The sequence below is a fragment of the Comamonas odontotermitis genome (genome assembly GCF_040396735.1).
GTDB lineage: Bacteria > Pseudomonadota > Gammaproteobacteria > Burkholderiales > Burkholderiaceae_C > Comamonas > Comamonas odontotermitis_C.
In genome coordinates, this window is sequence record NZ_JBEBNZ010000001.1 from 339,664 (window position 1) to 397,334 (window position 57,671).

39 protein-coding genes and 1 riboswitch (2 of these 40 only partly in view) are annotated in these 57,671 nt (G+C 60.3%); of the genes, 26 read left to right on the forward strand and 13 right to left on the reverse strand.

What is annotated here, in order from left to right; translation table 11 throughout:
- The 4 genes from ACH2DG_RS01540 to ACH2DG_RS01555 form a co-directional block, all read right to left on the reverse strand.
- Positions 1–331, reverse strand: the start of a protein-coding gene (locus ACH2DG_RS01540; protein ID WP_395023957.1) for an acyltransferase family protein. It extends 716 nt beyond the left edge of the window; only the first 331 of its 1,047 coding nucleotides appear in the window; it begins with the start codon at positions 329–331; its stop codon lies off the left edge, out of view.
- Positions 332–395: 64 nt separating this feature from the next.
- On the reverse strand, positions 396–2,510 hold the full coding sequence (locus tag ACH2DG_RS01545; protein WP_395023958.1) for a hypothetical protein: 2,115 nt from the start codon (positions 2,508–2,510) through the stop codon (positions 396–398).
- Positions 2,511–3,243: 733 nt separating this feature from the next.
- Positions 3,244–4,872, reverse strand: coding sequence for a peptide chain release factor 3 (locus ACH2DG_RS01550; protein ID WP_395023959.1), 1,629 nt, complete (start codon positions 4,870–4,872; stop codon positions 3,244–3,246).
- A gap of 234 nt (positions 4,873–5,106) precedes the next feature.
- Entirely contained in the window at positions 5,107–6,117 is a 1,011-nt protein-coding gene (locus ACH2DG_RS01555) for an acyltransferase family protein (protein WP_395023960.1), read from the reverse strand.
- Positions 6,118–6,361: 244 nt separating this feature from the next.
- On the opposite strand from ACH2DG_RS01555, the gene kdpF reads away from it, so the two are divergent.
- The 6 genes from kdpF to ACH2DG_RS01585 all read left to right on the forward strand — a co-directional run bounded on the left by kdpF (position 6,362) and on the right by ACH2DG_RS01585 (position 14,747).
- The gene (kdpF, locus tag ACH2DG_RS01560; RefSeq protein ID WP_395023961.1) at positions 6,362–6,463 is read left to right on the forward strand and encodes a K(+)-transporting ATPase subunit F; all 102 of its coding nucleotides are present in this window, start codon (positions 6,362–6,364) and stop codon (positions 6,461–6,463) included.
- A gap of 116 nt (positions 6,464–6,579) precedes the next feature.
- Positions 6,580–8,286 (forward strand): potassium-transporting ATPase subunit KdpA, encoded by a 1,707-nt coding sequence (gene kdpA, locus ACH2DG_RS01565; RefSeq protein ID WP_395023962.1) that lies wholly within the window; start codon positions 6,580–6,582, stop codon positions 8,284–8,286.
- 186 nt (positions 8,287–8,472) lie between these two features.
- Entirely contained in the window at positions 8,473–9,168 is a 696-nt protein-coding gene (gene kdpC / locus ACH2DG_RS01570) for a potassium-transporting ATPase subunit KdpC (RefSeq protein WP_395023963.1), read from the forward strand.
- Positions 9,169–9,171: 3 nt separating this feature from the next.
- Entirely contained in the window at positions 9,172–11,274 is a 2,103-nt protein-coding gene (kdpB, locus tag ACH2DG_RS01575; protein ID WP_395023964.1) for a potassium-transporting ATPase subunit KdpB, read from the forward strand.
- A 34-nt stretch (positions 11,275–11,308) separates the two neighbouring features.
- Positions 11,309–14,023 (forward strand): DUF4118 domain-containing protein, encoded by a 2,715-nt coding sequence (locus ACH2DG_RS01580; RefSeq protein ID WP_395023965.1) that lies wholly within the window; start codon positions 11,309–11,311, stop codon positions 14,021–14,023.
- 13 nt (positions 14,024–14,036) lie between these two features.
- Positions 14,037–14,747, forward strand: a complete 711-nt coding sequence (locus ACH2DG_RS01585; RefSeq protein ID WP_395023966.1) for a response regulator — start codon at positions 14,037–14,039, stop codon at positions 14,745–14,747.
- Between the two features lie 19 nt (positions 14,748–14,766).
- On the opposite strand, the gene ACH2DG_RS01590 is transcribed toward ACH2DG_RS01585, so the two are convergent.
- Positions 14,767–15,282, reverse strand: a complete 516-nt coding sequence (locus tag ACH2DG_RS01590) for a DUF2938 domain-containing protein (protein ID WP_395023967.1) — start codon at positions 15,280–15,282, stop codon at positions 14,767–14,769.
- Positions 15,283–15,348: 66 nt separating this feature from the next.
- On the opposite strand from ACH2DG_RS01590, the gene ACH2DG_RS01595 reads away from it, so the two are divergent.
- The 5 genes from ACH2DG_RS01595 (at position 15,349) to ACH2DG_RS01615 (ending at position 20,600) form a co-directional block, all read left to right on the forward strand.
- Positions 15,349–15,753 carry a helix-turn-helix domain-containing protein gene (locus tag ACH2DG_RS01595; RefSeq protein ID WP_395023968.1) on the forward strand — a complete coding sequence of 135 codons (405 nt, stop codon included), beginning with the start codon at positions 15,349–15,351 and terminating at the stop codon, positions 15,751–15,753.
- Between the two features lie 44 nt (positions 15,754–15,797).
- A riboswitch (S-adenosyl-L-homocysteine riboswitch) is annotated at positions 15,798–15,876 on the forward strand.
- Positions 15,877–15,950: 74 nt separating this feature from the next.
- Positions 15,951–17,381 carry an adenosylhomocysteinase gene (gene ahcY / locus ACH2DG_RS01600; protein WP_395023969.1) on the forward strand — a complete coding sequence of 477 codons (1,431 nt, stop codon included), beginning with the start codon at positions 15,951–15,953 and terminating at the stop codon, positions 17,379–17,381.
- Between the two features lie 153 nt (positions 17,382–17,534).
- Complete coding sequence (locus ACH2DG_RS01605; RefSeq protein ID WP_395023970.1) at positions 17,535–18,743, forward strand: TlyA family RNA methyltransferase; 1,209 nt, start codon at positions 17,535–17,537, stop codon at positions 18,741–18,743.
- 35 nt (positions 18,744–18,778) lie between these two features.
- Entirely contained in the window at positions 18,779–19,606 is an 828-nt protein-coding gene (gene metF, locus ACH2DG_RS01610; RefSeq protein WP_395023971.1) for a methylenetetrahydrofolate reductase [NAD(P)H], read from the forward strand.
- 61 nt (positions 19,607–19,667) lie between these two features.
- Entirely contained in the window at positions 19,668–20,600 is a 933-nt protein-coding gene (locus ACH2DG_RS01615; RefSeq protein WP_395023972.1) for a septal ring lytic transglycosylase RlpA family protein, read from the forward strand.
- A gap of 56 nt (positions 20,601–20,656) precedes the next feature.
- Here ACH2DG_RS01615 and ACH2DG_RS01620 read toward each other — a convergent pair whose 3' ends face one another.
- Positions 20,657–21,544, reverse strand: coding sequence for a 23S rRNA (adenine(2030)-N(6))-methyltransferase RlmJ (locus ACH2DG_RS01620; RefSeq protein ID WP_395023973.1), 888 nt, complete (start codon positions 21,542–21,544; stop codon positions 20,657–20,659).
- A 310-nt stretch (positions 21,545–21,854) separates the two neighbouring features.
- Between ACH2DG_RS01620 and rplM the strand changes: the two genes are divergently transcribed.
- The 4 genes from rplM (at position 21,855) to mdtD (ending at position 24,795) form a co-directional block, all read left to right on the forward strand.
- Entirely contained in the window at positions 21,855–22,283 is a 429-nt protein-coding gene (rplM, locus tag ACH2DG_RS01625) for a 50S ribosomal protein L13 (RefSeq protein ID WP_184711246.1), read from the forward strand.
- A gap of 11 nt (positions 22,284–22,294) precedes the next feature.
- Positions 22,295–22,687 (forward strand): 30S ribosomal protein S9, encoded by a 393-nt coding sequence (rpsI, locus tag ACH2DG_RS01630; RefSeq protein ID WP_184711245.1) that lies wholly within the window; start codon positions 22,295–22,297, stop codon positions 22,685–22,687.
- Between the two features lie 221 nt (positions 22,688–22,908).
- The gene (gene erpA / locus ACH2DG_RS01635; RefSeq protein ID WP_395023974.1) at positions 22,909–23,274 is read left to right on the forward strand and encodes an iron-sulfur cluster insertion protein ErpA; all 366 of its coding nucleotides are present in this window, start codon (positions 22,909–22,911) and stop codon (positions 23,272–23,274) included.
- Positions 23,275–23,370: 96 nt separating this feature from the next.
- Positions 23,371–24,795: a multidrug transporter subunit MdtD gene (mdtD, locus tag ACH2DG_RS01640; RefSeq protein ID WP_395023975.1), complete on the forward strand. Its 1,425-nt coding sequence runs from the start codon at positions 23,371–23,373 to the stop codon at positions 24,793–24,795.
- A gap of 101 nt (positions 24,796–24,896) precedes the next feature.
- On the opposite strand, the gene ACH2DG_RS01645 is transcribed toward mdtD, so the two are convergent.
- Together ACH2DG_RS01645 and ACH2DG_RS01650 are read right to left on the reverse strand one after the other, a co-directional pair.
- The gene (locus ACH2DG_RS01645; RefSeq protein WP_395023976.1) at positions 24,897–26,030 is read right to left on the reverse strand and encodes an anhydro-N-acetylmuramic acid kinase; all 1,134 of its coding nucleotides are present in this window, start codon (positions 26,028–26,030) and stop codon (positions 24,897–24,899) included.
- A gap of 93 nt (positions 26,031–26,123) precedes the next feature.
- Positions 26,124–27,479 (reverse strand): peptidoglycan DD-metalloendopeptidase family protein, encoded by a 1,356-nt coding sequence (locus ACH2DG_RS01650; protein ID WP_395023977.1) that lies wholly within the window; start codon positions 27,477–27,479, stop codon positions 26,124–26,126.
- A 253-nt stretch (positions 27,480–27,732) separates the two neighbouring features.
- Between ACH2DG_RS01650 and tyrS the strand changes: the two genes are divergently transcribed.
- The 3 genes from tyrS to ACH2DG_RS01665 all read left to right on the forward strand — a co-directional run bounded on the left by tyrS (position 27,733) and on the right by ACH2DG_RS01665 (position 31,147).
- The gene (gene tyrS, locus ACH2DG_RS01655) at positions 27,733–28,965 is read left to right on the forward strand and encodes a tyrosine--tRNA ligase (RefSeq protein WP_395023978.1); all 1,233 of its coding nucleotides are present in this window, start codon (positions 27,733–27,735) and stop codon (positions 28,963–28,965) included.
- Between the two features lie 142 nt (positions 28,966–29,107).
- On the forward strand, positions 29,108–30,499 hold the full coding sequence (locus ACH2DG_RS01660; RefSeq protein WP_395023979.1) for a hypothetical protein: 1,392 nt from the start codon (positions 29,108–29,110) through the stop codon (positions 30,497–30,499).
- Positions 30,500–30,694: 195 nt separating this feature from the next.
- Positions 30,695–31,147, forward strand: coding sequence for a carboxymuconolactone decarboxylase family protein (locus tag ACH2DG_RS01665; protein ID WP_395023980.1), 453 nt, complete (start codon positions 30,695–30,697; stop codon positions 31,145–31,147).
- A 70-nt stretch (positions 31,148–31,217) separates the two neighbouring features.
- Here ACH2DG_RS01665 and ACH2DG_RS01670 read toward each other — a convergent pair whose 3' ends face one another.
- From ACH2DG_RS01670 to ACH2DG_RS01680, 3 genes are all read right to left on the reverse strand, one after another.
- Positions 31,218–32,198, reverse strand: coding sequence for a Bug family tripartite tricarboxylate transporter substrate binding protein (locus tag ACH2DG_RS01670; RefSeq protein ID WP_395023981.1), 981 nt, complete (start codon positions 32,196–32,198; stop codon positions 31,218–31,220).
- 119 nt (positions 32,199–32,317) lie between these two features.
- Positions 32,318–32,473 (reverse strand): hypothetical protein, encoded by a 156-nt coding sequence (locus ACH2DG_RS01675; protein WP_395023982.1) that lies wholly within the window; start codon positions 32,471–32,473, stop codon positions 32,318–32,320.
- Complete coding sequence (locus ACH2DG_RS01680; protein WP_395023983.1) at positions 32,470–33,447, reverse strand: LysR substrate-binding domain-containing protein; 978 nt, start codon at positions 33,445–33,447, stop codon at positions 32,470–32,472. The genes ACH2DG_RS01675 and ACH2DG_RS01680 overlap by 4 nt, the downstream gene beginning before the upstream one ends.
- Before the next feature lie 391 nt (positions 33,448–33,838).
- On the opposite strand from ACH2DG_RS01680, the gene ACH2DG_RS01685 reads away from it, so the two are divergent.
- Positions 33,839–34,267 (forward strand): DUF2917 domain-containing protein, encoded by a 429-nt coding sequence (locus tag ACH2DG_RS01685; protein WP_395023984.1) that lies wholly within the window; start codon positions 33,839–33,841, stop codon positions 34,265–34,267.
- Between the two features lie 196 nt (positions 34,268–34,463).
- The gene (glmU, locus tag ACH2DG_RS01690; protein ID WP_395023985.1) at positions 34,464–35,894 is read left to right on the forward strand and encodes a bifunctional UDP-N-acetylglucosamine diphosphorylase/glucosamine-1-phosphate N-acetyltransferase GlmU; all 1,431 of its coding nucleotides are present in this window, start codon (positions 34,464–34,466) and stop codon (positions 35,892–35,894) included.
- 130 nt (positions 35,895–36,024) lie between these two features.
- Here glmU and ACH2DG_RS01695 read toward each other — a convergent pair whose 3' ends face one another.
- Both ACH2DG_RS01695 and ACH2DG_RS01700 read right to left on the reverse strand, forming a co-directional pair.
- Positions 36,025–37,128 (reverse strand): diguanylate cyclase domain-containing protein, encoded by a 1,104-nt coding sequence (locus tag ACH2DG_RS01695; RefSeq protein ID WP_395023986.1) that lies wholly within the window; start codon positions 37,126–37,128, stop codon positions 36,025–36,027.
- A gap of 548 nt (positions 37,129–37,676) precedes the next feature.
- Positions 37,677–38,186: an Lrp/AsnC family transcriptional regulator gene (locus ACH2DG_RS01700; protein ID WP_395023987.1), complete on the reverse strand. Its 510-nt coding sequence runs from the start codon at positions 38,184–38,186 to the stop codon at positions 37,677–37,679.
- A gap of 133 nt (positions 38,187–38,319) precedes the next feature.
- Here ACH2DG_RS01700 and glmS point away from each other — a divergent pair, with 133 nt between their 5' ends.
- From glmS to ACH2DG_RS01730, 6 genes are all read left to right on the forward strand, one after another.
- Complete coding sequence (glmS, locus tag ACH2DG_RS01705; RefSeq protein ID WP_395023988.1) at positions 38,320–40,209, forward strand: glutamine--fructose-6-phosphate transaminase (isomerizing); 1,890 nt, start codon at positions 38,320–38,322, stop codon at positions 40,207–40,209.
- A gap of 604 nt (positions 40,210–40,813) precedes the next feature.
- Entirely contained in the window at positions 40,814–45,952 is a 5,139-nt protein-coding gene (locus tag ACH2DG_RS01710; protein WP_395023989.1) for a choice-of-anchor U domain-containing protein, read from the forward strand.
- Positions 45,953–46,193: 241 nt separating this feature from the next.
- Positions 46,194–46,958, forward strand: coding sequence for a rhodanese-like domain-containing protein (locus tag ACH2DG_RS01715; protein ID WP_395023990.1), 765 nt, complete (start codon positions 46,194–46,196; stop codon positions 46,956–46,958).
- Positions 46,959–47,114: 156 nt separating this feature from the next.
- The gene (locus ACH2DG_RS01720) at positions 47,115–50,150 is read left to right on the forward strand and encodes a hypothetical protein (protein ID WP_395023991.1); all 3,036 of its coding nucleotides are present in this window, start codon (positions 47,115–47,117) and stop codon (positions 50,148–50,150) included.
- A 13-nt stretch (positions 50,151–50,163) separates the two neighbouring features.
- Positions 50,164–54,408, forward strand: a complete 4,245-nt coding sequence (locus ACH2DG_RS01725; protein ID WP_395023992.1) for an Ig-like domain-containing protein — start codon at positions 50,164–50,166, stop codon at positions 54,406–54,408.
- 113 nt (positions 54,409–54,521) lie between these two features.
- Positions 54,522–57,671, forward strand: the 5' portion of a protein-coding gene (locus ACH2DG_RS01730) for an RHS repeat-associated core domain-containing protein (protein ID WP_395023993.1). It continues 1,329 nt past the right edge of the window; only the first 3,150 of its 4,479 coding nucleotides appear in the window; its start codon is at positions 54,522–54,524; its stop codon lies off the right edge, out of view.

Consider the following 57,671-nt stretch of genomic DNA (forward strand, 5'->3'; position numbering starts at 1 on the left):
GGAGCGCAAGCCAATCTTGATCGGGCTTTAGAAATATCCCAGCAGGTATTGCGAGCAGCAAGTATGTGAGCCAGTATGCTGGGAAAATTCTGAATAGGCGATGGATGGTGTATTTTTTTAGGTCACTTCTGCAAGCACTATCAGTAATCAAAAATCCGCTGATGATGAAAAAAAGCTCTACGCCCAGCAGCCCGCCATAGTCGCCAATAAAAGGAATATTGAATCCCGTTACGGCCTTTGTGTGATGTGCAACAACCCCAATTACAGCAAGGGCCCGCAGCATATCCATATTGACGAGGTATGTCTCTCTTGGATTTTTAATTTTTTGCATTTAGGCTTAGAATTTATAATATGGATCTTTAAAATTGACTTTTAGAATCTGTATTCTCATAAAATCAAGGTGTTGCAGCTTTGCAAGACGGAAGATTGTTCGGATTTTCGAGCAAGGTGCGAACCTGGGTTTTTCTATCTAATGCAATCAGTGAAAGGCAATCAAAGGGTTTCTTGTCGAGGGTTGGAATCAATAACTTGAATCCATTCAATGAAGAAATTGCCCCGCTGGTATTGAGCGGCAGGTCAGGTCGAATTATGGGGGTGACTTCTGCTTTCCCTGTGATCTGAGGTCGGGACATTATTTCAATTGCATGAAACTCAGGTGCACTTTCCCAGGCTCCCCATCCGCTGATGAGGAATGCAGTGGGGTATTGCTTTTCAATACTGAATCCACCTGCTTTCTTGATGTTGTCAGGATAACCGCTGACTGCAATCGCATGGTCCACTTTTGTAAAGCGATCAATGGGAACCTGAACCGCATCGGGTTGTTGAGAAAAGGGCGAGGGTATCAAGTCCGGCATGATATGCGAGTAGCGATTGAATGCGTGATTCAATTCATCGGAACTTAATTCTGGGAAATTTTTCCTCCAAAATGCCATTTGAGGCACTGCAGTCGTGTGGCTCAACGAGCGAAAACCCAAGCCGTTGGCAGTTGCTCCATGGAGATGAGGAAAAACAAGTATGTTGTTATTCTTGGTTTCTTGCTCATGCAGGTATTTGACAACTTCATTCGGTTGAATATTGAAGATTGGCCAAGCAGATTGCAGCGGATTGAATCGGCCGAAAATAATGGCACCAAAAACCAACGAAGCAAGGGCAATGGATTCGTGAGGAGGTATTGCTCTCTTTCTTGCGGCCATGTATATGGCAATCAGTACAAAAACAAAAAGAAGGTCTTCCATTCTTTTTGCACCAAAAGGATATTTGAAAACGACCCATCCAGCCAGAATGGAGGCAGAAAACAACGCAAGGCGTTTCAGTGAAAATTCCAAACCAATGGTGTTTGCTGTATACAAAATAAACAAGGTTAAAAGTACACCACTGGCATATTGCATTCTTGCTGGCTCAACATGGTCCCAAAGCAGTATTTTTCCAAATTGATATGGAAGGGGTATGGTTATCCAGATCAGCTGAATAACAAGACCTGTTAATAATGCGATAAAAACTCTTCGCCTCGAAGCATCACTCCACAATTTCCCATAGTTTCCATAGTTCAGAAAGAAAAGCACAGCCGCATAGTAATACATGCCAACCGTTCCGATCTCGCAGATATTGATTCCAATCAGGCTGTTGTAAATCCAGCTGAAATTGATGGCAGGGAGAAACCATGAGGCGATGAACCTGATAGGGACTCCACCACCCATGGAATGACGGCTGCCTGGATATATGGTGCTGCTTGTTGCAGAAAGGTAATCATAGAGATACAGGCCCGCAGTTCCCGCAGCAAGTGCTGCAGCAATCAGTACCCATACCAATGTTCGCGGTCTGAAGATGTGTGGCTGCTTGGCAATCAGTACAACCAGGCCAACAAATGCGAGTGAGATCTGTATTGGTGGATAAAAATTAGTCAATAGCCAGAAGACCGCTGCATAATAAAACCATATCAATTGCAGCGATAATCGAATATTCAGAAAAAATGGAATAATAGTCCACGGAAAAATTGCAATCAATGGACCTTTCTCATTCCACCAAAATTGACTAAATCCCGTGAAGTACAGGCCGAAAGAAAGCATCGCTGCGACCGCATCGCTGGCACCAAATTTCTTGAAAATGAATGCGTAGCCACCAATGAAGAGCGCAAAGATAGCAAACCAGTGAAATGAATAGGCATAGGCCGGATTTATCAGTCCATACAGCCACATTGTGGGCTTGAAGACAATGCCCCAATCAGCGATTGGTAAACCGTAATTGATGCGCAGATCTTCTTCGTACAGCGATGTCTTGTTATAGCGCTCGAATTGGTTACGCACTGTTGCTTGCGTCAGAGGCGTCACGACCGCCCATTCGTCCGCACGAATCGATCGCGGCTTTCCTAGCGTGGGGCCGATGTCCTGGTAGCCATAGTGATTGCTGAGCGCGTAGGCATAAGAGGAGGGAGACCAGCTGTGGCTCACATACACTGCACCAACGATCAGCCAAAAAGAGAAAAAAAGCGTCCGCCAACTTATTTTTTTCATTAATCACCCAGTGAATTTATTGCTGTGACCAAGAGCGCCTTTCGACTCTACAGGGAGCTGACCCTGGCTGAAAATCCGGGCTATGGTCTGCCTATTTCCCACGGTTCCTGTCTAATTGGCTCGAATGCTCTGCATGGTGAAGACTTCGGTGGTGTCCTAGCGGGCGGATGCGAAAAGAGGTTGTAAGTTGCTGCATCGCAGCGTTCTCCAGCGCCATGCTTGGGGCGGGACAGAGCGGATGGTACAACGTATCTTTAAGATTGATTCAAAAAATCTTTATTTTTAGATGTTTATCAGATAACGTAAATCGTTGTTTTGGAAAAGGCGAAGCCGCAGCTAGCACTTCGTGTCATGTGCAAACGCGCCAAGAGGATGAGGGTGAACCACGATCGTTCATCCCTTCCGCGGCCTTTTGGGCGGTAGGCAGAAGGATTGCTCCTGATGCGATGCACGATAGCTGCCTGAGAGAGCGGGAGCCATGCCCTGAAAAATTCGTACAGGCCGCCACTGGAGGCAGTGCAGGCTGCGATGGCCATGGCGCATGACTGTGCTGCCCACAGGTCATGGAAAGAGGGCACGGTAATCGTGCCTGGGTGAAGTCCGGGCCCAGGACTTGCGCTTTTTTTGGCAGCCTTCCCGTGAGGTAACGGCAGGTAAGGTGCCGTGATCTGGAGTACCGGGCCCTCGCCATCGGCTCTTGGTGGCCGATGGCACCGCCTCTGGGCGAGGGTGTCTACCCGTTGGCCTGCAATTCCAACCCTGCATGCTCCCGCAGCGGATGGAAGTGGATCTTGGGAAAGCGTTCCTGCGCCAGGCGCACGTCATACGGGCTGGTGCACAGATAGGCCAGGGTGTCGGCCGCATCGTGGGCCAGGCGCATGGGGTAGGCGTTCTCGAACTCGCGCAACTCGGCCGGCGAATCGGCCGTGATCCAGCGTGCGCCGGTGTACTGGCAGCCTTCCAGGCGTACGTCGCAGTCGTATTCGGCTTTCAGGCGGTGCTGTACCACTTCAAACTGCAACTGGCCCACCGCGCCCAGCAGCATGTTGCCGCCGACATCGGGCCTGAAGACCTGGATGGCACCTTCTTCACCCAACTGCATCAAGCCCTGTTGTAACTGTTTGGTACGCAACGGGTTCTTCAGCACCACGGTCATGAACATTTCGGGCGCAAAGAAAGGCAGGCCGGTGAACTGCAGGCTCGGGCCGTCGGTGATGGAGTCGCCCAGTTGCACGCCGCCATGGATGGTGAAGCCGATGATGTCGCCAGCGTAGGCTTCATCAACCGCTTCGCGGCGTTGGGACATGAAGGTGACTACCGATGTGGGGCGCAGTTCCTTGCCGGTGCGCTGCACCTTCATCTTCATGCCGGGTGTGTACTTGCCCGAAGCCACCCGCACAAAGGCGATCCGGTCGCGGTGGTTGGCATCCATGTTGGCCTGCACCTTGAACACCACGCCGGAGAAGTTCTTGTCCTCAGGGCGGATGGTACGCTCTTCGCGGTTGCGGTTCACTTCGGTGAAGGCCACGCGCGGGCCGGGCGGGGGCGACATGTCGACCACCGCGTCCAGCACTTCCATCACACCGAAGTTGTTCACACCCGAGCCAAAGAACACTGGCGTGAGCTTGCCCGCCAGGAAGGCTTCATGGTCCCATTCGGCGGAGGCGCCCACGGCCAGTTCCATGGATTCGAGCGCATCGTCGAAGGCCTGGCCGAAACGGGCGCGCAGCTTGTCGGCATCTGACAATGGAATCACCTCGAAATCCTGCGGGCGCTTTTCACTGCCTGCGGCAAACACCGTCATGCTCTGCGTGCGCAGGTTGATGATGCCGCCAAAGCTCTTGCCCTGGCCCACGGGCCAGGTGATGGGGCAGCAGGGCATGCCCAGCTCGCGCTCGACCTCGTCCATGATGTCCAGCGGATCTCGCACTTCGCGGTCCATCTTGTTGACAAAGGTGATGATGGGCGTGTCGCGCTGGCGGCAGACTTCAATCAGGCGCCGGGTTTGTGCTTCCACACCGTTGGCTGCGTCAATCACCATGAGAGCTGAGTCCACGGCCGTCAACACCCGGTAGGTGTCTTCCGAGAAGTCTTTGTGGCCGGGGGTGTCGAGCAGGTTGATCACATGGTCGCGGTAGCTCATCTGCATCACCGATGAGGCCACCGAGATGCCGCGCTGCTTTTCGATTTCCATCCAGTCGGATGTGGCATGGCGGCTGGCCTTGCGGCCCTTGACGGCACCCGCGATCTGGATCGCACCCGAGAACAGCAGCAGTTTTTCGGTCAGCGTGGTCTTACCAGCGTCCGGGTGGGAGATGATGGCGAAGGTGCGGCGGCGGCGGGTTTCGGGAGCGTAGGACACAGTAGCAGTACGAATGGGGAGGCAGGTCCGTGCAGGACTGCAAAAAACAAAGCCAGCAGGCGCTGGCTGAAACTGGGGCAATTTTAGCGGATGGCAGAATCTTTGCCCAAAGGGGCTGCTTTACGCAGGAAATCAGGGCGCTTGTAGCGAAGCGCCCGCGATTCGGTGCACCCCCCCATGGCGTGACGCGCTGCGCTCGTGGGAGTGGGGATGCAGATGGCTCGGGCGTTGCGCTCACCTGGTCAGCAGGCGCTTCAGGCGCAGCGCGGGCGCTTCAATCCAGTGCCACAACAGATAGCCCAGCAGCATCGACAGCACGCAGGACAGTGCCATGCTGGCATAGAAGTTCATCGACGGCCACAATGCATACACGGTCTGTGCGATGGGACAGCCCGAGAGGTAGACGCCGTAGGAGGGATCGCCCAGGCGACTGACCCAGCCTGAAAAAACCGATGTCGTGCTCCCCAGGTAGATGAGCAGCGCCGGCAGCACCAGCAGGCCGGATGTGTGCTGCAGCCCGGTGAGCCAGAAGAACAGCGCAATTGGAATGAGACCGAAGGTGATGGCGGCGGCATGGGGCAGGAATCGATCGCGGTGCAAAGCAATCAGCGCGCCACAGGCAAAATAGGCCGGGTATTCGTACCAGTGCATCATCACGCCCCAGAAATCGGCGTTGTAGCCCACGATGAACACCAAGATGTAGCCCAGCAGGGCAAAGCTTGCGATCCAGCGCTTGCGGAAAACACCCACCACGCCGGCCGCCGCCAGCGCGGCGTAGCACATCGTTTCCATGGGGATGGTCCACAGTGGCCCGTTCATCAGTGTGTCCAGGGGGTTGTTCATGAACACGCCGGGCAGGTTGACGTAGGCGCGGTACATCAACAGGTTCCTGAAGTACTCCAGCGTCTGGCCATGGCTCAGGAACCCCCTGGCGGGCAGATTGGTGAACAGCAAGCCAAACACAAAGATGTTCAGCACCACTGCGGCCAGCATGCCCGGCCACAGGCGCAGCAGGCGCTTGGCAGAGAACTTGACCAGGTGCGGCTCGCGTAGCCAGCTGGTGGTGACCAAGTAGCCGCTGATGGTGAAAAAGGTCATCACGGCGACACCACCGATCATGCCCACGTTCATCCAGCTGGGCCCCTCGCGGTCACTGATGTAGTAGTGATGGCAGACGATCACGGCCAGCGCTGCGCAGATCCGGAGGATGTCGAACGAATTGCCGCGGTGCGAAGTGGATGCCATGGAAAAGAGATGCCAAAGGGGGAAAACGCTGCGCCACTATACCTTTCATAGCGAGTGGCATGGATAGGTAAGGCGCTGGCGCATGCTCATGCATCCATCTTGACGCGATCTTGATACCACCTGCCCCATTCTCTACACGCGCTTGATGCGCATATTTTTACATTTCTTCCAGCGTTGGCGTTGGGCCAGCGTGGTTGTATGGCTTCGTCTGCGCACATTGAGAGCCCGGGCGGAGCAGGAGGAAATGGAAATGCCTTACCACTGGGTGGAAGTATTGGCGGTGCTTGCCGCTGGCGGGCTCTTTGCCTATCTCGGCTACGCGCTGCTGCGCCCCGAAAAATTCTGAAGGGACCACCATGCAAATGCTGCAAGACCTGATCTTTGTGAGCCTGACGTTCGTCTGCTTTGCAGGACTGTTGGGTTTTTTGCGCTCGTTGACGCGCATCTGACAGGGAGTACACCATGTGGTTACCCTGGATGGAATTTGCCGCAGTACTCGCGGCTCTGACGGTACTGGTCATCCCCATGGGCCAGTGGTTGGCACGGTGCTTTACCAGCGACCACCACACCTGGCTGGAGCGGCTCAGTTACCGCGCGCTGGGCGTGAATCCCGGCGAGCACATGGGCTGGCAGCGCTATGGCGCGGCCCTGCTGCTGTCCAATGCGGCCATGATGCTGCTGGGCTATCTGGTGTTGCGGCTGCAAGGCTGGCTGCCGCTCAATCCGCTGCAGTTCGCGGCCCAGGCGCCTGATCTGGCATTCAATACCGCTGCCTCGTTCATCACCAACACCAACTGGCAGGCTTACGGGGGGGAGAGCAGCCTCTCCAATGCCACGCAGATGGCGGTCATCACCTTTCTGATGTTTGCGGGAGCGACCACCGGTGTGGCTGCAGGCGCCGGCTTTGTGCGGGGCCTGGCACGTTCCAGCAGCCAGGACGTCGGCAACTACTGGGTGGACTACGTGCGCGTGTTCTGGCGCGTGCTCCTGCCACTTTCCTTTGTGCTGGCACTGGTCTATGTATGGCAGGGCGTTCCGCAGACGCTGCACACCGAGACCTGGGCAAGCACGCTCGAAGGCGCGCGCCAGCAACTGCTGACGGGGCCCGTCGCAAGCCTGGAGAGCATCAAGCACCTGGGCACCAACGGCGGTGGCTTCTTCAACGCGAATGCTGCGCATCCGTTCGAGAACCCGACGCCGCTCACCAATATGCTGCACATCCTGGCCATGCTGCTGATCCCCGCCAGCATGACCTATGCATTCGGCTCCATGCTGCTGCGCCGTCGCCAGGGCTGGGTGTTGTATGGCGCCTGCATGGTGATGTTCGTGGGCTTTCTGAGCCTGGTTTTCATGGCCGAGCAGCAAGGCAGCAGCCTGCTGGCGCGCGCGGGGGCTGATCAGCAGTGGAGTCTTGCGCAACCCGGTGGCAACATGGAGGGCAAGGAGCTGCGCTTTGGCATTGCCGATACTGCACTGTTCGTGACCACCACCACGGCGGCCACCACGGGCTCGGTCAATGCCATGCACGATTCGCTCACCCCTTTGGGCGGTATCACGCCGCTGGCGCTGATGATGCTCAACTGCGTGTTCGGTGGCGACGGCGTGGGGCTGATCAACCTGATCCAGTACGCCATCCTCACGGTTTTCCTGGCAGGCATGATGATCGGCCGCACGCCGGAATTTCTGGGCAAGAAGATCGAGGTGCGCGAGATCAAGCTGGTCATGCTCTCGGTGCTGGCGCATCCGGCCAGCGTTCTGGGATTCACGGCGTTGGCCATGCTGTGGCCAGGCGCATCCGATAGCCTGAACAACCGTGGGCCGCACGGCTTCTCGGAAATTCTGTATGCCTATGCCTCGGCCACGGCCAATAACGGCTCGGCCTTTGCGGGGTTGAATGCCAATACCCCCTTCTTCAACACCACGCTGGGGCTGGCCATGATCGTGGGGCGCTTTCTCACGCTGCTGCCCATGCTGGCGGTGGCCGGCAGCATGGCGGCCAAAACCACGGTACCTGCGGGGCCAGGCACCTTTCCCACGGCGTCGCCACTGTTCATGGGCCTGCTGGTGTTCGTGGTGCTGGTGGTGGGCGGGCTCACCTTTCTGCCAGCGCTGGCGCTGGGGCCTGTCGTGGAGCACCTGCAAATGCTGGTGGGGAACCTCTATCCCTGATGTATGAACACCACCCTGAGCCGCTTCGTGCCTTCTCCCCCGCTCTTGCATGGCTGTGCCATCGGGCGTTGGGGCGCAGCCCGCGCTGCGGTGCGGCCCCTGCCCGGCTGTCCACACATGGGGCATGCCAGTATCAGAGCTGGGGCGATGCTTGGGCGCATTGATATCTCCGTTGGGAGCAATACTATGAAATCGTCTTCTCTTTCAATCTCCGCACCCGTTGTATCGACGGCGGATGCCGAACCGTCTCCGGTCTCCTGGGGGCGTCTGGTGGCCAGCAGCGTACGTGCCGCTGTGGCCGTCATGCTGGTGGGGGGCATCGCCTACCCGTTGGCGACAACAGGCGTGGCGCAGGCTCTGCTGCCGTATGCAGCCAATGGCAGCATGGTCGAGCGCAATGGCCTGGTGATGGGCTCGGCCCTCATCGGCCAGCAGTTTGCGGGCGCCAGCTACTTTCACGGCAGGCCCAGCGCCACGGTGGCACCAGACCCCGACAAGGAGGGCTCCAGCATCGCTGCGCCCTATAACGCCGCCCAGTCTGGCGGCAGCAACCAGGGGGGCACCCACAAGGATCTGGCCGATACCGTGGCTGCTCGCGTGGCGCAGTATCGCGCCGATAACGCCTTGGCCACCGATGCGGTGGTGCCCGTGGATGCGGTCACGGCTTCAGCGTCGGGCCTGGATCCGCACATTTCCGTGGCCAACGCCTTGCTGCAGGTGCCACGTGTGGCGCAGGCGCGCAAGCTGACCCCAGAACAGGTACGGCAGATGGTAGCGCAGAGCACTCAGGGGCGCACCTTTGGCCTGCTGGGCGAGCCACGTGTCAATGTGCTGCGCCTCAACATGGCGCTAGATGCGCAGCAAACCGCAGCAAAGGAGTAGGCCATGAGCAGCCATCCATTGAAGGCAGGCACGAGCCTGTTCGAGCCACGCCTGGTACGCGATGCCCTGTTCGATGCAGTGCGCAAGTTATCGCCGCGCACGCAGTGGGCCAATCCTGTGATGTTCGTGGTCTATCTGGGCGCCATCCTGACCACACTGCTGTGGGTGCAGAACCTGCGTGAACCCACCACCGCTGCGGGCGGCGAAGGTGCCGGTTTTGCGTTGGCGATTGCGCTGTGGCTGTGGTTTACGGTGCTGTTCGCCAACTTTGCCGAGGCGCTGGCCGAAGGCCGCAGCCGTGCCCAGGCGGCCAGCTTGCGCAGCATGAAGCGCGATACCGTGGCCAAGGTACTGCAGCAGCCGCATTTCGGAAGCGCATGGATTCCGGTGCGGGCGAGCGAGCTGCGCAAGGGCGTGGTGATTCTGGTCGAAGCCGGTGACACCATTGCGCTGGACGGCACGGTGATCCAAGGCGTGGCTTCGGTGGACGAAAGCGCCATCACCGGCGAGTCGGCTCCCGTGATCCGTGAGGCGGGCGGCGACTTTTCCTCGGTCACCGGCGGCACGCGCGTGCTGTCAGACTGGCTGGTGGTGGAAATCACGGTCAACCCTGGCGAGTCCTTTCTGGACCGGATGATCTCCATGGTCGAATCGGCCAAGCGGCAGAAGACGCCCAACGAGCTGGCGCTGACCATCCTGCTCGTGGGCCTGACCCTGGTCTTTCTGATGGTGATCGTCACGCTGTGGCCGTTCTCGGCCTTTGCCGTGGCGCAGGCGGGCTCGGGCACCGTGGTCGGCATTGCCGTGCTGGTGGCGCTGCTGGTCTGCCTGATTCCCACCACCATCGGCGGGCTGCTGTCGGCCATCGGCGTTGCCGGCATGAGCCGCATGATGCAGGCCAATGTGATCGCCACTTCGGGCCGTGCCGTGGAGGCTGCTGGCGATGTGGATGTGCTGCTGCTGGACAAGACCGGCACCATCACCTTGGGCAACCGCCAGGCCAGCGAATTCTTGCCTGCGCCGGGCGTATCGGTGCAGCAGTTGGCTGAAGCCGCGCAACTGGCTTCGATTGCCGATGAAACCCCCGAAGGCCGCAGCGTTGTGGCTTTGGCCCGGGAGCGCCATGGCGTTGCCGAACGCAACGCCCAGGACCTTGCAGCCGAATTTGTGCCCTTTACCGCGCAGACGCGCATGAGCGGCGTGGATCTTTCCACGCCAGAAGGTGCGCGCCAACTGCGCAAGGGCGCCTTTGATGCGGTGCGGCAGCACGTGGAGGCGCTGGGCGGCAATCTGCCTGCCGGTGTGCAGCAGGCGGTGGACAATGTCTCGCGCAAGGGCAGCACGCCGCTGGTGGTGGCCGATGGCGCCCGCGTGCTGGGCGTCATCGAGCTCAAGGACATCGTCAAGCCCGGCATGCGCGAGCGTTTTGCCGAACTGCGCCGCATGGGCATCCAGACGGTGATGGTGACGGGCGACAACCCGCTCACCGCGGCCGCCATTGCCGCCGAGGCGGGCGTGGATGACTACCTGGCCGAGGCCCGGCCCGAGGACAAACTGCGCCTGATCCGCTCGCACCAGGCCGCTGGCCGCCTCGTGGCCATGACGGGCGACGGCACCAACGATGCGCCAGCCCTGGCCCAGGCCGATGTGGCAGTCGCCATGAACAGCGGCACGCAGGCCGCCAAGGAGGCTGGCAACATGGTGGATCTGGACAGCAACCCCACCAAGCTCATCGAAGTGGTGGAAACCGGCAAGCAGATGCTGATGACGCGCGGCGCGCTCACCACCTTCAGCATCGCCAACGACGTTGCCAAGTATTTCGCCATCATTCCTGCAGCCTTCGTGGGCACTTACCCACAGCTGGCGTCGCTCAATGTGATGCAGCTGCACAGCGCCGACTCGGCCATCCTGAGCGCGGTGATCTTCAACGCCCTGATCATCATTGCCCTGGTGCCGCTGGCCCTGCGCGGTGTGCGCTACCAGGCCGTGGGGGCGGCAGTGCTGCTGCGGCGGAACATGCTGATCTACGGGGTGGGTGGACTGATCGTGCCGTTCGTGGGCATCAAGATCATCGATATGCTGCTGACGGCGCTGGGGCTGGTATGAGCCTGGCACTGAAAACACCGACAATGCCGAGACGATGGCCGTAAACACCAGCAATACTCCGGCGCCACCAGCGCGTCCAGACCCGGACGCACTGGTGGCGCAGATGCATGCCGAGCAGCAGCAGGCTGCGCGCGGAAAGCTGCGCATCTACTTCGGCTCGAATGCCGGTGTGGGAAAGACCTATGCCATGCTGGCGGCCGCGCAGCGCGAGCGGCATGCGGGCCGCGCCATCCTGGTGGGCCTCGTGGAAACGCATGGAAGGGCCGAGACAGAACAGCAATTGCACGGTCTGGAGCAACTGCCGCGCCGCCATCTGCCCTACCAGGGGCGGCAGTTGACCGAGTTCGATCTCGACACCGCGCTGCTGCGCCACCCCGAGGTGCTGCTGCTCGACGAGTTGGCACACAGCAATGTGCCGGGGGCACGCCATCCCAAGCGTTGCCAGGATGTGGAGGAACTGCTCGCCGCAGGCATCGACGTCTGGACTACGCTCAACGTGCAGCACCTGGAAAGCCTCAACGATGTGGTGGGCGGCATCGTGGGCATCAAGGTGCATGAGACTGTGCCTGACCAGGTTTTCGACAACGCCGATGAGGTGATCGTCGTCGACATTCCGCCCGAGGAGCTGCTCAAGCGCCTCAAGGCAGGCAAGGTCTACCCGCTGGAGCAGGCCGAGCGGGCCTCGCACAACTTCTTTCGCCTGGGCAATCTGCTGGCCCTGCGTGAGCTGGCGCTGCGGCGCACGGCCGACCGTGTTGACGAGGATATGCGCGACTACCGGCGCGAGCGCGCCATCGGTGAAGTCTGGCCCGCCCGTGAGCGATTGCTTGTCGGTGTGGGCGGCCATGCGGGCGATGATGCGCTGGTGCGCCAGGTGGCGCGGTTGGCGCGGCGGCTGGAAGCCGACTGGATGGTGGTCTATGTGGATGCCCCCGAGCGCCAGCACCGGCCGCGCCGCGCGCAGGAGGGTGTGCTCAAAACATTGGCGCTGGCCGCGCGCCTGGGCGCTGACACGGCCACGATCCCCGGCGCCGACGTGGCCCAGGCGCTGGTGGCCTTTGCCCATGAGCGCAATGCCAGCCATCTGGTGCTGGCACGCGTACAGCGCCGCGTCTCCCGCTGGCTGCCGTGGGCAGCGGCCAGCCTGCCCGAGCAGATTGCGCGGCTGGACCCGGGGCTGGACGTGCTGGTGCTGTCTCCGCCTGTCCCCAAGAACGGGAGCGCCGTGCGCAAGCCCGTGCATGAGCGCAAGCCGATGGCATGGGTGGGCTACATCGGAGCCACCCTGGCCTGTGTGGCCGCCGCCGTGGTGGCAGAGCTGCTGCTGCAGGTGTTCGACCCGGCCAACGTGGTCATGCTCTTCCTGCTGGTGGTGGTGCTGTCGTCCTTGCGCTGGGGGCGGGGGCCGGGCGCCTGGGCAGCGCTGCTGTCGGTGCTGCTGTTTGATTTCTACTTTGTGCCGCCGCGCAATTCGTTCAGCGTCAATGACACGCAGTACATCTTTACCTTCTGCCTGATGCTGGGCGTGGCCCTGGTCTGCGGCCAGCTCATGGCGCGGTTACGCCACGAGGCGCGTGTGGCGGCAGAGCGGGAGCGGCGCGCCGGGGCGCTGGCCCGGTTGGCGCGCGACCTGTCAGGCGCACTCACGCAGGAGCAGGTGGCGCAGATTGCGCTTACCACGGTGTCAGGCGTGTTCGATGCGCAGACAGGGCTGCAATTGCCCGATGCGCAGGAAAGCCTGCATGCCGTCGCCGGCAGCGAAGGTGCCATGGACGCCAGCATTGCGCGCTGGAGCATGGAGCACGGCCAGCCTGCGGGGCAGGGCACCGACACACTGCCTGCATCGCCCGCGCTGTATGTGCCGCTGATGGCGCCGGTGCGCGTGCGCGGTGTACTGGTGCTGCATCTGCGCAGGCCGCAGCGGCTTCAAGTGCCGGAGGAGCGCCGCCTGCTGGATGCCTGTGCGAGCCAGATTGCGCTGGCGCTCGAACGCGTACATTTCGTCGAGGTGGCGCAGGAAACCCAGGTGGCCATGGAGGGCGAGCGGCTGCGCAACACCTTGCTGTCAGCGGTTTCGCACGATCTGCGTACGCCGCTGACCGGCATTCTGGGCGCAGCCCAGGCGGCCCTGCCACGGGTACCGCCGGGTGCGGCGGCAGACATGCTGGTGCAGATCCGCAACCAGGCCGAGGCATTGCAGCAACTGGTAGACAACCTGCTGGCCATGGCGCGCATGCAGCAGGGCGGCGTGCATCTCAAGCGCGAATGGCTGCCCGCCGAAGAGCTGGTGGGCAGTGCCCTGCGGCAGATGCACGGCCGCCTGGCGGGGCATGTGGTGCGCACCGATCTGCCAGCTGGCCTGCCACTGCTGCATGTGGATGCGGTGCTGATGGAGCGTGTGCTGGTCAACCTGCTGGACAATGCCGCCAAATACACGCCGCCCGGCACGACATTGACGCTGGCCTGCCGTGTGGAGCAGGATGCGCAGGGCATCGATCATTGTCTCCTCACGCTGAAAGATGATGGGCCGGGCCTCCCCGCACACCTGGATGCGGCACTGTTGTTTGAGCCGTTCACGCGCGGGGTGGTGGAATCGGCCGTCTCCGGCATGGGTCTGGGCCTCACGCTGGCACAGCGCATCGTCCAGGCGCATGGTGGGCGCCTGGAGGCCACTTCCGCCGGCCCGGGGCAGGGTACGATCTTTGCCATCCACCTGCCCGTGCCCGAGCAACCGGCTTTGGACGATTGAAACGGCTTTCCCCATGACTGTTGCAGCCCACCGAATTTTATTGATTGAAGATGACCTGGCGATACGCCGCTTTATCCGCCTGGCCCTGGAGGACGAAGGCTGGCAGGTGTTCGAGGCAGAAACCGCCCGGCGTGGCCTGATCGAGGCCGCGAGCCGCCAGCCCGATGTGGTGGTGCTGGATCTGGGCCTGCCCGATGCCGACGGAAAAAGCGTGATTGCGGAGCTGCGCGGCTGGAGCGCCTTGCCCATTCTGGTGCTGTCGGCCAGGGACCAGGAGGAGGAAAAGGTAGCCGCCCTCGACGCCGGCGCTGATGACTACCTGACCAAGCCCTTCGGCGTGCCGGAGCTGCTCGCGCGGCTGCGCGTGCTGCTGCGCCGCCGCCAGCAGATGCCTGCCGACGCGGCGCCTTCCAGCCGTGCACGCTTTGGCGAAGTGACGGTCGATCTGGCTACGCACGAAGTCAGCCGGGGGCCGGAGGTCGTGCACCTCACGCCCATCGAGTTTCGCCTGCTGGCTGCGCTGATCGCAGGCCAGGGCCGCGTGCTGACGCACCGCCAGTTGTTGCTGCAGGTGTGGGGGCCGGAATACCTGGATCGGCCCCACTACCTGCGCGTGCACATGGCCAACCTGCGCCAGAAGATCGAGGCCGACCCGGCCCAGCCCCGGCACCTGCAGACCGAGTTGCAGGTGGGCTACCGCCTGGTCGGGCTGGCGGCGGCTTAGAGCCGCTTCAGAACCCGTTTTAACCCATCATTTTTTGCAGCGCCACGGCCGTCGCATACATGCCAAGGCCAAAGACGGCATGCGTGACGATGCTGTGCAAGCGTGCAATCCAGGGCCGGGGCGCGCGGCTGGCCGCCACCCCCATGCCCATGCACGGCTGCATGATGAAGAACGGAAACACCACGGTTGCCACCCCAAAAGCCAGTGCAGGCCACAGGGTGGGCGCGCTCAGCCATGCCATACCCTCCAGGGCCACAAGGGCCAGGGCGAACACCAGGCCGATGAGGTAATGCACGGTCCAACCCACAACGGCCTCGTATGCCCTGGGTTTTGCAGCGGGTATCGGCACTTGCGCGGGGCGGCTCTCGGGCAGGTAGAGCAGCCAGCGCCCGACCAGTGCGTAGTTGAGTGCAGGGGTGCCGAACAGGCGCTTGCGCAGCAGGACCCAGAGGTCGGTGATGGCGGTGGCGCCCAGGCCCACTGCCAGGGTCTGAACCAGGATATGAGAGAGGAGAACAGGGTTTTCAATGTGCATGTGGCTTGCCTTGTTGGAAGAAAACGCCCACTATGCAAATTGAAGCCAACTTCAAGTCAACCACGCATGCTCATCGATATCGGCGAGGTGGCGCGCCGCTCGGGTCTTACCGCTGCCACCCTGCGTTACTACGAGGCCCAGGGCCTGATCTCCTCCTGCGCGCGGCATGGCCTGCGCCGCCAGTACCAGCCCCAGGTGCTGCAGCAACTGGCCCTGATTGCGCTGGGCCGCACGGCAGGATTTTCTCTGGCGGAGATTCGGCAGATGTTCGGTGACGACGGCGCGCTGGCAGTGGACCGGCAGGCGCTCGCCAGCAAGGCCGACGAACTGGACCGCTCCATACGCAGGCTGACCACGCTGCGCGAAGGCCTGCGCCATGCCGCCCAGTGCCCCGCGCCTCGCCATATGGACTGCCCGAAATTTCAGCGGATTCTGCGAGCGGCTTCGCGCCCGGTTCCCAAACCGGCTTGAACCTGCTGCTGCGCAGAAGATGCGGCGGCGTTTATAATGGCGCGCTATCCGAGGAGCGTTGCAGCGTCCCCATCAGGCGGGGCGTGAGGCTCGGATCCCCTATCGCAACGACGCTCACCCACGCTTTCTGTGCGGTGAGATGGTGTATCTCCTTCTGCCGTAGAACGTGGTTTTTCATTCATTTTTTGGAGAAAACCATGAACGCTGCTGTTCGTTTCAACCCCGCTGATTCCGCGATTGCCGATATTTCCCTGGCCGACTGGGGCCGCAAGGAAATCAAGATCGCCGAAACCGAAATGCCTGGCCTGATGGCCATCCGCGAAGAGTTCGCTGCGGCCCAGCCCCTCAAGGGCGCCCGCATCACCGGCTCGCTGCACATGACGATCCAGACCGCCGTGCTGATCGAAACGCTCAAGGCACTGGGTGCCGATGTGCGCTGGGCTTCGTGCAACATCTTCTCCACGCAGGACCACGCCGCCGCCGCCATTGCCGCGACCGGCACGCCAGTCTTTGCCATCAAGGGCGAATCGCTCAAGGACTACTGGGATTACACCCACGCCATCTTTGAATTCGGCGACAAGGGCGCCGAAGGCGAAGGCCCAAACATGATTTTGGACGACGGCGGCGATGCCACCATGCTGATGCACCTGGGCAAGAAGGCCGAGAAGGACCTGTCCGTGCTGGCCAACCCCACGAGCGAAGAAGAAAAGATCGTTTTTGCCGCCATCAAGGCCAAGCTGGCGGTCGATGCCACCTGGTACAGCCGCAAGTCGGCCCAGATCATGGGTGTGACCGAGGAAACCACCACCGGCGTGCACCGCTTGAACGAAATGTCGGCCAAGGGCACCTTGCTGTTCCGCGCAATCAATGTGAACGATTCGGTGACCAAGTCCAAGTTCGACAACCTGTACGGCTGCCGTGAATCGCTGGTGGACGGCATCAAGCGCGCCACCGACGTGATGATCGCCGGCAAGGTGGCCTGCGTGGCTGGCTATGGCGATGTGGGCAAGGGCTCGGCCCAGGCGCTGCGTGCGCTGTCGGCCCAGGTATGGGTGACCGAGATCGATCCGATCAACGCCCTGCAAGCCGCCATGGAAGGTTACAAGGTCGTGACCATGGAATACGCCGCTGACAAGGCCGACATCTTTGTGACCACCACCGGCAACAAGGACATCATCCGCCACGAGCACATGGCTGCAATGAAGGACCAGGCCATTGTCTGCAACATCGGCCACTTCGATAACGAAATCGACGTTGCCTCGATCGAGAAGTACCAGTGGGAAGAAGTCAAGCCACAGGTCGACCAGATCACCTTCCCCGACGGCAAGAAGATCACCCTGCTGGCCAAGGGCCGTCTGGTAAACCTGGGTTGCGCCACGGGCCACCCCAGCTTTGTGATGTCGTCCTCGTTCGCGAACCAGACCATCGCCCAGATCGAGCTGTTCACCAAGCCCGAAGCCTATGAAGTGGGCAAGGTCTACGTGCTGCCCAAGATTCTGGACGAAAAGGTGGCACGCCTGCACCTCAAGAAGGTGGGCGCGATGCTGACCGAACTGACCGACGAACAAGCGTCCTATATCGGCGTGAAGAAGGAAGGCCCTTACAAGCCTGAAACATACCGCTATTGAGCTTCAAGCTGCGTCGCACCGCTCTTTTAAAGAGAAAGACGGTGCAAAAATCATAGCTGTTGGCGCTTATTTAGAGCTGGTTGTAGATGAAAATCTATCTATGATTGGCTGTGGGTATGCGCCAATGGCTATCAAAATGAGAGAGGATTGCGCATGCGCGCTGATGTGTTTTTGGTGGATGCGGGCCTCGCATCAACGCGCTCGCAAGCGCAGCGGTTGATTGCGTCTGGCGTGCAGTGGCGCACCACGGTGCTGGCGCCATGGATCAAGGTTGCCAAGAATGGCGACGAGATTCCTGCGGGCGCCGAAGTGCAGTTGCTGGATGCGTCGGAAGCCAAGTACATCTCGCGCGGCGGCCTCAAGCTTGAAGGCGCGCTGGCAGCCACTGGCATAGCGGTCAAGGGCCTGCGCTGTCTTGATGTGGGCCAGAGCACTGGAGGCTTTACCGACTGCCTTCTGCAGGCAGGCGCTGCCCAGGTCATCGGCATTGATGTGGGTCAGGGCCAGTTGCATGAGCGGCTGCGCAGCGACGCACGCGTGGTCTGCGTTGAAGGTTTCAATGCCCGTTCACTGACTCCGGAATCACTGCAGGCGGCGTGCGATGAAGCCCTCTGCGAAATCGTCGAAGAGGAAGAGGACAACGACACCCAGCCCGTGGCGCCCTATGCATGGATGCGCAATGGCGGCCAGGTGAGCGACGACTACGACGACAGTGATGACGCCAAGGAGCAGGAGATCGAGAACTTCAAGGCTGAGCGCAGCGCCAAGGCGCGGGCCCGGCTTGAGGGAACGGCGCCTGTGGAGCGCCGCCGCAGGCCGGGCACCGAAAATGTGGACATCACACCCGTTTTCGATGTGGTGACCGGCGATGTGTCGTTCATTTCGCTCACGCTGGTGCTGCCTGCTGTGGCGCGTGTGCTCAAGCCACACGGCCAGTTGTTGATGCTGGTCAAGCCGCAGTTCGAGTTGCAGCCCGGCCAGATCGGCAAGGGCGGCATTGTGCGCGACAAGGCCTTGTACGCCGAGGTCGAGCAACGCATCCGTGACTGCCTTACGGAGCAGGGCCTCACGGTCAGGCAGTGGCTGGATTCGCCCATTGAAGGCGGCGATGGCAACCACGAATTTTTTGTGCATGCCCAGCAGGGCGCGCAGATCAAGGCGCCAGCAGATGCCGACACCTGTACCGATGCGGCAGAGACGGATGAGCCCAAGCCAACCGTCAAGAAGGCCACCAAACGCCCGTCACGTGCCGACATGCGTGCCAAGCGTGAGAAGCAGGAGCTGTATGAGGACCCCGAGGTGGCCAGCTTTGGCCAGCCCGGCCCCGCGCGTTCCAAACAGAAAAAGCGCAACGAGCGCTGATCAATTACACCGATGAGACCAAGAGCAGGACGGCCATGACATTCCCCATCAGCTTTGAATTTTTCCCGCCCAAGACGCCCGAGGGTGCGCAGAAGCTGCGCGGCGTGCGCCAGGAGCTGTATGCACGAAAGCCACAGTTTTGCTCCGTCACCTACGGTGCAGGCGGTTCCACGCAGGAAGGCACCTTTGGCGTGGTCAAGGCGATCCTGGAAGAAGGCGTGGATGCCGCGTCGCACTTCTCCTGCGTGGGTGCTACCAAGGCCAGCGTGCGCGAGCAATTGCAGCAACTCAAGGACATGGGTGTAAAGCGCCTGGTGGCATTGCGCGGCGACCTGCCCAGCGGCTATGGCCTGGGCGGCGAGTTTCACTATGCCAGCGATCTGGTGGCATTTATCAGACAGGAATTCGGCAAGGATTTCTACATCGAAGTGGCGGCCTACCCGGAAATGCATCCGCAGTCGCGCAGCCCCGAGGCCGACCTGCAGGCCTTTATCACCAAGGTGAAAGCGGGTGCTGATTCGGCCATCACGCAGTACTTTTTCAATGCCGATGCGTTTTGCAGATTTCAAGAAGATTTACAAAAACGCGGTGTCGACGTTCCGGTCATCCCGGGTATTATGCCGATCACCGGATCGACGCAGCTGATGCGTTTTTCCGATGCCTGTGGCGCAGAAATCCCTCGCTGGATCCGTCTGCGCCTGCAAGGCTTTGGCGATGATGTTGCCAGCATCCGCTCCTTTGGGCTGGATGTGGTGACGCAGATGTGCGAAGAGCTGCGCCGCAGAGGAGCGGTGGGCCTGCACTTCTACACGATGAACCAAAGCGCTGCCACGCTGGCGATCTGCGACCGCCTGGGGCTGTAAGCGCCACTGCCTCGGTCCGCAGCGCAGTGGCTACAAGCGCTGCATGCCGAGGGAGTTGCTGTTGCCGCCATTGTTACCATCCATTCCGCCCGCTTGCCGCCGCCTGCTGGCTGCCATGGGCGCGGCGCTGCTGGTCAATGGCTGCGTGCACGCGCCAGGGGATGGTGATGGCAACACACAAGCTGCAGTCGATACCGCATCTGCTGCAATGCAGCAGGCGGCTGCGGATGCAACTGCTCCGGCATCTTCTGCGTTGGCAAGCCCCACGCCGCCTGCTCTGCCGGATACAACCAAACCTGCCGATACCTCTGCTCCGGGTGTCGATGCCACTGCGGCTTCTCCGGCGCCCGACAGCGCAGGAGACCGCTCTGCCGGCCTTTTTGACGAACGGCGGGGCCTGGGCCTGGCGCTGCCGCCGTCAGGGCAGTTGGGCAGCAGCGACAGCCGTTCGCGGCGCTGGGATGTTCCCGATATTCCCGACACCCTGAAGCAAGACCCCTACCGTTCCAGTGACCAGCAGGGCATGGCCTCCTGGTATGGCGGCCAGTTTCACGGACGCAAAACCGCCAATGGCGAGCGGTTTGACAAGGAAGGTTTCACCGCAGCCCACAAAACCCTGCCGTTTGGCACGCAGATCTGCGTGCGCAGCATGGTCACCGGCAAAACGGTGGTGGTGCGTGTCAACGACCGCGGACCCTACTCGGGCGATCGCATCATCGACCTCAGCCAGGGGGCTGCGCAGGAGTTGGGCATGCTCGGGCTGGGTATCAAGCCGGTGGAACTGTGGACGCTGGACGATGATGCAGAGCGCTGCCCGTCCTTTGTGACAGCCGGGGGCCGCAATGGCGGGCGTCTGGCCGCGCCTGCGCGCCACGCGGGGCAGGGTAAAGCCACCGTAGCGCGAGACAGAAACACGGGCCGTGTGAAGGCAACCGTTCCCGCCCGGGCCAGCAAACCCGTGCCCGCCAAGACGGCGGCGCAGAAGCGCCGCTAAAAACAATAGCGGTCAGCGCTCAGCTGTCGCTGACTGGCGCGGTATTTGACCCAGTATTAGTGGCCGCCACTCTCGAGCGTGTACCCGGCGTTGCTGTCCTGCTGCAGCAACTCTGCCATCTGGGGCAAGGCTTGCTTCAACTGGTCTTGCAGCACATAGGGCGGGTTGATGACGAACATGCCGCTGGCAGGCAGACCGGGCCGCTTTTCTTCACCCTGGCGCATGGCTGCGGTGATCTTGCTGGACTTGACCGTCAGTTCGGCATTCAGCCAGCTCTTGCCTGCCTTGTTGGCCAAGGTCTTGAGACGGCGCGGCAGATCGTGCGCTTCCTGGCGCGGAATGATCGGGTACCAGACTGCGTAGGTTCCCGTGGGAAAGCGCTGCAGGCTGTCCGCCACCATGTCCTGCACGCGGCCATAGTCGCTCTTCAATTCATAGCTGGGGTCGCACAGCACCAGCGCGCGGCGCGACGGTGGCGGCAGAAACTTCTTGACGCCGTCAAAGCTGTCTTCCATCAGCACCTGTACCTGCCGGCCGACTTTGAGCTGGGCGATGTTGCCCGAGAGCGACCGGAAGTCCGTGGGGTGCAGCTCAAACAGCTTGAGCTTGTCGTGCTCGCGCAGCAGACGCTGCGTGATGAATGGCGAGCCCGGGTAGACCTTGACCGTGGTGCTGTGGTTGAACGCGGCCACCATGTCCACATAGTCCTGAAGCAGCGGGCACAGGTTTTCCGCACCCTCCAGGCGAAAGATGCCTTCGTTCGATTCGGCACTGGTGGTGGCGTAGTCGCCATCCAGCCGGTACAGCCCGGCACCGGCATGGGTGTCCAGCACCGCCAGCGCAGCGTCCTTTTGCGTGAGGTATTGCAAGATGGCAATCAGGGTCGTGTGCTTGAGCACATCGGCGTGATTGCCGGCATGGAAGGCGTGGCGGTAACTGAACATAGGGCGCCAATGGTAGCGATCTTGGGGGCTGCAACCGTGCCAAAGGGGCATGTTGATCCCCAAAACCCTTGGTCTGCAACGTGAATGGGTACTTTACGGCCGCAGCCGAAGCTTTTATAATGGAGGGCTTCGCAGCGATTTATGGGTCCCGCGGCGAAGCATGGCCGTCTTGTGCAGACATCTGCGCGAGCCAGTCATATCCCCGCCTAAGAGGCTTCCTGTACCGGCATTCCATAGGGCTGCCGGTATCAAGAAGAAGCACCGACCGCGGAAAAGGGCCTGCCAAACCCTCTATTGAAAGAGAAATCTCATGTCTACATTCAGCGCAAAACCCGCTGAGGTGCAACACGAGTGGTTTGTGATTGACGCCACCGATAAGGTGCTCGGACGTGTCGCCAGCGAAGTGGCACTCCGTCTGCGCGGCAAGCACAAGGCCATTTACACACCTCACGTTGACACCGGTGACTACATCGTCATCATCAACGCCTCCAAGCTCAAGGTCACTGGTACCAAGAACATGGACAAGGTGTACTACCGTCACTCCGGTTTCCCCGGCGGCATCACTGCCACCAACTTCCGCGACCTGCAAGCCAAGTTCCCTGGCCGTGCTCTCGAGAAGGCTGTCAAGGGCATGCTGCCCAAGGGTCCTCTGGGCTACGCCATGATCAAGAAGCTGAAGGTCTACGGTGGTGCTGAGCACCCTCACACCGCTCAACAGCCTAAAGTGCTGGATATCTAAGGAGTCTTGAGATGATTGGTGATTGGAACAATGGCACCGGCCGTCGCAAGTCCAGCGTCGCCCGTGTGTTTCTGAAGAAGGGCTCCGGCAAGATCACTGTGAATGGCAAAGACATTCAGCAGTACTTCGGCCGTGAAACCTCCATCATGATCGCAAAGCAGCCTCTGGTGCTGACCGGCAATGTCGAAGCTTTCGACATTCAGGTCAATGTGCACGGCGGCGGTGAATCCGGCCAGGCCGGTGCTACCCGCCACGGCATCACCCGCGCTCTGATCGACTACGATGCAGCACTGAAGCCACAGCTGAGCCAAGCCGGCTATGTGACCCGTGATGCACGTGAAGTCGAGCGTAAGAAGGTCGGTCTGCGTTCTGCACGCCGCGCAAAGCAGTTCTCCAAGCGTTAATTGCTGGCTACTTGCCTCGAAAAACCGTCCTTCGGGACGGTTTTTTTATGGCCGCCCCATTGCGCGCTGTGGTCTGCATTTCAGCGGCCCGGCCCGGGCGGCGGCCTGCGTGGCCCAATTCCCACACTGCAATTGGCGTCACCCCCTGGCGCTGCAGCGCCAGATGACTGATTGCGGTACCATTCTTTTCAATTACCAAATATTGACTGGAGTCATCTCCCATGAGCGAAGTTGCTGAAACCTCCGTGGCAGAAATGCCCGCCCCCATTGTCTTTACCGACGGTGCAGCGGCCAAGGTGGCCGACCTGATTGCCGAAGAGGGCAACCCTGATCTGAAGCTGCGCGTGTTTGTGCAAGGCGGCGGCTGCTCGGGTTTCCAGTACGGTTTTACCTTTGATGAAATCGCCAACGACGACGACACCACCATGACCAAAAATGGCGTGTCGCTGCTGATCGACGCGATGAGCTACCAGTACCTGCTGGGTGCCGAGATCGACTACAAGGAAGACCTGCAGGGTGCGCAGTTCGTGATCAAGAATCCGAACGCATCTTCCACCTGCGGCTGCGGCTCGAGCTTCTCGGTATAAGCCAGACGCTGCCCATGCAGGAAGGCGCCACAGCACCAACAGCCTTCCCACCACCATCCCCCAAGCCGCTGCCTGCCAGCGGCTTTTGTTTTGCCTATGCCCGCTGAAATCACCCGTGAACCCCTGGCGCCGCACAAGGAACGCCTGCTCTGGCTGGTGGCGATTGCCTTCTTTCTGCAATCGCTGGATGCCACCATCCTGAATACGGCGCTGCCCGCGATGGCGCGCTCGCTCGGGCAAAGCCCCCTGAAGATGCAGTCGGTCATCGTGGCCTATTCGCTCACCACGGCCATGCTGATCCCAGCCTCCGGCTGGGTAGCCGACCGGTTTGGCACCAAGCGGGTGTTCATGTGGGCCATTGGTCTGTTTGTATTGGGGTCGGTGCTGTGCGCGCTCTCGCCGAGCCTGAACTTTCTGATTGCCGCCCGCGTGGTGCAGGGTGTCGGGGGCGCCATGATGCTGCCGGTGGGGCGGCTGGCGGTGCTGCGCAGCCATCCCAAGGGGGATTTCATCCGCGCCATGAGTTTCATCGCCATTCCGGGCCAGGTGGGACCGCTGCTGGGCCCGACGCTGGGCGGCTGGCTGGTGGAGGTGGCAACCTGGAACTGGATCTTCTGGATCAATGTGCCGGTCGGCCTGTTCGGCGTCTGGGCAACAAAGCGCTGGATGCCCGAGAGCGCCCCCGTTTTGCAGCGCCAGTTCGATGGCGTGGGTTACGCGTTGCTGTCATTTGGCATGGTGGCGATTTCGGTGGCGCTGGACGGCATGTCCGGCATGGGGCTGGGCATGGCGCTGGTGGTGGTGCTGATGGTGTTCGGCCTCGCAAGCCTTGCCAGCTACTGGATGCACGCGCTGCGCGTGCCTGAGCCGCTGTTTGCACCAGTGCTATTCCGGGTGCGCTCGCTGCGTGTGGGGCTTCTGGGCAATCTGTTTGCCCGCTTCGGTACGGGCGCCGCGCCGTTTCTGATTCCATTGCTGCTGCAGGTGGGCCTGGGCCTCGCACCGATGAATGCGGGCCTGATGATGCTGGCCACCGTGCTGGGCAGCATGCTGGTCAAGCGCTTTGCGGTGCAGACCGTGCAGCGTTTTGGCTACCGCCGTGTGCTGCAGGTCAACTCCATCATGGTGGCCTTGATGCTGGCGACGTTTGGCTGGACGGTTCCTGGCCAGCCCACCTGGTTGTTGCTGCTGCAGCTATTTGTCTTTGGCGGCTTCAACTCCATGCAGTTCTCGGCGATGAATTCGGTCACGCTGAAAGACCTGGATGGCGAATTTGCCAGCAGCGGCAACAGCCTCCTGTCGATGGTGCAGATGCTGGCCATGGGCATCGGCGTGGCGCTGGCAGGGGCCTTGCTGTCGGGCTACGCAGAGATGTGGCAGACCGACCCGGCCAAGTCATTGCGGGCCATCCATGCCACCTTCATGACGGTGGCGCTGATGACCTTGGCCGCTACCCTGGTGTTCAGCCAGCTGGACAAGGATGAACCGGTCAAGCCTGCCCCCGATGGTGGTGATGCCTGATCGCTTTGGCACATGGTGCGAACCCGGTGATTTATAGCGAAATTGGCAATCAGCGCCAGATGGGTGAGCGCTGATCGCTATGAAAACGGTAGCTGGCGCGCTCAGGCGGGGTAGATGGCCCCCAGCACACGCAGCCCGCGTGCACCGGTTACCGCAGGCAGGTTGCCCGGCAGGCGATGCCAGCACTGGTGTGCCAGCCATGCAAAGGCAGCGGCTTCCACCTGCAGTGGCGGCAGGCCATGGGCAGCCGTGCTGTCCACCTGCATGCCGGGCAGCAGGGCGGCAAGGCGTTGCATCAGATACTGGTTGAGCGCACCGCCACCACACACCGCCAGTTGCTGGTCGGGGGCAGCGCCATGGCGCTGCATGTCCTGCGCAATGGCCTGGGCGGTGAACTCGGCAAGGGTGGCTTGCACATTGGCGGGGGCCGCCCCCGCTGCATGCGTAGCCAGCAGCGGCGCCAGCCACGCGGGGTTGAACAGGTCGCGTCCGGTACTCTTGGGCGGCTGCTGGGCCAGAAAGGGCTCGGCCATCAGGGCTGCCAGCAGGGCGGGAATCACCTGCCCTGACGCGGCCCAGCGTCCGCCGTCGTCGTAGGGCTTGCCGGTGTGCTGGTGGCACCAGTAGTCCATCAGCGCATTACCTGGGCCGCAATCCCAGCCACGGACATCGCTTTCCACATCGTTTTCCGTGCGCAGATCGAGGCGGCTCACATTCGAGATGCCTCCGACATTGAGCACCCAGCGCAGCGCACCCGGTGCGCCAAACACGCCCTGGTGGAAGGCGGGCACCAGCGGCGCTCCCTGGCCGCCCGCAGCCACGTCGCGGCTGCGGAAATCGGCTATCACAGAGATGCCGGTCAATTCGGCCAGCAGCGCCGGGCTGTTGATCTGCAGGGTGTAGCCGGTGCCATCCCACAGGCCTGGCTGGTGGCGCACCGTCTGCCCATGGGCGCCAATGGCGGTTATGTCCGAGGCCTGCAAGCCGCCGCCCTGCAGCAGGGCGTGTACCACATCGGCATAGCAGCGTGCCAGGGCGTTGGCGGCCAGAGCGGCGCGGTGCAGTTCGTTGTCGCCGGCGCTGTTGAGCGCCAGCAATTTGGCGCGCAGTGCTGCGGAAAACGGAGCGCTGGCGAACTGCAGCACCTGCAGCTGTCCCTGCTCGAACTGGGCCAGCACGCCGTCTGCACCATCGAGCGAGGTGCCGGACATCAGGCCGATAAAACGTTCAGTCATGACTGCAGTATTCCCTAGCAAAACCAAAGGCCCCAACGATAGCGCATCGCTGAGGCCTTTGGGCGTTTGGAGAGTCGCGTTACACGCGGCGGATTATTCGCTGGCCAGCGACTCCATCTGCGTATTGAGCGCGAGACGCATGCTCTTGGAGAGTGCATCGAATGCAGGGCGCGACTGCTTGTTGATCGGCTGGTTGGTTTCGCTGTTGGCCACCATGGCGAGCGGATCGACCTGATCACCTGCCACGCGGAACTCGAAATGCAGATGCGGGCCGGTTGCCCAGCCGGTTTGGCCCACAGCACCGATTTCCTCGCCCTGGGTCACTTTCTCGCCTTGCTTGACCTCGATGCGGCTGAGGTGGGCGTACACGGTTTCGTGCTTGTTGCCGTGGTCGATATAGATCACATTGCCATAGCCGTTCTGCACGCCGGCAAAGGTGACCACGCCATCGCCCACGGTGCGCACGGGCGTGCCCTGCGGGGCGGCCAGGTCCGTGCCCTTGTGGGCGCTCCAGGTCTTGTGGATGGGGTGCAGGCGCATGGCAAATGCGCTGGAGACGCGGGTGAACTTGACCGGCGAGCCGATGTAGGTGCGCTGGTTGCTGTCACCTGCGAAATTGTAGTAATCGCCCTTGACCTTGGGCGAGGGCTGGAACCACAGCGCTTCGTGCGTCTTGCCGTTGTTGCGGAACTCGGCGCTCAACAGGCGCCCCGAGCGCAGGATTTCACCGTCGGCTTCCAGGGTTTCGTAGACCAGCGAGAAGCGGTCGCCCGGGCGCAGCGCGCGGCGGAAATCGATCTTGTCGCCAAATACATCGGCCATCTGGTTGGCCACGTTGTCCGGGATGTTGGCTGCATCGGTGGATGCATACAGCGAGCTGCGGATGACGCCACCGGCCAAACGTGTGCCTCGGGAGAGTGGCACGAATTCGGTGATGGTGTCGAACTGCCGACCGTTCTTGCGGATGGTGAAGCGCTGGAAGACCTCGCTGCTCTCACCTGCCCAGCGCACGGTCAGGGCCGTCAGCTCGTGGGTGTTGGTGGTTTCTGCGGTGATCTGGCGGCCTGCCTTGCCAATGATGGCGGCGCGCGCCTTGGCATTGCTGCGGATGAAGGCGGCAGCGGCCGGATCGGCAACGCCCAGGCGGCGCAGGAGCGACTCGGGGGTATCGTTGCCGCGTACCTCATCGGTGCGGTACAAAGAAAAACCTGGCCCATCGACCAGGTCTGCAATGGAGAACTCCGAAGCCAGCGAAGGAACGCTGTATTCCACCGTGTGCACCGGCATGTCCGCCGGGTTGGGGCCCAGCTGGGCCACGGCGAAGGCACCGCCGCCGGCGGTCATCAGCAGAACAGCCAGGGCGGCCGCAATGCGCTTGGGGTGTTGTTGGGCGGTATTGACGAGCTGGCGCGCGATGGCGTGGCCTGCCGTGATGAATCCGTTGTTCAATGTTCAATCCCGATAAACGGTATGCAGTTTTGCCAGGCCACATGCGCTTTGCGACAGCGGGACACAAAATCGACCGCGCTGCTCTGCACGGTCCGTGACAAAAGGGCACAAAAAATGGATGGATGCAGTGTTAACAACTGTGGCTTTCTGCCACTACAGGCGACGTCTGACAGACGCGACTAGAATAAAACGCTGCAAAACAAGGGGCTGAGTATAACGCCCCTTGCTTTTTGGGCAACCTGAGAAACCCCATATGAATCAATCGACTGTTACAACTTATCCCGTGACCGACCGCGTACAGGAGGCTTTGCAGGTCAGCCTGCGTGGGGTGGACGAGCTGCTGCCTCAGGAAGACTGGATCAAGAAGCTGGCCAAATCGGAAGCCACGGGCGTGCCCCTGCGCATCAAGCTCGGCCTCGATCCGACGGCGCCCGACATCCACATCGGCCACACCGTGGTGCTCAACAAGATGCGCCAGCTGCAGAACCTGGGCCACACGGTGATCTTCCTGATCGGCGATTTCACCACCCTGATCGGCGACCCCTCGGGCCGCAACAGCACGCGCCCGCCGCTGACGGCCGAGCAGATCAAGGTGAATGCCGAAACCTACCGCGAGCAGGCCTACAAGGTGCTGGATCCGAGCAAGACCGAACTGCGCTACAACAGTGAATGGAGCGACAAGCTGGGCGCGCGCGGCATGATCGAGCTGTCGGCCAAGTACACCGTGGCCCGCATGATGGAGCGTAACGACTTTCACCAACGCTTTACAGAAGGCAGCTCCATCAGCCTGCACGAATTCCTGTATCCGCTGCTGCAGGGCTACGACTCGGTCGCGCTCAAGAGCGACCTGGAGCTGGGCGGCACCGACCAGAAATTCAACCTGCTGATGGGCCGCCACCTGCAGATGGAATACCAGCAGGAGCCGCAGTGCGTGCTGACCATGCCGCTGCTCGTGGGGCTGGATGGCGTGCACAAGATGTCCAAGTCCAAGAACAACTACATCGGCATCACCGAAGACGCCAACACCATGTTCGCCAAGGTACTGTCGATCTCGGACGACCTGATGTGGGACTGGTTCACCCTGCTGTCCTTCATGAGCCTGCCGGAAATCGCCGCGCTCAAGCTGGAGATCGAAGGCGGCCGCAACCCCAAGGACGCCAAAGTCATGCTGGCCAAGGAAATCACTGCGCGTTTCCACAGCGGCGCGGCAGCCGAAGCGGCCGAGCAGGATTTCATCAACCGCAGCAAGGGCGGCATTCCCGACGAGATTCCGGAAGTCACCCTGAGCGGTGCGCCGCTCGGCATTGGTGCCTTGCTCAAGCAGGCGGGCCTTGCGCCTTCGAGCAGCGAAGCCAATCGCCTGATCGACGGTGGTGGCGTGCGCATCGATGGCTCTGTCGTCAGTGACAAGGCGCTCAAGCTGGATGCCGGCACTTTTGTGGTGCAAGTGGGTAAACGCAAGTTTGCGCGGGTAACGCTGGCGTAAAGCTGGGCCTGCCGGGCTGGCCTTGCAGGGCTGGTTGTTCTATAAAAGAGCCGCTCCTCCAATGGGGGCGGCTCTTTTTCTATCTGAACTCCTATTTTCATAGCTGCTGGTGCGCACCAGCAAAGCCAGGAAGGCCTGATTCATGCAAAAAAACAAACCCCAAGCCTTGTGGGTGCTTGCCTTGGCGCTGGGCATGCCCGCCGCGGTCTGGGCGCGCGCCGGTGCCCAGCCTGCGGCTGCGGCCTGCCCGCCTTCGGTGCCTGCCGACGCGCATTGCTTTACCGCTGCAATGCCTTCCGGCGCGCAGGTGATGGCCATCATTCCAGCGGGCTGGCAGGCCGCGCAGGGCGTCGCGGTGATGCACGCCCACGGTGGCCCCAGCCTGGGCAAGGCCAGCATCAAGCGGGTGGAGGAGGACGCCACCCGCTGGGCAGTGATGCCGGCCACCGGCTACGCCTGGGCGGGCACCAGCTACCGGCGCGGGGGGTACGGCGTGACGATGGCGGCAGACGACATGGAGGATCTGCGCCAGTGGTTTGTGCAACGGTTCGGCCAGCCGCGCCGCACGGTGCTGCACGGCCAAAGCTATGGCGGCGGTGTGGCATCGGTTGCGGCAGAGCGGTACGGCAGCCAGCCGGTGGGCCAATCCGGCGGTCCCGCCTTCGACGGTGTGTTGCTCACCAGCGGCGTGCTGGGTGGCGGCATCGATGCCTACACCATGCGGCTGGATCTGCGCGCGGTCTACCAGTACTACTGCCAAAACCACCCGCTGCCCAGCGAGCCGCAGTACCCGCTGTGGCAGGGGTTGCCCGCTGGCAGCACCATGACGCGCGCCGAGCTGGAGCGCCGCGTGCACGACTGCACGGGCGTTGACAAACCTGCAGCCGAGCGCACGCCTGAGCAGGCCCGGCGCCTGCAGGGCATTCTGGCGGCGGTGCCCGTCACCGAGAAAAGCCTGAACGGCCACCTGAACTGGGCGACCTTTCTCTTCCGCGATCTGACGCAGCACCGCCTGGGCAACCGCAACCCCTTTGACAACACCCGTACCTATTACCAGGGTGTGGATGCACAGGCGCAGCAGCAGCTCAACGCAGGCGTGCTGCGCTACGCCGCCGACCCGCAGGCCGTGGGCCAGTTGCTGGCGGACAGCCGCCCCACGGGCCGCACGCAGCTGCCCACCGTCACCCTGCGTGGCATCCGCGACCAGACGGCCTTTGTGGAGCTGGCCAACAGCTACCATCAGATCCGCGAAGCAGCAGGCACGGCCGGCACGCTGGTGCAGGTCTACACCAGCGAGGGGGGCCACAGCTACCTGAGCGACCCGGAATACCGCGCGGCCATGACGGGCTTGCTGGCCTGGATCGACCAGAGCGACAAGCCCACGCCGCGCAGCGTGGCCGAGCGCTGCACCCAGGAAGCATCTCGCCCCGCTGTAACGCAGGAGGGCAAGGCCAGCAGCAACACGGGCTGCCATATCGAGCCCGACTACCAGCCCCGGCCCATTGGCAGCCGGGTGCCCGGGCCGCGCCTTTGAGGGCCGCGTGGGTACAGTCCGCGCGGTTATGCCGTTTTCAGGCGCTGGCGACCAGTGGGAAAGCGCTTTTTGCTATAAAAAAGATAGTTCTATTTGCGTTCGTGAAGCGGCGCGCATGAAGGCGCGCCGTGGACGCGGATTCTGCCGCGCTGCTATCGTCCACACCTTCTAAGAGCCTGGTTTGAAAGGACATCCATGCAAGACCGCGTCAATCTGGGCAAAGCCCTTCCCGCCATTTACAAAGCCGTTGCAGCCACCGACGAGCTTGCCACCGAGGCCGCCATCGAAGCGGGCTGGAGCGAGGGCTTCACCCATCTGATCAAGATGCGCGCCTCGCAGATCAACGGCTGCGCATTCTGCCTGCGCATGCATTCGCGCGACGCACTGGCCTCAGGCGAAAGCGCTGATCGCCTGGCCGTGCTGCCCGGTTGGCGCGAGACGGGCTACTTCAGCACCAAGGAACAAGCCGGCCTGGCGCTGACCGAGGCCATCACCCAGATTGCAGACGGGCAGTTGCCCGACGAGGTGTACGCTGCAGCTGCCACGCAACTGAGCCCCGCCGAGATCGCCTCCATCGAATGGCTGGCCGTCGTCATCAACATGTGGAACCGCGTGGCCATTTCCAGCCGCTACCCTGTGGCCCCTTGATTCGGGGCGAGAACAAGCGACGGCGCTCTAGTGGTGACCGCTGAATGCTATCGAAAATATAGTGCTCAGATCACTGCAGTTCGATCTTGGCCTGCGCGGCAATGCGCTTCCACAGCGCAATCTCATCAGCCTGAAACCTGCGCATCTGCTCGGGGCCGCCGCTCATGGCAGTGGCGCCCAAGTGGGCGTAGAACTGCTGGGTTTCCGGCAGGCTGGCAATCTGGGTGAACCAGCCGGCCAGCTTGGCGGCAATATCGGGCGGCGTCTTGCTGCTCACCATCGCACCCACCCAGGTATAGGCCTCGATGCCGGGCAGGCCCGCCTCCTTGGCGGTCGGTACCTGCGGCAAGGCGGGCACGCGCGCATCCGATGCCACGGCCAGGCCCTTGAGGCGCCCGGCCTTGATCAGCTCCTGCACCGAGGTGGCTTCGGCAAACGCATAGTCCACGGTATGGCCTGCGACGGCGGTGGCCACTTCGCCCGCGCCCTTGAAAGGCACATGCACGGTCTGCACCTTGGCCACATCGTTGAGCAATTCGCCCATCAGCTGGTAGCCCGCCGAGCCAGCGCCAAAATTGACCTTGCCCGGCGCAGCTTGCGCCTTGGCCACCAGCTCGCGCAGCGTCTTTACCTCGCCATCGCCGGGTGCCACCACCACGGCGGGGGCGCGCATCAGCATGGTGAGCGGCGCAAAATCCTTTTGCGGATCGTAGGGCAGGGCCTTGAACAGCGCGGTGTTGACTGCCAGGGTGGAATTGCTGCCGATGAACACCGTGTAGCCATCAGCAGGGGCCGACAGCGCCTGCTTGACGGCAATGAACCCGTTGCCGCCGGGCCGGTTTTCCACCACCACGGGCTGGCCGGTGACTTCCTGCAGCTTCTTGCTGTAGTAGCGCGCCGAGGTATCGGTGCCGCTGCCCGGCCCGAAGGGCACGATGAATTTGATGGGCTTGCTGGGGAAATCCTGCGCGTGCAGCACGGGGCTCAATGCGGCTGTCAGGCTGAAGGCGCAGAGCGCAAGCGCGCCGCGGCGGGTTAAGAAGGTGTTCAAGGCGGTCTCCTGCTGTCGTTATAGGCTGCGCGCCTGTGCGGCGCAGTCACAACCGACTGTAGGGAGGGCTCCTGGGCCTGTCTATGTGCGATTTAGGTCGGCGTGATACGCAGGGCGTATCAAGAGGATGCGCGGTTCAGAAACCAAAGAACTACCGGCGTCACGAGCAAGCCTGCAATCAGCAAAACCACAGGAATGCCTGCCAGCCACCACAGCATGATTTTGCTTTCACGCCGAAAGTGGTGGTTGATGCCTGGGTCTTTCTTGTCTTTCATCCGATCTCTGGCCGATCCCCGATCGCCGCCCGCGTTGCCGCGGCCTGCAATTGCAGCCAGGCGCAGAAGGCGGTGACCTCGGGGCGCTGCTGGCTGCGCGGGCCGATCAGCAGCCAGTAGGCGAGGGGCGAATCCATGCGGAATTCGGGCAGCACCTCGACCAGGTCGCCACTGGCCAGCGAATCGGCCACGAGCGGCATGCGTGCCAGCGCGAGGCCTTGGCCGGTGAGGGCTGCCTGAGCAATCTGGTGGGCGTAATTGAGGAACAGCCAGCGCTTGGGCTGCAGGTTGGCGCAGCCGTGCAGATCCAGCCAGCGCTCCCAGGTCAGCCAGTCCAGGTGCTGCAGGCGGTGGGCGTCGCCCGCTTCGATGAGGGTGTGGCGGGCCACATCGGCCGGCTGGGTGATGGGCGCTGTGCTTTTGAGCAGCCAGGGGCTCGCGACAACGGCCAGCTGCTCGCCAAACAGGCGCTGCGCGCCGCGCGCTGCGTGCTGGGGCAGGCTGTAGCGCAGGGCCAGATCGACATCGGAGGTTTCCAGGTCCAGCACGTTGTCGGTGGCGTCGATGCGGATGTCGATCTCGGGGTTGTCGCGCTGAAATGCTTCCATGCGCGGAATGAGCCACATCGACGCAAAGCTGGCCCAGGTGGTGATGGCCACGCTTTTGCGGCCGCTGGTCTGGCGGATCAGGCGCACGGAGGCATCGATGCGCTCCAGCGCCGGGGTGACGGCGCGCTGCAGCTGGGCACCGGCACTGGTGAGCTCTACCGCGCGGGTGTGGCGCAGGAAGAGTGCAACACCCACCTCGTCTTCCAGCGCCTGAATCTGCCGGCTGACGGCCGATTGGGTCAGTGCCAGCTCTTCTGCTGCCGCGCGGAAGTTCAGATAACGAGCCACGGCCAGAAAGGCGCGCAGGTGACCGACAGCAATCGGGCGGGTGCGGAGCGGCGATGTCGGCTGGGCGTCGTCGGGCATGGTGGGGGCAGTGTCGGCACAGGGGATTGCACCAGCTGGCAAAAAGCCTGGTGCAGAGGCGATCTGCCATTTTCAGGCTTTATGCGGGCGCGGCACCCGTTTCTGGTTCGCCGCCCATGGATGTACCGACTGCTGTGGCAGGAAGCACACAGGAGTTCGAACGGGTCGGTGGGTAGAAGGCCGTTAGCACTCATTTTTTGATAGCTGACAGTGCTTTACCCTTCTGCATTGGTGTCAGAAATTACCAAATACTAGGGTAAACCATTAATGCATAACCCGCATGGATCCGCATTCTTTAATTCATTGGACGGGCCGCAAGCTACGTAGGAAGATACGTGTCTAGGGTTAACCCGATGTTTCATTCGGCGCTCTACAGCAAGGAGTCCATACCATGGCAATGTCTGCATCTCATGTTCTGTCCGCTGGCACTATTGCGGGTGCTGGCGCTCTGCGTTCCTCCGGCCGTGCTGCTTCGGCAGCGGCAGAGATGCGCAGCCTGTCCATTGGTCAGGCCACTAGCTTTGTGCCCCAGCGCGATGCGGTACTGCGTATCTCGCAAGGCGCTGCCTGGGTCACGCTGGGCCTGGGTTTGAGCAACGAAGCAGGCCAGAAGGCTGGCGACGTCGTGCTGCAGGCGGGTCAGACCCTGCAGCTCAAGGCAGGTCAGTCGGTGGTGCTGGAAGGCAAGGGCGGCGAGCCGCTGGTCTACCACTTCCCCAAGAACCAAGGCGGTCAGCCCAATCTGGATGAGCAGCCCGCCAAGTGGTTCTCCCGCTTCCAGTGGGGCAAGACCGACGGCAGCATGCTCTACAACATCTGAGTTGACTCGCATGATGTACGCCGCGACGGCGTAATCCCCAACACCCTAGCAGCCTGCCTTGTGCAGGCTGTTTTGTTTCAGGGTGTCGCATCGGGTACCCGCCAGCACGGCCTGGGATACTGGCGCGCGATAATTGCGCAGTTTGTCCTTCTGTTCCCATTTGGCAGCGCAATAGCGCTGCCTCCCATTCATTCCCATGACTGCTCCACTCGACATCATCATCATGGCCGCGGGCAAAGGCACGCGCATGAAAAGCCGCCATCCCAAGGTTTTGCAGAAGCTGGCGGGGCGCGCCTTGCTGCAGCATGTGCTGCACACGTCAGGCCAGTTGCAGGCGCGCTCTGCCGTGGTGATTACGGGGCACGGTGCTGCAGAAGTAGAAGCCGCCACTGCAAAAGGGGCGGGCGCCGGAGCTGGTTTTGATCTGAAATTTGTGCGGCAGGAGCCGCAGTTGGGAACGGGCCACGCCGTGCAGCAGGCCGTACCGGCTTTGGCGGGCGATGGCATGGCGGTGGTTCTGTCGGGCGACGTGCCGCTGACGCAGGCCGATACCCTGCAAGACCTGCTGCGCGCCGCTGGCAACGACAAGATGGCCCTGCTCACGGTTGCCATGCCCGACCCGACCGGTTATGGCCGTATTGTGCGCAACGATGCAGGCACCGTGCAGCGCATCGTCGAACAAAAGGACGCGACCGAGGCCGAACGGGCCATTACCGAGATCTACAGCGGCATCATGGCCGTGCCGGTCAAACACCTGAAACCCTGGCTAGCCAGGCTGAACAACAACAATGCACAGGGCGAGTACTACCTGACCGATATCGTCGCCATGGCCGTGGCAGATGGTGTGCCGGTGGTTGGCCACCGCATTGGCGATGTGCTGCAGGTGGCAGGGGTCAACAGCCCCTTGCAACTGGCCGAGCTGGAGCGTGCCCACCAGTTGCGTGCAGCCCGGGCGCTGATGGAGCAGGGCGTGCGGCTGGCCGATCCGGCGCGCTTTGATGTGCGTGACGACGCACGGGGCGTGCCCGCGCAATTGGCCTGCGGACAGGATGTGGACATCGATGCAGGCTGCATCTTTACCGGCAAGGTATCCATTGGAGACGGCGCGCAGATCGGTGCGTACTGCCACATCAGCAACGCCAGCATTGCTGCGGGCGCCGTGATTCACCCCTTTACCCACATCGATGGTGAGAAGCTGGGAGCCAGCGTTGGCGAAGGTGCGCTGATCGGGCCATTCGCGCGTCTGCGCCCGGGCGCGCAACTGGGGCGCGAGGTGCATATCGGCAATTTTGTCGAGGTAAAAAACTCCACGCTGGCCGATGGCGCCAAGGCCAATCACTTGGCCTATCTGGGCGATGCCACGGTGGGCGAGCGCGTCAATTACGGCGCTGGCAGCATCACTGCCAACTACGATGGCGCCAACAAGCACCGCACGGTGATCGAGGCCGATGTACATATCGGCAGCAATTGCGTACTGGTGGCGCCGGTCACCATAGGCGCAGGGGGCACGGTGGGCGGCGGATCTACCATCACCAAGAATACGCCGCCCGGCGCCTTGAGCGTGGCGCGGGGCAAGCAGGTAAGCATTGCCAACTGGGCGCGGCCTGCCAAGAAAACAGGTAATTAAGCTAGCAATTGAGCCGTGGAGGTGCATTCCAGCCCAGCTGGGGGCGGACCATAAACGGGTAAGTGCGCAGGCCAAAGCAAAAAGCCCGCCGTGTTGAACTGGCGGGCTTTTTGGCGTGGGCGCCTGGGTCTCAGGCGCGGGCGGGTGCCGAAGGGGTGGGGTTGCCCGCCAGCTCGGCCAGGTGTTCGGCGGAGATTGGCTCCAGCTCCGGCATGGCGGCAGGCATGCGAGGGGCTCCCTTGGCTTGCTCCAGCGCGCTTTCGGCCTGCTTGATCCATTCTTCTACCGACTGGTGGTACTTGGCCAGACTGGCGATGCCGATGCTGACGTTGATCTGCACATCGGGCCAGTCCCGCAGGCGGCGCGTCTGCACCTGGTTGTGGATGCGGTCGGCAATCTTGTTGGTCACATCCAGGTTCACACCCGACAGCAGTACGCCAAACGAATCGCCACCAAAGCGGCAGGTGGCGTCACCGGGGCGCACGCAGGTGCGCAAGGTGTTGGCCACGGCAATGATGACTTCGTCCCCGGCAGTCTCGCCCTTGCGGCTGTTGATGTCTCGGAAGTTATCCACATCCACCACCAGCATGAAGGCGGGAATGTCTTTTTGCCTTGCATAGTTGAAAAGGCGTGCGGCCAGATCGTTCCAGTAGGCGCGGCCAAAAAAGCCGGTCATCGCATCCACCCGGCGCATCACGGTCAGCATCTGCTCCTTGTGCACCAGCGATTCCTGCAGCCGGCTGGTGATGATGCCCTGCGTGGTCAGGTAAATCGCCAGCCCCAGCAGGCTGCCCAGAACGGCGGCCATGCCCGGGTTGTACCGCATGGCAAAAGAAGTGAGCAGGCCGCAGACCGCCAGGCCCGCGATGGCTCCGGCCACCACGAGCACTGCGTGGCGAGCGCTTTGCAGCACGAAGGTGCTATGCACCAGCACCATCAGCATCACAAGGCTGGCCAGCAGGTTGAAATGGGTCAACGCCATCCAGATGCCGATAATGATGCCGTCTACAAAGGCCAGAATCACATCGTTGCTGTCCGATTGTCCGCTGCGCTGCGACATCCATTGGGCCAATGCCGGCCACAGCAGCGCGGGTGCCACCACGGCCAGCCATGCGGGCCAGCCCGCATCCAGTTGCCACAGGGCGCCTGCTGCAGCCAGCGCGCAGGCAAGCATGAGAACCATGCGGCCCCACTGACCTCGCTGCAAGGTGTTGTCGTTGTTGATGTGTTCCATGCGGACCTCTCTTTCTCAACGAGTGAACTCGTGATGGTTATCTGACCCAAATTTCAAAAACCAGTTACGAATTGATACCCGTATGGTAAGTATGAAGCTTCGCTTGCAAGGCGGCAAGTGTGTTGCGGATGGTTACCGGTGATATCTGACAGGCGGTGGATTCCAACGCCGTAGTGGTCATGCACCGATACGAATACAGGCAGGTGCCTCGCAGCTTGTGGGCTCCATGGGAGGCCCAGGCTATTGGTGCTGGAGGCATCCACGGGTTGCTGCGCTGAACAGACAGAGTTCAAACGAACTGCATTCATAAAAATAATCGGCAGCGCAATCCACGCAGACCTGAGCAGCTATCCATTCAAGAGCATATAGAGGGTCTGGCCTGGTGAGAGGCCAGTCCAGTTCTGCCGCCGAAGTTGCGGTCGTGTCCTGACCTTTGTTTGCATTGCCTGTGGTGCAGGAGCCGCGCAGGCCTGTGTGAACCGGTGATTTGCCAGGCGCATGAAAGGCTCTAAATTCATTCAACAGATCGAAAACATGTGCAACCCTGGTCACTGTACATGGGTGAGATGCGGCCCCTTCTGAATGGGAATGCGTGTTACAAATTTACTGCGTTTGGTCGCGAAATAGGCTTTGACATTGCGCACATTGGCTTGCGATGTAAAAAGCCTCTGTGCCAGCGCCAGATAGGCGGGCATGTCGTGCGCATACACCACCAGCACAAAATCCGGCCCCGGGCTCACGCGCCAGCATTGCTGTACATGGTCGCTTGCCACCACCAGGGCTTCAAATGCATCCAGCGCCTCGGCACCTTGCCGCTCCAGGCTGACTTCCACCAGCGCGGTCAGGCCAAAGCCCTGCAGCCGTGCCAGCGCATCGCTGGAGAGCAGGGCGACCTGCGCCTCGATCAAACCCAGCTCGCGCAAACGTTTGGTGCGGCGCAGGCAGGTGGGCGGCGAGACATGCACTCTTTCTGCCAACGCCTGGTTGCTGATGGCGGCATCCTGCTGCAAGGCGTCCAGCAATTGCAGATCGATGATGTCGAGTTCCAATTCAGTCAAAATTTTGTCCATTTAGAAATAATATTTCAAATCATTGAAATGGGGAAATTTAATTTCATATATAAGAAAAAATAGATTAATAATTTTCTTTAAGCGTATCTACACTGCAACCATCGATCAAGGAGTGAAACCCATGTGTGGCATTGTTGGAGCAGTTTCTACGCGCAATATCGTCCCGGTGCTGGTGCAAGGCCTGCAGCGGCTGGAGTACCGTGGCTATGACTCATGCGGCGTGGCCGTGCACGATGCCAGTCTGGAGGGCAACCAGGGAAGCGGCCTGAACCGTGCCCGCAGCACGGACCGTGTGGCAGAGTTGATGGAGCAGGTGACCAAGGAGCACCTGCAGGGCGCCACCGGCATCGCCCATACCCGCTGGGCCACCCATGGTGCGCCAGCCGTGCACAACGCGCATCCGCACTTCAGCGCCGGCCCGGGCGTGGGCGACACCAACGCTGTGGGTCGCGTGGCGCTGGTGCACAACGGCATCATCGAAAACCATGAAGCCCTGCGCGCCGCCTTGCAGGCCAAGGGCTATGAGTTCCTGAGCCAGACCGATACCGAAGTCATCTCGCATCTGGTGGACAGCCACTACAACGGCGATCTGTTCGAGGCTGTGCAGGTTGCCATCAAGGAATTGCGCGGTGCCTATGCCATTGCGGTGATGCACAAGGATGAGCCGCACCGTGTGGTGGGCGCGCGGGCGGGTTCGCCCCTGATTCTGGGGGTGGGGCAGAACGAGAACTTCCTCGCCAGCGATGCCATGGCGCTGGCGGGCGTCACCGACCAGATCGTCTACCTCGCGGAAGGCGACATGGTCGATCTGCAAATTGGCCGCTACTGGATCGCGAACCAGGCGGGCAAAACCATGGAGGCGAGCGAGCGCCCCGTCAAGACCGTGCATGCCCATAGCGGCGCGGTAGAACTTGGCCCCTACCGCCACTACATGCAGAAAGAAATCTTCGAGCAGCCGCGCGCCATTGCTGAAACCCTGGAAGGGGTGGTGAGCGTGGTGCCCGAGTTGTTTGATGGTGCGGATGGCTCGGCCGCGTGGCGCGTGTTCAAGGAAATCGACAACGTCCTCATCCTGGCCTGCGGCACCAGCTATTACAGTGGCTGCGCAGCCAAGTACTGGATCGAAGGTCTGGCGGGCATTCCTTGCAACGTGGAAGTGGCCAGCGAATACCGTTATCGCAAGAGCGTGCCCAATCCCCGGTCGCTGGTCGTCACCATCAGCCAGTCGGGCGAAACTGCTGATACGCTGGCTGCGCTGCGCCATGCACAAGGCCTGGGCATGACCCACACCTTGACCATCTGCAACGTTGCTACCAGCGCCATGGTGCGCGAATGCAAGCTGGCCTACATCACCCGTGCTGGCGTGGAGATCGGCGTTGCCTCCACCAAGGCCTTCACCACGCAATTGGCAGGCCTGTTCCTGCTGACCCTGGCGCTGGGCCAGGCCAAGGGCAGGATTACCGAGAGTGAGTCCGACCATTACCTGGAGCAGATGCGCCATCTGCCGGTGGCGCTGCAGGCCGTGCTGGCGCTCGAGCCGCAGGTGGTGAGCTGGGCCGAGGACTTTGCGCGCAAGAACAACGCGCTCTTCCTGGGTCGTGGCATTCACTACCCGATTGCACTGGAAGGTGCGCTCAAGCTCAAGGAAATCAGCTACATCCACGCCGAAGCCTACCCGGCCGGTGAGCTCAAGCACGGCCCCTTGGCTCTGGTGGACAGCGAAATGCCGGTGGTCACCGTTGCGCCCAATGACGAGTTGCTTGAAAAGCTCAAGAGCAACATGCAGGAAGTGCGCGCGCGGGGCGGGGTGCTTTATGTGCTGGCCGATGCCAATACCGACATCGAAAACGCTCCGGGCATCCATGTGATCCGCATGCCCGAGCACTATGGCGCACTCAGCCCCATCCTGCATGTGGTGCCGCTGCAATTGCTCTCGTACCACACGGCCCTGGCTCGCGGCACGGATGTGGACAAGCCGAGAAATCTGGCCAAGAGCGTGACGGTGGAGTGATCGGCAACTTCATGGTGGGCGGGGCAATGGCGCGTGGTATTTGCAAAGCCAGCATCTGCCCGGCAGGCTCAAAGCTCAGGGTCAGGTCTGACGCACAGCCGGCAAGGTGCGCAGCCGAGCTGCCACTCAATGGCATGAGATCAACGGACGCTCAAGAAGTCGCATGTCAGTGTGCGAAAAAGACCAAGTAGTACTGGGTGCATGTAAAAGTCGCGTTCTTGCGCTCAATGACTGCTGGGGCAGCTGTTTTGCCACATCCAGGGTTGCAGGCGCGAATGGCTAGCAACCTCTTCAAACAAGCTGCCATGGTTGGTATAGGGTAAGAGGTAACTTCTTGGGAGGTGCCTACATATCAGCTTGGTGCCCTGTTTGAGGTTGGTGAACGTTTTGTTCGTTAACAGTTCAAGCTGACAAAATCCTGACGTTGACCGTTTGTCGGATTGATCCTCCTGTCTTTACAAAGTAACTTGGCAGTCTTGTAAAGCTCGTTTACATTTGGTTTGATAGTCATACTAAATAGAGACGGGCTATGCATAGAAAAATACTGCCAGCTCAGCTGGCGAGGGGTTGGTTCGCCATATGCGCGTTATTTGTGCTTGGGGCGTTGTATTCCATCAGTAATGCATTTGCCCAGGCGGCAGATGCAGTTTGTGCTGAAGTCAAGATTGTCATCGAGCAAAAGCTATCGCTGGAGCGCCAGGCGTTTGATGCCAAGATGGTCATCACCAATGGCCTCTCCGATCAGAAGCTGGAAAACGTTTCCATCGAGCTCAAATTTCTCGACGCGAACAACAATGTTGTCACGGCGACCGCCGACCCGAACGCGCAGGGCGCGACCTTTTTCTACCGCACTGACCAAGTCACTGGCATTACCAACCTCAGTGGTGGTGTGATCGAGCCCAAGGCTGTAGCCAACATCAACTGGCTCATTATTCCTGCCGCAGGTAGTGGAGGTAACAAGCCAGAAGGCGCTGTTTATTACGTAGGCGCCAAAGTCACCTATACCTTGAATGGCAAGACTGACACGGTCGATGTCACACCAGAAGCCATTGTTGTGCGCCCGCAGCCCGAATTGGTGCTGGACTATTTTCTGCCTCGCGACGTGTATGCCGATGATGCATTTACCCCGGAGACCGAGGCGGCCGAGCCTTTTACCCTGGGGGTCAGAATCAAGAACCAGGGCGGCGGCGTATCGTATAAAACCAAGATAGAAACGGCCCAGCCCAAGATTGTCGAAAACCGGCAAGGCTTGGCCGTCAGCTTTCAGATACTAGGTGGATTCGTTGGAGACCAACCAGCAGGCAAAAGCCTGCTGCTCGACTTTGGAGACATTGAGTCCGGGGCCTCCAAAATGGGTCGCTGGTCCATGGTGACCAGTCTGGCAGGCAAGTTTGTCGACTTCACTGCCGGTTTTACACATGCCGACTCTCTGGGCGGGGCTGTTACTTCCCTGATCAAGGAGGTTCGTACCCACACCTTGATCCAGGACGTACGTGTCGATCTTCCCGGGCGTGACAAGGTGCGTGACTTCCTCGCCAAGGATGGTGATGTTCTCCGTGTCTACGAATCGGATGGGGCGGATGCGGAAGTACAGAACCAGACTGCTTCCGCGCAGATGACCGTACAGGGCAACAGCGCCATCCTCAAATTCACAGCTGTTGCGCAGGGCTTTGCTTATGCACGTGTCCCGGATTCCAGTCAGGGGGCGAAGGTGCCGGTGCAGGTGACACGCTCTGACGGTTATATCGTGCCTGCAGAGAATGTCTGGCTATCCAAGGAGCGCAATGAAGACCTCAGTTGGAGCTACTTTCTCAACATCTTCGACGCCAATACCTCGGGCCAATACACCATTGGTTTCGTAGCGGGATCTGCAGAGGCCAGCATTGCAGGCGTAGTCTACAAGGATGCCAATGCCAACGGGATGCGTGACGAAGGCGAGCCTGGAATCCCGGTCGCCGAGATCAAGCTCACAGGCACCCGGGCAGGGACCGGTGCGTCCGAGCTGCAAACTGCCTACACAGACGCGCAAGGCGCATTCAACTTTACCAAGCTAAAGCCCGGCGTTTATACCTTGGTCGCAGGCGTTACCGATGGCTTGGTGGATGGGGCGGCGCTGGCAGGTTCTGCAGGTGGTAAGAGCGAAGCGGGCAAATTCAGCAGCATCGAATTGACTGCTGGTACGGCGGCTACCGGCTACTTGTTTGCCAAACGTGCCGCCATACCCGAGACCACTGATCCTGAACCCAAGGCGGATCTCAAGATTGCCGCTGGTGCAACACCGTCTACGGTCAAGCGTGGCGACAAGTCCACCGTCACCATCACTGCAGAAAGCTTTGGCCCAGCGACTGCCAAGGCGGTCATGGTCAATGTGGAGCTGCCCGCAGGTCTCACGGTGCTCAGCCAATCGGCGGCAGTGGGCAGCTACGCCAATGGCGTATGGACCTTGGGCGACATGGCCAAGAATTCCACCGCTGTGCTGACCATGGAAGTGCAGACGGTTAAGGACAATACGGCCAAGGAATTCTCGGTGGCTGCTCGTATTGGTTCGTCCACCAAGGATGACATCACCAGCAACAACAGCGCGTCCACTCTCATCAAGATCCAGGACAGTGAGACCGTGACCGCTACCCAAACGGCAGGCCAAGGTGCGCGTGTACTGGCCTATATCGGCTGTGGTGCAGATCAGGCATGTGCTGAGACAAAGCACCAGAGCGCACAGGCTGTGTTGGCGACCTATGACAGCGAACCAGAAATCGTGGCGACTGCTGCTGCCTTCCAAAAAGCGTTGCGCGCTGGAGACTTCAGCATCCTGTGGCTGAGCGGATCGCTCCCTGACCTGAACACCCATCTGCAAGAAGAAGTGCGTGCTGCCGTATTGCGAGGCGCCTCGCTGATCGTGGATGGCGCTGCTGATACCAATCTGCGAGCTATCGCTGAAATGTGGGGTACCTATGCCGATCAACCTCTGGCGAGCGCAGCACTGCAGTTGGGTTCGACACAGCTGCCACTGGCGTCGCCAAGCTGGTCCTTGGTACCCAATGCCCAGGCCACCAGCCAGCTGGGTTACATCTCTGGAGAAACCGCCGCCGCACGAGCCAGCTATGGCAAGGGCCAGGTGCTGGCCATGGGCTTCGACCAGTTCGGCGACAAGCTCAGTGGCACTGCATGGACTGAGTGGCTCAAGGCGCAGATCGCTTCCAGCACACCCAAGCTGGTCGATCCGATGCTGGCCCAATCCAGTCTTCAGGTGAAGACCGTCATCACCAATGGCGACAGCAAGTCTCGCCAGGTGACTCTCTCTAGTGTCTTGGGCAATGGCACCAAGCTGCTCTCGTCCAAGCCCACCGCCTCGCAGAACGGCGATCAGCTCAGCTGGCCGCTGGATATGGCTGCGGGTGCAGAGCAGACGGTTGAGCTGTGGCTACAGCTGCCAGCAGACTCCAAAGCCTTCACGCTGGAATCCCAGCTGCGCAATACGGCAGATGCCACAGTGATCGACAGCTGGTCGCACAACGTGCGCACCATTGCTCAGCAGCAAGCTGAAGCCAATGCGCGTGCGGCAGTTCCATCTGTACAAGGTCTGACAGCTCCCGCCAAGGCTGAGATCGCTGCACTATTTGACCAGGCTGTGGCAGCTGTTCAGCAGCAAAAACTGGGTGATGCCATCGTTGCGCTGCTGCAAGTGCAGCAAAAACTGCGTGCGGTTGCACAAGATGCAGGCCGCGATGCGGCACTGCAATCGGTTGCACAGTGGATTGGCTTGGTGTCTGCCGCCTGGAAGGATGACGGCTCTACCACCAAGAACTGGACCTTGACCATCAGCAGTGGCAACCAGCAAGCCGCCAAGGTGGGGACCGCCTTCGGTGCTTCGCTGCAAGTGCGTCTTGCCGATGAAAACAACGTCCCCGTGGCAGGCCAAACCGTCAAGTTCCTGGCCCCAGCCAGCGGCGCTAGCGCTGTCTTCACCAATGGCACGCAGCAGTTGCAAGTGACCACCGACGCCCAAGGCTTTGCCTCGACGGGTGGTATCACGGCCAACGCGGTGGTGGGTTCCTACCAAGTCGTTGCCAGTGCAGACAATGTGACAACTTCGATGGTCTTTGATCTGAGCAACAGCGATGCCGCCGCGCCAATCCTGTCGCTGCAGTCGGTGGCGGGTGACGCCCAGTCCGCTCAAATCAACCAAGCCTTCGCCCAAACCTTGCGAGTCTTGGTGGTGAATGAGCAAGGCGTAGGGGTGTCGGGCAAGGTTGTGGTCTTCTCGCTGCCATCGGCAGGCGCCAATGTTGCTACGGCCAGCTTTGCCGGTGGCTCCAGTACCGCAAGCGTCACGACAGATGCCCAAGGCTTGGCCATCTCTCCGGTGCTGACAGCTAACGGCACCGAGGGCAGCTATAAGGCGATTGTCACTGCTGCAGGCGTCTCTGGCGAGGTTCAATTCTCGCTGAGCAACACCAAGCAGCCGGTGCAAGTGTTCAATCTGCTGAGCGTCTCCGGTGGCGGCCAGTCCGCCAATGTGGGCACCGCCTTTACCCAGGTCCTCAAGGTCAAGTTGGTCGACGGCCAAGGCGCAGGTGTGGCTGGCCATACGGTCAGCTTCCAGCTGCCATCCAGCGGTGCGAGCGCAAGGTTTGCTGGTGGCGCGCTGCAAGTGCAGGCCCAAACCGATGCCGATGGCTTCGCCAGCTCGCCATTGCTCACGGCCAACAACACGGAAGGCAGTTTCCAAGTGGTGGCGACGGCAACTGGTGTTGTGGATACCGTGCAGTTCGCGTTGACCAACACCGCGATCACCGTGCCAGTGCTCAACCTGCAAGTGGTCTCTGGTGGTGGTCAATCTGCCATCGTCGATACCGCATTCACCAATGTGATCCGGGTCAAACTGGTCAATGGTCAGGGGAGTCCGATTGCAGGACGCGTAGTGACCTTCACCCTGCCTGCGAGCGGCGCGAGTGCGGTGTTTGTGGGTGGCAGCGTGACAGCCCAAGCCACGACCGATGCCCAAGGCGTGGCAGCTTCGCCCAAGCTCGCAGCCAACAAGACCGTAGGTGACTACGAGGTGGTGGTTGCCACTGCGGGAGCGAAGGAAGTGCGTGTGGGCCTCAAGAACACGGCTGCGCCTGCGGGTGACAAGCAAGTCACCATCAAAACCCCAACGGGCACGGGCTCGCTCAAGGCCTCCGTGACCGGTGGCGGCGCAAGCTGCCGCTTTGACCCCAACAAGACCTTTGTCAAGAAGGCTGAAGGTCTGCTGCCGCTCTTTGATGTCCTGCTCTTCCCGCATGGCGTGTTTGAGTACGAACTCATCGGTTGCGATGTCGGTAGCACGGTCACCATCACCACTGAGTGGCCGAATATGCTGGGCATCAGCAACTACATGAAGTACGGCCCCACCCCAACGTCGCGTGGCAAGAGCCTGTGGTATGTGCCCAAGAACCTCAAGATCTCGGGCGGCAAGGTCAGCTACACCATCACCGACGGACAGCTGGGTGACGACGACTTGAAAGCGAACGGCGTAATCAAAGACCCAGGTGGCCCTGTGGTTCAGAGCGGGCCGCTGCCAGAAGGTGAACAGGCCGAGCCAATCGCCGTACCAGGCCTGAGCCCGCTTTCGGTGGCTGTGCTGTCTCTCCTGACCCTGCTGGGAATGGGGGGCTGGCTGCGCCGCCAGCGCATGCGCCCAGGGGCACACAAAGGAGCCGCCTCGCGCCATGCCACCAGCGGGGCTGCCCATGGGGAGTAAACAGCTAGCCTTTACCCTGATGTCTAAGGCATGTGCTGCGCTAGCTATCGCTGGCGTAGTACAGGCAGCACATGCATCGCCAAGCGCTGCAGCGGCAGATGCAGCTGAAGAGCTAACCTGCCAAGCGAAGAACTACGCTGCACATGAGGCCCAAGCGCAGGCACTGTACTGGCCCGCCCAAGTGGCTGCCCCTGCCTTGGATGGCGCTTGCTGGGTCAGCGCAGAACATTTGGCATCTGCGATGGAGAGTGCCAGCAAGCCCACTTTGATTGACGTCCGCCCCCGCAGTGTGCAAAAAGCGGCTCCGCTGGCCAATGCGCTGCAACTGGAATTGACCGAGGTCGCCAGCAAGCGGTTCTTGCAGCAAGAGCCGGTAGTGCTGATGGGTACGGGACTGGACTATGCCAACCTGAGTGACGCATGCGTGCAGCTGAAAAAGCAAGGCTTTTCCAGGGTGCAAGCCTTGCGAGGTGGTGCACGCTCATGGTCCGCCACTGCAAACGCAGGTGGCACCGCCTCCAAAGCCAATAGCCCCATGCTCCAGCCTTTGGACGCCAATGAATGGATCGCTTCTTTGGGACAAGGGCTGCAATGGACGGTGATCTCCGCGAGCACTGCAATGCAAAAGGCCTCCAAAGACCAGATGCCAGTTTCTGCAGGTCAACTGATTTCTATCCAGGTTGATGGCAAGGGGGGCAAAGAGCGAGATGCCAAGCTGGTAGCAGCCATCACCCGTGCCTACCTGGACAAAGTAAAGAGCCATAAGAACATGGCGCAGGCCCAGGCCGTGGTCGTGATCACAGATGACGCGGTCAGCGACACCGTTCGCTTGCAGGTCGAGCAGGCCTTGGCCAAGCCTGCGGCATCGCCAGGTAGCGCGATGACGACTTTACCGGCTTACTGGCTGCAAGGTGGGTGGCAAGGCTATGAGCAGCAAGTGGCGCAAACCGCGGCTATCCAACAAACCGCAAACCACAAACTTCAAGTTCCGTGTGGGCGGATTTAGGCACTACTAAGAATGACAAAGACTGAGGGACGTATGTTGTACCAACAACCAACAACCACTACATACACTTCGCCAAGCGCTGGCAGAAACGAGCGGCAGCCTGATCGTCATCGGATTGGTGCCAAAACACTAACTGTGCCCAAGGCATCGGAGGCCTTGGCGCGCAAAGCCTGCCAAGTACTGATTCAGCTGTGGATGTTGTTAGCGGCTCTGCTGGGTGTGCAGCAAGCAGTAGCCCAAACCACGGTCACCGGCACGATTACCGGCAGCACCACTTTGCGTGCTGCCCAGTCGCCCTATCTCTTTCAAGGTGATGTCGTACTAGACAACAACGCCACCCTGAGCATTGAGCCTGGCGTAACAGTCAAAATGGCTGCCGCCGCTAGCTTTACCCTCAAAAAAGGCGCGCTCCAAGCTGTAGGCACCTCCAGTCTGCCCATCAAAATCACCTCCGCTGCAGCCACTCCTGCTGCTGGTGACTGGCGCCAATGGCGCTTTACTGCGGGTACGAACAACTCTCTGACTCAGCTGGGATACGTCACGATTGAATACGGCAGCGGTGTTGCCATTGAAGGTGCATCCCCTGTCATCAACAACACGGCTATCAATCAGCACAGCGGCCCTGCCATTACCATCGATCTGGCGTCTTCTCCAGTCGGCACCGGCAACACCGCCAACGGCAACTCTTTGAACGCCATCTCCGTGCCATCGGGCACGATCCGCGCCCAGGTGGTGTGGGGCGTGGTGGGGATTCCGTATCTGGTGCAGCAAGGCATGGTCAATATCGGTCAAGCACCCTTGGCCCTGGAGCCCTCCAAGCTCAGACTCAGCCCCGGCGTCGTTGCCATGTTGCGCGTCACCCTCAATGCACCGGCTCCAACTGGTGGCATCTTGGTGGATGTATCCAGCAGTGTTCCGTCCGTTGCATCGGCTGTCTCTCGCGTCACGATTGCAGAAGGCCAGACCAGTGCCGACCTGGAAGTGCAGGCCAGCAGCTTAGGCACCACCAAAATTACAGCCAGCCACGCCACCTTGGGCTTTGCGGAAACCCAGATTGAAGTGGTGAACTTGCCTTCTTTGGGCTTGGCTCCAGCCAGCCCTACGGTGGGTGTCAATCGCAACTATCCCATGACTTTGTCGCTGCCATCACCTGCAACGGCAAATGTTGCCGTCCAGGTTAGCAATGCGGATGCTGCAGTCCTCTCAGCGCCCACCAGCTTGGTGGTGCCTGCCGGTCAGCAAAGCGTGAACTTTGAAGTGACTGGTTTGGTAGATGGTGTGAGTCGCTTGACTGCGCAGGCTGACGGCTATGCCAGTGCATTGGCGACCGTTACCGTGCGTGGCAAAGCATTGGTGTTGCCATCAAGCGTGGTTGTGGCCCCTGGCGGCACCACCACGGTGACGATTGAGGCGACTGAGCCTGCTCCAGCGGGTGGACTGACTATTGGTTTGACTTTGGCGCAGAGCAGCTTGGCGCAAATACCTGCCAGCGTGCAGATTCCAGCAGGTCAAAGCAAGGCGAGCTTCACGATCAACGGGACTACCTTGGGAACCACCACATTGACGGCTGCTGCCTCAGGCTACCAGTCTGGGCAGACTACGTTGCGAGTGGATGCGATCAGCTTGAATACCGACCCAGCCGCTGACTTAGTAATGAATGTGGAACTGAGCCGCACCGTGCGAGTGCAGTTGAACAAGGCTGCTCCGCAGGGCGGTATTACCGTGGCCGTGGTGAGCCAAGACCCAATGATTGCCACAGTGAGCCCGGCCGAGGTATTTATTCCGCAAGGGCAAATCTATGCGACGGTACCGGTGACGATCAAGGCATTGGCGGAAGGCAAGACTGCTATCAGTATCACTTCGCCGGGGTTGATTGCCAAGACGCTGAATGTGGATGTTAAGCAGAAGTTTGCATTGCAGCTAGTGCGACAAAGCGGGACAAAGATTGTTGTAGGCAAGGGATTGACTACCTATTACTACGAGATCTGGGTACAGAGGCTGATAAATGGGGTGGTCAGCAATGGAGCTGATCCCGTGGTGGTGAGCCTGCGCTGTGTTGCGACGGATGTCTGCGCGACTCCAGCGACGGTCACGATCCCTGCGGGGCAGAGCTCGGTAAATCTGCAGGTATCGGGTGTCGAGGTAGGGACAACACAGGTGGAGGCTACAGCGGATGGAGCTACAGCAGCAGCTCCCATGCCGGTGGAGGTAGTAGCACCAACTGTAGTGTTCAGCAGCTTGGATGGAGCTCGGTCCACAGCGAGCGTTAGAGACAACTTCTCGATCTCTCTACAAGTTCCCGGTGCATATTACTCCGGCAGCCAAACGGCAACATCGCCGCTTGCTGTCAATTTGGGTCTGGCAGATCAAAGTCCTGCAGGGGTGGTCAATGGAATCTACAACCAGGCGACTGGTGGGGGTTTGATCACGCAACTGACGATTGGTAAAGATGGTACTGGAACTGGCACGGCCTATATAGCGCAGCCAAGTTCTGCGGGAACTTATCGACTCAGTGCAGATGTGGTTGGTGTTACCAGTGGAAAGTCGGAGGTGCAGACCGTCACGGCAGCGCAGCAAGCATTGCAGCTAGTGCGACAAAGCGGGACAAAGATTGTTGTAGGCAAGGGATTGACTACCTATTACTACGAGATCTGGGTACAGAGGCTGATAAATGGGGTGGTCAGCAATGGAGCTGATCCCGTGGTGGTGAGCCTGCGCTGTGTTGCGACGGATGTCTGCGCGACTCCAGCGACGGTCACGATCCCTGCGGGGCAGAGCTCGGTAAATCTGCAGGTATCGGGTGTCGATATTGGATCAACTCAATTGGAAGCCACCGCAGTTAGTCACGACACGAGCTATGTCAATGTGGAAACTGTCACTCCTGTATTACATCTTCAGAATATTCCTTCCTCTTTAAATGTCGGGCAAAAAAGCAATTCTGTCTATGTCGCATCGGAGGTTCCCGGATCGTACTACTCCAGTAACCAAGTACCAGCAGCGGCTCTCTCTGTCACCTTCACCAATTCCGTCCCCTCAGTAGGCACGGTCACCAACACCGTGAACTGGCCCGCTAACTCGGGCAGCTCCAACTACGCGACCTTTACAGCCGTAGCCCCAGGCACCACCCAGATTACCGCAAGCAGTCCCGGCTTCACGCCAGCGACGAGCGGTACGATTACCGTCAACCCATAAGAAGGAGAAGACCATGCAACTCTCCCAAATCTCCCAATCGCTTTCCCGCCGAGTGAGGGTGCCTATTGCTCATCTATCCAAGTTGGCAACCCAAGTCACCAAGCAGCCCAGCAAAGCGGTTGCCGCTGTGGTACTGGCTGGTACCGCACTGGCGGGTGGTGCAGTAGCGCTTGCCGCAGGCAACGCCAAACTCACCATCGCTGATGGCGTTGTTGTCAAATTTGGGGAAGGGGCTGGCATCAATGTGCGCGACCAGCTGCAAACCGGCTCCAACGTCATCTTTACCAGCCAGTTTGATGACACAGCGCTCGGCGCAACCAATCCACAATCGGAAGCACCGGAAGCGGGTGATTGGCTGGGCGTTCTCGTCGCAAAAGACGTGCCTACCACGGGGCTGAAAATCGATGGCCTTACCATTCGCTATGCAGGTGGTACCACAGGCTTGCCCAGCTATATGAACGGTGGGGCGGGCTTGGTTCTCAATGGCGGTGCCTACGGCTTCAACCGACTCCAGTTCTCCGGCAATACTGTTGGTATTCGCGTGATTGGTACTGGCAGCCCCTCCATTGCCAAATCTCGTCTCGTGCAAAATGGCGTAGGCCTGCTGGCAGAACAAGGCGCAACCCCGGTCATTTCGGAATCTGATATCTCCGCCAACACCCAGTTCGGCGTACGCAATACCAACCCCGCCACCATTGTGCAGGCACAGGGCAATTGGTGGGGCCATGCCAGCGGTCCTAAAGACGCGGTTGGCAACCCAGCGGGTCAGGGCAATGCAGTCAGCACGGGGGTTGACTATGGTAGTTACCTTACTGCAGAGCCAGTCCTCACCTGCACCATTGCGCCGACACAAGGCTATATCACCCGGGTACGCAATATAGAGTTGATCCTCGACTGCCCGCAAGCTGCGCAGTACCGGATCCAAGAATCCGATCAGTTCACCGATGCCCTCGCCTGGCAGAACATGGCGGGCAACCCCACCAAGGTGGCTTACACCTTGTCGGCAGGTTCAGGCGACAAGATGCTGTATGTGCAGTTCCGCACTGCGCAAAACAAGATCAACCAATTTTCGCTGAGTCAACCCGTTGCCTATGCCCCAGAAGGCCCGGTCGTCCAGTTCACGCAGCCAGCTGCCAATGCTGTGCTGGAGCAAGACACTACGATTGCAGTGACTGCCACTGATGCAGAAGGTGTACGCGATGTGGAAATCCTCGTGGGTGACAACCGCTTGGCACTGCTCTCTGCTGCGCCATACCAGGCACAGTGGTCATTGGCAGGTGTGCCCAATGGCACCTACACCCTCAAAGCCAAGGCCACCAATACGGCGGGTCTGAACAACACAGTCACCCGCACTGTCCAGGTACAAAAGCAAGGCGGAAGTGGCCCTGCCATCGCCGCCAGCTTTGCAGGCCAACCACTGCAGGCCAATGCAGTGCCCAGTCCGGTAATTACCCAGCCGGGCCTTCTGGCTGTGACTGCGGAAAGTGCCGTGGGTGTGACCAATATCAAGGCTGCGGTTGATGGCGCTCAAATCTTTGATCGCAGCTACAGCAAGACCAGCCCAGTTACCCACAGCCAATTGGTGGATTTTGCCCAGCTTCCCAATGGCAACCACAAATTCACCATTACTGCGACGGATGCGGACGGCATTGCTGCCGTGTTGGATATTCCCTTTACGCTCACCTTGAGCGCACCAGCAGCGCCCTCCATCACCCAACCGGCAGCGGGTACCACTGTAGCCGTTCCGCAACTGAGCGTGGCAGGCACTGCCATGCCCGGCTCTCAAGTGCAATTGTTCTTGAATGGTCAGGCATCTGGTTCACCGGTTACTGTGGGCGTCAATGGCAGCTTTGGTGCAAGCATCACCTTGCCTGCAGAAGGCGCGCACCAAGTGGAAGCAACTGCAACCAACTCGCGCGGTACCAGCCCCAAGAGCGCCCCCGTAGGAGTTACCTACACCAGCGCTGCGCCGGTGGTGAGCTTTGTCGCACCTGCACCCAATGCGGTTCTCTCCAGCGCTACGACGGTCACCGTTGTGGCGTCTGCTCCCGCAGGTATTGCCAAGGTAGACATTTATGCCAATGACACCTTGATCGCATCGCCTGCACAAGCCCCCTACAGCGCTCAATGGGCCGCAAATACTGCGGCAGATGGCAGCTACACCTTGAAGGCGGTTGCAACCTCTTTGGCAGGTAAAACGGCGCAGGCGACCCGCGCTGTCTTGGTGCAAAACGCGCCCATCGCGCCGGAAGTTCCCAAAACGCCGTATACCGGTACCGTCAGCGGCATCACCCCTGCGGTCTCGTATGGCACCCAGCCCATCGTCATTACGGGGATGGCCGTGACTCGTGATACTGCGCAAGCCATCCCCAATGCTGCATTGCGCATGGTGCTCGATATAGCTGGCTTCAAACGCCGCATCAATATAGCCACCGATGCGAACGGCCAGTACCGCTATGAGTTTGTGCCCGCCGCCAACGACAACGGTACTTATATCGTCTCTGTCATTCATCCTGAGGAGTCGGTGACGACAGAACAAGGGCGCTTCACCATCAACCGACTGAGCTTCGACATGTCGGTCTACAACCTGACAGCAGCGCGCGACTTTGCATCAAGCGTCACTGTGAATGCACGTGCCAGCGCAGGCACTGGCGCCACAGGTGTACGTTGGGCTGTAATACCAGCCAACCAGCCAAGCGGCACCTTGCCGCCGGGTATCAGCATTGATGTTGGTCAACCCGTCAATATTGCCGCAGGCGCCTCCGTGCCCATGGTCATCAAGTTCACGGGCAGCTCCAGTGCTGGCGAGACGGGCACTGTCATCCTCACCGCCTTTGCGGCCGAGACGGGCGAAACCCCACGCGGCACCTTCACCATCAACTACAAGCTGGTGCAGGCGCGCCCGGATCTGTTTGCCAAACCTACGTTCATTGAAACCGGTGTCCAACAAGAGAGCACCGTCACAGAAAGCGTCGTTATCGGCAACCGTGGCTTGGTGGCGGCGCAAAACGTACAGGTCAAGCTGGTGGACAGCAATGGCAACCCGCCGCCAGCCTGGATGTTCCTGGCCAGCGGCAACCAGATCGGGGCCATTGATGTGGGCGGCGAAGTGCCGATCCAGGTGACCGCCAGCCCCGGTAAAACTGTCGCTGATGGTATCTACAACTTCAAGCTCATTGTCACGGCCACCAACAGTGGTGACGGCACCATCCCCGTGTCGGTCGCTGTTACCCAAAGCGGCCAAGGCGGCGTCAGTTTCCATGTCACTGACCTGTTTACCGAAACTCTGGGGGCAGACAACAAGCCTATCAAGGGCGTTGCGGGGGCCCGTATCCGTCTGCAAAACGATGCCGTGCTCACATACATCCGCACGCTCACTACCGATGCCGAAGGCAAGGCAGTGGTCACCGATCTCCCCCCTGGCACCTACACCTACCGTGCCAGCGGCCCACGGCACGCTGACAAATCTGGCCGCATCTTTGTACGCCCTGGCATTACTGCATCAGAGCGTATCCATCTGCAGTACCAAACCATCAGCATTGACTTCAGCGTCACGGAAACCACTATCCAAGACGTCTACAACATCAATCTCGAAGCCACCTTTCAGACCCAGGTGCCAGCACCCGTGGTGTTGCTCGAACCTCTCTCGATCAACCTGCCAGAGCTGCAGATTGGCGAAGAATTCACTGGCGAGTTGACGCTGACCAACTACGGCCTGATCAAAGCGGAAGAAGTCGCCTTCAAACCGCCGCAGTCCGATGAGTACTACAAGTATGAATTCCTGGCCGACATCCCCAAAGTGCTCGCAGCCAAGCAGCGCATCATCATTCCATATCGTGTGACGGCCATCAAGCTGCACCCCAAGAGCATTGGCTTTACCAAGGCCAAGGCTGGAGACTTTACCGAAGTGCAGCGCGCTTTGGCCAAGACTTTCAGCACCAAAGCAGCCAGCTGCTCGTCATACAGCGTCTGGGCGACGGCCGAATGCTCGTTCGAATGTGTGAATGGCGAGCGCGAGAACCGGGTGGTGTTCTCGCAGTACAGCCGCTTGGTAGGCACTGGAACGTCTTGTACTAGCGGTGGCTCGAGCGGACCACCTATTTACTACGGGCCTCGCTTGCCTGGTGGGGATGGGGGGGGCTGGGGCGGTAGCGGAAGTGGCTCTGGCACGCCATTGCCATTGGCCCCTGAGTGCACACCACATTGCCGAGGGGAATGCTGCGCCAAGGGCGGGTCAGGCCCTGGGGGGGGCGAATGATGCCAAGTATGCAGATAAACCATCTACCGAGGATTTTCGGGAAGCCGCCATGGCATAAGAGTGGCAGCTTGGTAGACCAAGCAGTAGATTGAGATTAGAGGGACGCAGAAATGATGACTGTAAGTCGAGTATTCAAGGAGCGCGGGGATATGGTCTTGGCAAGTAAAAAACATAAATGCAGTGATCAAGCAGTTATGCATCACAAACTCAAAACAACAAAGCCTCTTGCGCAATGGCTATGCACCAGTTTGTTAGTTGCCTCCGTGGTCTCTGCTTCGCTGGCCTCGGCGCAAGGCATCTCCGGCATCGGCGCCTTTGCTCCCAACACCGAACTGGGCTTTGCACCCGTTGCCGCGGCAGGCGAGCCACGCATCAACTGGATCAATGGGGAATACCAAGAAACCAACAAAGACCTTAGCGTCAAAGTGCTGGGCGGCACCCTGGACATAGCCCGCTCCTGGAGCCAGGGCCGCTGGTGGCTCAACCCCGCCTGGGCGCCCCTCAACTTCGAGCTCGATCCCCTGGGGGCAGATGTCAAAGTCATCGAGCGCGTAGGCGTCATCTACGAGCGTATTGGTCAAAGTGGCCAAAGCGCCCTGTACATGGCCAAAAGCAAAGGCAACGCTCCGGTCTACATCAAAAAACTCGTCGATGCTGCGCAGCCTCCCGCCCAGCAACACACAGGCTGGCAGTGGTATGACCGCTTTGGCAACACCATTACGTATGACAAAGACGGCCGCATCCTGAACTACGCCAACGCGAGCGGCGTCAAAGTCAGCTTTGCCTATGACACCACCAACACCAACAGCGCTACCAGCGCCCGCATCCTCGACCACTTTGGCAAAACCATCTACACGGTAATCATGGCCAATGGCCTGATCACCAAGGTCGATGACCTGGCAGGGCGCAGCGTCAGCTACCAATGGACGGGTACCCAACTGACCCAGGTCACTGACGTCATGGGCAACCTCTGGAAGTACGAATACGACGGCAACGGCCAAATCACCAGCCGTACCGACCCGGTAGGCTTCAAAACCACCGTCCAGTACAGCCAAAGCATCAAGGCACCCGAGCCCATGCTGGCCCTGGGCAAAAAAGGCACCACCATCGACCCCGCAGGCACCAGCGGCACCACGCAAAAACTTGCCAACATCTGGGGCGGCGGGCGTGTGGGCCGGTTTGACGGGCAAAGCGGGTGCTCGGCCACCGGCGCCAACCACTACCTGCGCGAGCAACGCGTCTTTGAAGTCACCTACACCGACTGCCGGGGCAACGCCACCGTCTACATCTACGACCTGCAAGGCAACGAACTTAACCGCACATTCAACGGAAAGAAAACCGCCTCCAACCAATGGGACGGCGCCTACAGCCAGAAATACACCAACGCACGCGGCTACAGCACCACCACCACCTACGACACCAACTACCAGCCCCTGCAAATCACCCACCCCGATGGCAGTGTAGAGAAATACACCTATGAGCCCGTGTTTGGCAGGCAGAGCAGCTACACCAACCAGCTGGGCGTCGTCAGCACCTGGCGCTACGACAGCAAAGGCAACGTCACCGAATGGGTGGAAGCCAAAGGCCTGCCCGAACAGCGCACCACCGTCTACACCTACGACCAGTACGGCCAACTCACCAGCACCACCAAAGGCGCGGCAGATGCCAAACAGCAGGACGCCATCACCCAAAGCTGGCAATACGACAGTGCGGGCAATGTCACAGCCCAAACCGATGGAGAAGGCAACACCAGAAAAATGGCCTACGACCTGCGAGGCGCTCCCACCAGCAGAACCGATGCACTAAATCGCACCACCAGCTTCACTTTTGATGCAGCGGGCAACCTCACCAAGACCACCAATCCACTGGGCAATGCCACCCAAATGCGCTATGACGCCAGAGGGCGCAGAACGCACACCATCACCCCGATGGGCAACACCTCCGTCACCCGCTATGACGAAAAAGGCCGAATCGTAGAAATCCTCGCCCCTGGCGAGACCGAAGGCGCGGGCCGCAGAACGGTCTATGACAGCAACGGCTGGCCCATCCAGTCCATCAGCCCCAGCGGGCTCATCACGGAAACTACATACGACAACGAAGGCCGAACGAAATCCAGCAAGGATCCAGCAGGCAACGTCACAAGCTATGAATACGGAGTAGGCGGGACAGCGCAAGCAGGCCAATTAACTGCAGCGCAGTACCCCACGTACAAGGAAACCTACCAATATGACCAGCAAGGTCGCCAAATAACAGTGACGCAGCATCTGGAGAACAGCCAGCCTAGAACTCAAAGTCAGACCTATGACGCACTAGGTCAACGAGTCGCCAGCACCGACCCCGCAGGTAGAACAATACTCGGCAAATACGATGCATTGGGGCGCCCCATTCTAATCACTGACCCTGTAGGTAACGTGACGAGTCAAAACTGGAATGCACACGACCAGCTTATCGCGGTGACCGATGCCAATGGTAATACTCATCGCTTTGACTATGATAAGACAGGCGGAGTCACCAAAGAAACCCGCCCCATGGGTGGAACAATCCAGTACAGCTACGACGCTGTAGGCCAGCTGATCAAACGAACCGACGCTGGCCAGAACACACGTGACTATAGCTACAGCGCAGCAGGCCTGATTGTGACGGAAGAGCACAATCTGCAAGGCACGCAAACGGATCAACGCATCAGCTACCGCTACAACGCTGATGGTCAACTGAGCGGCTACGAACAAAAAGATGGCAACAACGTCCTCATCAGCAGCGCCAGCTACACCAAAGACGACCGAGGACGCACCACGCAAAGCCAGATCACCTACGGTAAAGTTAATGGCACAGGCAGCTTCAGCTTCACTATCGGTCAGGGCTTCAATGCCGATGACCAACTGGCGAGTCAAACCTATCCTGAGGGCAGCAGCGGCACATTCAGCTATGATAAAGGCCAATTGGCAAGAGTGACACTGCCCAACCAAAGTGTAATTACCTATGGCAACTACCTATGGCAGATGCCAACGAAAATTAAAACGCCTGGCGCTACGAAAGTGCTCTCCTTCGATGCACTGCAAAGACCTTTGAGCATTGAAGTAATAAATAGCATGAGCACAGCCCCATTGGCAAGCCGTTATTACCGATACGACCAAGCCGGCAACATTGTGCAAACTAAAAGCGACTTGGGCCAAACACAATACGGGTACGACAACCTCGACCGACTCATAAAGGCACAGCCTGACGAAAGCCTGCAAAAACTGGGATTGCCGATAGAGCAGTAC

Coding starts and splice junctions, on each gene's coding strand:
- ACH2DG_RS01545 (WP_395023958.1), bottom strand. CDS start 2,510: ATGAAAAAAATAAGTTGGCGGACGCTTTTTTTCTCTTTTTGGCTGATC.
- ACH2DG_RS01555 (WP_395023960.1), bottom strand. CDS start 6,117: ATGGCATCCACTTCGCACCGCGGCAATTCGTTCGACATCCTCCGGATC.
- kdpF (WP_395023961.1), top strand. CDS start 6,362: ATGGAAATGCCTTACCACTGGGTGGAAGTATTGGCGGTGCTTGCCGCT.
- kdpA (WP_395023962.1), top strand. CDS start 6,580: ATGTGGTTACCCTGGATGGAATTTGCCGCAGTACTCGCGGCTCTGACG.
- kdpC (WP_395023963.1), top strand. CDS start 8,473: ATGAAATCGTCTTCTCTTTCAATCTCCGCACCCGTTGTATCGACGGCG.
- kdpB (WP_395023964.1), top strand. CDS start 9,172: ATGAGCAGCCATCCATTGAAGGCAGGCACGAGCCTGTTCGAGCCACGC.
- ACH2DG_RS01580 (WP_395023965.1), top strand. CDS start 11,309: ATGGCCGTAAACACCAGCAATACTCCGGCGCCACCAGCGCGTCCAGAC.
- ACH2DG_RS01585 (WP_395023966.1), top strand. CDS start 14,037: ATGACTGTTGCAGCCCACCGAATTTTATTGATTGAAGATGACCTGGCG.
- ACH2DG_RS01590 (WP_395023967.1), bottom strand. CDS start 15,282: ATGCACATTGAAAACCCTGTTCTCCTCTCTCATATCCTGGTTCAGACC.
- ACH2DG_RS01595 (WP_395023968.1), top strand. CDS start 15,349: ATGCTCATCGATATCGGCGAGGTGGCGCGCCGCTCGGGTCTTACCGCT.
- ahcY (WP_395023969.1), top strand. CDS start 15,951: ATGAACGCTGCTGTTCGTTTCAACCCCGCTGATTCCGCGATTGCCGAT.
- ACH2DG_RS01605 (WP_395023970.1), top strand. CDS start 17,535: ATGCGCGCTGATGTGTTTTTGGTGGATGCGGGCCTCGCATCAACGCGC.
- metF (WP_395023971.1), top strand. CDS start 18,779: ATGACATTCCCCATCAGCTTTGAATTTTTCCCGCCCAAGACGCCCGAG.
- ACH2DG_RS01620 (WP_395023973.1), bottom strand. CDS start 21,544: ATGTTCAGTTACCGCCACGCCTTCCATGCCGGCAATCACGCCGATGTG.
- rplM (WP_184711246.1), top strand. CDS start 21,855: ATGTCTACATTCAGCGCAAAACCCGCTGAGGTGCAACACGAGTGGTTT.
- rpsI (WP_184711245.1), top strand. CDS start 22,295: ATGATTGGTGATTGGAACAATGGCACCGGCCGTCGCAAGTCCAGCGTC.
- erpA (WP_395023974.1), top strand. CDS start 22,909: ATGAGCGAAGTTGCTGAAACCTCCGTGGCAGAAATGCCCGCCCCCATT.
- mdtD (WP_395023975.1), top strand. CDS start 23,371: ATGCCCGCTGAAATCACCCGTGAACCCCTGGCGCCGCACAAGGAACGC.
- ACH2DG_RS01645 (WP_395023976.1), bottom strand. CDS start 26,030: ATGACTGAACGTTTTATCGGCCTGATGTCCGGCACCTCGCTCGATGGT.
- tyrS (WP_395023978.1), top strand. CDS start 27,733: ATGAATCAATCGACTGTTACAACTTATCCCGTGACCGACCGCGTACAG.
- ACH2DG_RS01660 (WP_395023979.1), top strand. CDS start 29,108: ATGCAAAAAAACAAACCCCAAGCCTTGTGGGTGCTTGCCTTGGCGCTG.
- ACH2DG_RS01665 (WP_395023980.1), top strand. CDS start 30,695: ATGCAAGACCGCGTCAATCTGGGCAAAGCCCTTCCCGCCATTTACAAA.
- ACH2DG_RS01675 (WP_395023982.1), bottom strand. CDS start 32,473: ATGAAAGACAAGAAAGACCCAGGCATCAACCACCACTTTCGGCGTGAA.
- ACH2DG_RS01680 (WP_395023983.1), bottom strand. CDS start 33,447: ATGCCCGACGACGCCCAGCCGACATCGCCGCTCCGCACCCGCCCGATT.
- ACH2DG_RS01685 (WP_395023984.1), top strand. CDS start 33,839: ATGGCAATGTCTGCATCTCATGTTCTGTCCGCTGGCACTATTGCGGGT.
- glmU (WP_395023985.1), top strand. CDS start 34,464: ATGACTGCTCCACTCGACATCATCATCATGGCCGCGGGCAAAGGCACG.
- ACH2DG_RS01695 (WP_395023986.1), bottom strand. CDS start 37,128: ATGGAACACATCAACAACGACAACACCTTGCAGCGAGGTCAGTGGGGC.
- glmS (WP_395023988.1), top strand. CDS start 38,320: ATGTGTGGCATTGTTGGAGCAGTTTCTACGCGCAATATCGTCCCGGTG.
- ACH2DG_RS01715 (WP_395023990.1), top strand. CDS start 46,194: ATGGAGAGTGCCAGCAAGCCCACTTTGATTGACGTCCGCCCCCGCAGT.
- ACH2DG_RS01725 (WP_395023992.1), top strand. CDS start 50,164: ATGCAACTCTCCCAAATCTCCCAATCGCTTTCCCGCCGAGTGAGGGTG.